At 59.1% G+C, this 42298-nt stretch carries 35 protein-coding genes, 1 tRNA gene and 2 pseudogenes; 18 read left to right on the plus strand and 20 right to left on the minus strand.

The window, feature by feature from the left end; genetic code table 11:
* Positions 1-151: 151 nt before the first annotated feature.
* The 4 genes from C8J40_RS18990 to C8J40_RS20620 all read right to left on the minus strand — a co-directional run bounded on the left by C8J40_RS18990 (position 152) and on the right by C8J40_RS20620 (position 2653).
* Positions 152-1231, minus strand: coding sequence for an acyltransferase (locus C8J40_RS18990; RefSeq protein WP_207901285.1), 1080 nt, complete (start codon positions 1229-1231; stop codon positions 152-154).
* Between the two features lie 152 nt (positions 1232-1383).
* On the minus strand, positions 1384-1530 hold the full coding sequence (locus C8J40_RS18995; RefSeq protein ID WP_207901287.1) for a hypothetical protein: 147 nt from the start codon (positions 1528-1530) through the stop codon (positions 1384-1386).
* 125 nt (positions 1531-1655) lie between these two features.
* Positions 1656-2021, minus strand: a complete 366-nt coding sequence (locus C8J40_RS20615; protein ID WP_132898354.1) for a hypothetical protein — start codon at positions 2019-2021, stop codon at positions 1656-1658.
* The gene (locus C8J40_RS20620; RefSeq protein WP_207901289.1) at positions 2006-2653 is read right to left on the minus strand and encodes a MobA/MobL family protein; all 648 of its coding nucleotides are present in this window, start codon (positions 2651-2653) and stop codon (positions 2006-2008) included. Before C8J40_RS20620 ends, C8J40_RS20615 begins: the two co-directional genes overlap by 16 nt.
* A gap of 52 nt (positions 2654-2705) precedes the next feature.
* Here C8J40_RS20620 and C8J40_RS19010 point away from each other — a divergent pair, with 52 nt between their 5' ends.
* The 3 genes from C8J40_RS19010 to C8J40_RS20460 all read left to right on the plus strand — a co-directional run bounded on the left by C8J40_RS19010 (position 2706) and on the right by C8J40_RS20460 (position 4247).
* Positions 2706-2915, plus strand: coding sequence for a transposase domain-containing protein (locus C8J40_RS19010; RefSeq protein WP_347812489.1), 210 nt, complete (start codon positions 2706-2708; stop codon positions 2913-2915).
* A gap of 190 nt (positions 2916-3105) precedes the next feature.
* Entirely contained in the window at positions 3106-3348 is a 243-nt protein-coding gene (locus C8J40_RS19015) for a transposase (protein WP_347812490.1), read from the plus strand.
* Positions 3349-3881: 533 nt separating this feature from the next.
* The gene (locus C8J40_RS20460) at positions 3882-4247 is read left to right on the plus strand and encodes a hypothetical protein (protein WP_165911517.1); all 366 of its coding nucleotides are present in this window, start codon (positions 3882-3884) and stop codon (positions 4245-4247) included.
* A gap of 871 nt (positions 4248-5118) precedes the next feature.
* On the opposite strand, the gene C8J40_RS19020 is transcribed toward C8J40_RS20460, so the two are convergent.
* Positions 5119-5520, minus strand: coding sequence for a hypothetical protein (locus C8J40_RS19020; RefSeq protein ID WP_132898356.1), 402 nt, complete (start codon positions 5518-5520; stop codon positions 5119-5121).
* A gap of 75 nt (positions 5521-5595) precedes the next feature.
* Positions 5596-6096: a PilZ domain-containing protein gene (locus tag C8J40_RS19025; protein ID WP_347812491.1), complete on the minus strand. Its 501-nt coding sequence runs from the start codon at positions 6094-6096 to the stop codon at positions 5596-5598.
* 179 nt (positions 6097-6275) lie between these two features.
* Here C8J40_RS19025 and C8J40_RS19030 point away from each other — a divergent pair, with 179 nt between their 5' ends.
* The 3 genes from C8J40_RS19030 (at position 6276) to C8J40_RS19045 (ending at position 9637) form a co-directional block, all read left to right on the plus strand.
* The gene (locus C8J40_RS19030; RefSeq protein WP_243693507.1) at positions 6276-6962 is read left to right on the plus strand and encodes a sugar transferase; all 687 of its coding nucleotides are present in this window, start codon (positions 6276-6278) and stop codon (positions 6960-6962) included.
* 73 nt (positions 6963-7035) lie between these two features.
* Positions 7036-8475, plus strand: a complete 1440-nt coding sequence (locus C8J40_RS19035; RefSeq protein ID WP_132898358.1) for a TolC family protein — start codon at positions 7036-7038, stop codon at positions 8473-8475.
* Between the two features lie 94 nt (positions 8476-8569).
* Positions 8570-9637, plus strand: a complete 1068-nt coding sequence (locus C8J40_RS19045; RefSeq protein WP_165911519.1) for a glycosyl hydrolase — start codon at positions 8570-8572, stop codon at positions 9635-9637.
* Positions 9638-9641: 4 nt separating this feature from the next.
* On the opposite strand, the gene C8J40_RS19050 is transcribed toward C8J40_RS19045, so the two are convergent.
* From C8J40_RS19050 to C8J40_RS19060, 3 genes are all read right to left on the minus strand, one after another.
* A complete protein-coding gene (locus C8J40_RS19050) occupies positions 9642-10727 on the minus strand; it encodes an acyltransferase (protein ID WP_165911520.1) in 1086 nt (361 codons plus the stop codon).
* Positions 10728-11100: 373 nt separating this feature from the next.
* Positions 11101-12426 carry a hypothetical protein gene (locus C8J40_RS19055; RefSeq protein WP_132898362.1) on the minus strand — a complete coding sequence of 442 codons (1326 nt, stop codon included), beginning with the start codon at positions 12424-12426 and terminating at the stop codon, positions 11101-11103.
* Between the two features lie 152 nt (positions 12427-12578).
* Positions 12579-13703 carry an acyltransferase gene (locus C8J40_RS19060; protein ID WP_165911521.1) on the minus strand — a complete coding sequence of 375 codons (1125 nt, stop codon included), beginning with the start codon at positions 13701-13703 and terminating at the stop codon, positions 12579-12581.
* Positions 13704-13867: 164 nt separating this feature from the next.
* Between C8J40_RS19060 and C8J40_RS19065 the strand changes: the two genes are divergently transcribed.
* The gene (locus tag C8J40_RS19065) at positions 13868-14968 is read left to right on the plus strand and encodes a glycosyl hydrolase (protein ID WP_132898364.1); all 1101 of its coding nucleotides are present in this window, start codon (positions 13868-13870) and stop codon (positions 14966-14968) included.
* Positions 14969-15013: 45 nt separating this feature from the next.
* Positions 15014-16174: a glycosyltransferase gene (locus C8J40_RS19070; protein WP_132898365.1), complete on the plus strand. Its 1161-nt coding sequence runs from the start codon at positions 15014-15016 to the stop codon at positions 16172-16174.
* Position 16175: 1 nt separating this feature from the next.
* Here the strand turns inward: C8J40_RS19070 and C8J40_RS19075 are convergent, their stop codons facing one another.
* The 7 genes from C8J40_RS19075 to C8J40_RS19105 all read right to left on the minus strand — a co-directional run bounded on the left by C8J40_RS19075 (position 16176) and on the right by C8J40_RS19105 (position 25567).
* A complete protein-coding gene (locus C8J40_RS19075; protein WP_132898366.1) occupies positions 16176-17543 on the minus strand; it encodes a hypothetical protein in 1368 nt (455 codons plus the stop codon).
* Positions 17544-17737: 194 nt separating this feature from the next.
* Positions 17738-18889: a glycosyltransferase family 4 protein gene (locus C8J40_RS19080; RefSeq protein ID WP_132898367.1), complete on the minus strand. Its 1152-nt coding sequence runs from the start codon at positions 18887-18889 to the stop codon at positions 17738-17740.
* 52 nt (positions 18890-18941) lie between these two features.
* Positions 18942-20273: a hypothetical protein gene (locus C8J40_RS19085; protein ID WP_132898368.1), complete on the minus strand. Its 1332-nt coding sequence runs from the start codon at positions 20271-20273 to the stop codon at positions 18942-18944.
* A complete protein-coding gene (locus tag C8J40_RS19090) occupies positions 20270-21172 on the minus strand; it encodes a glycosyltransferase family 2 protein (protein ID WP_165911523.1) in 903 nt (300 codons plus the stop codon). Before C8J40_RS19090 ends, C8J40_RS19085 begins: the two co-directional genes overlap by 4 nt.
* An 84-nt stretch (positions 21173-21256) precedes the next feature.
* On the minus strand, positions 21257-22345 hold the full coding sequence (locus C8J40_RS19095) for a cell wall hydrolase (RefSeq protein WP_132898370.1): 1089 nt from the start codon (positions 22343-22345) through the stop codon (positions 21257-21259).
* A gap of 88 nt (positions 22346-22433) precedes the next feature.
* Positions 22434-23816 (minus strand): HlyD family type I secretion periplasmic adaptor subunit, encoded by a 1383-nt coding sequence (locus C8J40_RS19100; protein WP_132898371.1) that lies wholly within the window; start codon positions 23814-23816, stop codon positions 22434-22436.
* A gap of 2 nt (positions 23817-23818) precedes the next feature.
* Positions 23819-25567 carry a type I secretion system permease/ATPase gene (locus tag C8J40_RS19105; RefSeq protein ID WP_132898372.1) on the minus strand — a complete coding sequence of 583 codons (1749 nt, stop codon included), beginning with the start codon at positions 25565-25567 and terminating at the stop codon, positions 23819-23821.
* A gap of 186 nt (positions 25568-25753) precedes the next feature.
* Here C8J40_RS19105 and C8J40_RS19110 point away from each other — a divergent pair, with 186 nt between their 5' ends.
* The 7 genes from C8J40_RS19110 (at position 25754) to C8J40_RS19135 (ending at position 33479) form a co-directional block, all read left to right on the plus strand.
* Positions 25754-26434: a transglutaminase-like cysteine peptidase gene (locus tag C8J40_RS19110; RefSeq protein WP_132898373.1), complete on the plus strand. Its 681-nt coding sequence runs from the start codon at positions 25754-25756 to the stop codon at positions 26432-26434.
* A 126-nt stretch (positions 26435-26560) separates the two neighbouring features.
* On the plus strand, positions 26561-27166 hold the full coding sequence (locus C8J40_RS19115) for a polysaccharide biosynthesis/export family protein (RefSeq protein ID WP_132898374.1): 606 nt from the start codon (positions 26561-26563) through the stop codon (positions 27164-27166).
* A 91-nt stretch (positions 27167-27257) separates the two neighbouring features.
* On the plus strand, positions 27258-27428 hold the full coding sequence (locus C8J40_RS20465; protein ID WP_165911524.1) for a hypothetical protein: 171 nt from the start codon (positions 27258-27260) through the stop codon (positions 27426-27428).
* A gap of 158 nt (positions 27429-27586) precedes the next feature.
* On the plus strand, positions 27587-28744 hold the full coding sequence (locus tag C8J40_RS19120; RefSeq protein ID WP_165911525.1) for an outer membrane beta-barrel protein: 1158 nt from the start codon (positions 27587-27589) through the stop codon (positions 28742-28744).
* 67 nt (positions 28745-28811) lie between these two features.
* Entirely contained in the window at positions 28812-30944 is a 2133-nt protein-coding gene (locus C8J40_RS19125) for a polysaccharide biosynthesis tyrosine autokinase (protein ID WP_165911526.1), read from the plus strand.
* Between the two features lie 43 nt (positions 30945-30987).
* Positions 30988-32121 carry a glycosyltransferase gene (locus C8J40_RS19130; RefSeq protein WP_165911527.1) on the plus strand — a complete coding sequence of 378 codons (1134 nt, stop codon included), beginning with the start codon at positions 30988-30990 and terminating at the stop codon, positions 32119-32121.
* A 119-nt stretch (positions 32122-32240) separates the two neighbouring features.
* Positions 32241-33479 carry an O-antigen ligase family protein gene (locus C8J40_RS19135; RefSeq protein ID WP_165911528.1) on the plus strand — a complete coding sequence of 413 codons (1239 nt, stop codon included), beginning with the start codon at positions 32241-32243 and terminating at the stop codon, positions 33477-33479.
* A 126-nt stretch (positions 33480-33605) separates the two neighbouring features.
* Here the strand turns inward: C8J40_RS19135 and C8J40_RS19140 are convergent, their stop codons facing one another.
* Both C8J40_RS19140 and C8J40_RS19145 read right to left on the minus strand, forming a co-directional pair.
* Positions 33606-34751: an acyltransferase gene (locus C8J40_RS19140; RefSeq protein ID WP_132898379.1), complete on the minus strand. Its 1146-nt coding sequence runs from the start codon at positions 34749-34751 to the stop codon at positions 33606-33608.
* Between the two features lie 388 nt (positions 34752-35139).
* Positions 35140-35667 (minus strand): hypothetical protein, encoded by a 528-nt coding sequence (locus C8J40_RS19145; RefSeq protein WP_165911529.1) that lies wholly within the window; start codon positions 35665-35667, stop codon positions 35140-35142.
* Between the two features lie 262 nt (positions 35668-35929).
* Between C8J40_RS19145 and C8J40_RS19150 the strand changes: the two genes are divergently transcribed.
* Together C8J40_RS19150 and C8J40_RS19155 are read left to right on the plus strand one after the other, a co-directional pair.
* The gene (locus C8J40_RS19150; protein ID WP_132898381.1) at positions 35930-39625 is read left to right on the plus strand and encodes a pre-peptidase C-terminal domain-containing protein; all 3696 of its coding nucleotides are present in this window, start codon (positions 35930-35932) and stop codon (positions 39623-39625) included.
* Positions 39626-39853: 228 nt separating this feature from the next.
* Positions 39854-39961, plus strand: a pseudogene (locus C8J40_RS19155) (transposase); the annotation flags it as partial.
* 8 nt (positions 39962-39969) lie between these two features.
* Here the strand turns inward: C8J40_RS19155 and C8J40_RS19160 are convergent.
* Positions 39970-40916, minus strand: a protein-coding gene (locus C8J40_RS19160; protein ID WP_132898383.1) for an IS630 family transposase whose coding sequence is annotated in 2 segments (ribosomal slippage) — positions 39970-40580 and positions 40580-40916 — 948 coding nt in all. Because the reading frame shifts where the segments join, the coding sequence is not laid out codon by codon here.
* A 96-nt stretch (positions 40917-41012) separates the two neighbouring features.
* On the opposite strand from C8J40_RS19160, the pseudogene C8J40_RS19165 reads away from it, so the two are divergent.
* Positions 41013-41999 (plus strand): annotated as a pseudogene (locus C8J40_RS19165) (IS3 family transposase); the annotation flags it as partial.
* A gap of 204 nt (positions 42000-42203) precedes the next feature.
* Here the strand turns inward: C8J40_RS19165 and C8J40_RS19170 are convergent.
* Positions 42204-42280, minus strand: a tRNA-Met gene (locus C8J40_RS19170).
* Between the last annotated feature and the right edge of the window lie 18 nt (positions 42281-42298).

Consider the following 42298-nt stretch of genomic DNA (forward strand, 5'->3'; position numbering starts at 1 on the left):
CAACGGCCACCTTCGGGCTCATTTGGTTCTCGAACCGCTCGAGATTGGAAATCGCTGACACCGACCGCGCTGTTCACGACTTTCCACACAGTCTGTGTGAGTTTTGCATCAAAAACGACCGGCTTTGGTGGTGAGTTAGCGGATAGTCACGCTAAGAAAAGCGCTGCACGATCCGGGCGCCCAAGGCGATTCCCGGCTTCTCGAGCGTCACGTAGCTCAAGCGCGCGAGGATGTACGTGCCAATGATCGTACTGAGAAGAGCAACCGATTGCAGTACGATGATCGATGCGCCCGCACGCGTCAGCACGAAGATCGAGCAATAGAGTGGGACCATGTGCACGAGATACACCGAGTAAGAGACGTCACCCAGATGAGTTAGGAATTTCGAGCTGAGGAACCGGGCCAGAGCGTGGCCTAGAGCATGCGGCAATGTCGAAGCTGACCAGAGAACGGCTGCCCAAAGCACTATCGGGATGAACTGCAGCCCGCCTCCACGAGCGATTGCGATCGCGGCAAATGCGGCAGCGACTGCCAGCCACTTGTGGCGCTCTCCCGGCCGATCGAATGCGAGATAGCTCGCGATGCCGATCCCGAAATGCGCGATCTTGTCGCCCAAGAAACCACCCGGCATAATTTTAGATGCTAGGCTCAGTGCGACGACACTGACGATCCCCGCGATCCATCCGCGACGTGAGGTCGCCGCCCACATAAAGAACGGTGCCAGCAGGTAGAACTGCCATTCGAGCGAGATGCTCCAAGCCTGCCCGACCAGCGTATACGGTGAGCTCGCCAAGAGCGCATTAGGGATGAGGCCCTGAGCAAGAGGGATGTGCGCCAGTACATGCGGCAGGAGGTTTTGCGTGGCCTCCTGCGCTAGCATGAAACGATTAACGTTCATTTTGTTTTGGATGGGGATGTCTGCCCACGCCCCCAATTGTACTCTCAGCAGGGCGACGGATACCGCGAGAACGACCAAATACAGAGGAAATAGTCGAAAAGCGCGTCGCGTGATGAAGGGCACGTACGCTTCGGCTTTGCGATCGATTAGGCGCGCGATTACGAAGCCCGACAGCACGATGAAAACATCAACCGCGAGGGTGTTGTTGTTGATAAGCGGTACGTGCCAGTCGAACGCCAGCGAGACGTGACCTAGCACGACCCACCATGCCATGATCCCACGTAAGCCCTCAAGGGCACCAATCTTTGCGCGCTGCGGTGTTGCACCGATCATCATAACACCTTATCGAACGATTTTTACTCAGGAATTTTGTACGATCCACCGCTGTCTTTTTGGGTCAAATCCCACCACTTATCACTTATTGATACACCTTGATTCGATGTCCGCAATTGAACGACTACCGATCGGCTGATTTTGACGGTCGCTTAAAGGTGGCGGCCCGCATCCATGCGCTGATGCAGGATGCGGATGACGGCGATCCCGTAGCTGGTCGACCGAAAATAGATGACATGCTGCTCGACCGCGGCAATCCACGAATTCTGCTGCTCGGTAAGGGTGATGGTCTTGCGCACGGTCTCCATATCATACTATTGGTGTTATTTAGCGCATTGCTTAGCTGCTGTCATCGCCCTTGTACGATATCCGGCACATCGCGGTCGTGCCCGCGCTGGCGTTGTTGCTGCCGATCGCGCTCGTCCTAGCCATGATTGAGGGCCGGCGTCTGTTGCTGCCGGAGTGACTGGTCAAGCGCCGGCAGTACATCGAACCCGTCGCCGGTGCTGGTCTGCAACCCCGCCCGCGTCGTCCGCGCCGCGCCCTGTACCAAGCTTGCCATGCCATGCACCGACAGTTCAGCCTGATCCCGCACCCGCTGCCCCATCTCCTGCAGCCACTCCCGGCCGCGCTCGAGATAGGCTCCCAGTCCGCGCTTCTCCTCGATCGCCTCGTTCATCTGCCCGCGCGGGGTGACCGCGTGTGGTTCCTCGCCGGCTGCGATCTGCTCGGCATAGGCGCGCCGCTCGATCGCGGCCGAGGCGTGGCCCATCTTCACGGTTGGCTCCATCTCGACGCCTTGGCAGGTATAGCTGCGATGATCGCCCCGCTCGGCCACCTGCGCCAGTTCCAGCGCATGGTTGACCTGTTCGGCCCACCGCTCCCGGATCGCCTCGACCTCGACTGACGCCGATGTACGCACGTCGAGCTGGCGCGTCTTCGCCCCAGCCCGTCCGCGTCCACCACCCGCGTCGTCGTCATGACATGAGCATGGTGGTTGCGATCGTCGCCATAGTCGTGGGGGGCGTGGATCGCCGCATCGACCGCCACCCCGTAGCGGTCGCGGATATCCTCAGCGAAAGCACGAACCAAGTCGCGGCGCTGGCCGGCGTCCAGCTCGGCCGGCAGCCCCAGCTCATACTCCCGCGCGACCTTGGCGTCGTTGCGCTTCTCCGCCGCTTCCGCCGCGTTCCACAGCGCCGATCGATCCTCCGCCCACTCCGCGCCCTGCGGCACGACGATGAACGCATCCTCGATGCCGCTCCGCCGCGTATAGTCTTGCACCAGGCCGTCGCGCTCGTTTTCGAGACAGCCGCCAGCACGATATGCGATCGCCGCGACCGCGCTGCGCCCGGTTGATCGCGACACCGATTTTACCGCCAAATGGTAGATCGGCATCGCCGACGCGTCTTTCTCGAACATAGTCCAGCGGTATGACGCTGGTCGGGGTGTAGGGCGGAGGCTCCGCTGTCGCTTGCGACATGGGTGCAGGGTATCCCTGCCGCACGCATTACGCAGTACTGCTAAGTGCCAGACCTGCAAGGCCAATGGCGTCGACCCGCAGCCCTACATCGCCGACGTCATTGGAAAGATTGCAGCTGATTGGCCAGCTGCGCGATGGGACGAGCTCATGCCCTGGAACAGGGCGCAGCAGCCTGCGAAGCCGGTAGCGCAAGCCGCATAGTCCGCGGCCTGCCGGCCACGCTTAAGCTTACGCCAAGTATGTCTGCGCTTCGGAGGCGCTACTCGCTCGACCGCGACGCGCTGGTCACTGGGTCATCAACTTAGTGACAAGGGCCGACAGTCTGCGCCTTTCGCTGCGCAATGCTGGATCTATCCCCGTCATCCTAGGTCGGCGCAATCGCACGCGCCTCATACGATACGACAAAGACCACTATTACGGCCGTGAGGCAGGCGCTATCCCGGTCATCCCTGGGCGTCGCAACCGGAAGCGAACCATCCGCTACGACAAGCAGCGATACCGCGGTCGGCACCTCGTCGAGAACGCCTTCTGCCGTCTGAAGGACTTCCGCCGCGTCGCTACCCGGTACGACAAGCTCGCCGCCAACTTCCTATCAACGGTCGCACTCGCCACAGCTATCGCCTTCTGGCTGTGAATGAGTCTGAGCCCTAGCCATAACGCGTAATAAATCGGAGAGTGATGCGCAAATCGGGCCGGGACGGGGTAATCCAGTCCGCGCCTTGCTTGGGATAAGGCCGTAGAACAGGTCGCCGAGCGCGCGCCGGTAATGCGCGTTCATCCAGCGCCGACGCCGATGCTCTGGCGCATCATGGATCATATGGGATTTCCAGCTCCTTGCCCGAAGGCTTCTCAAGGCAGGAAAACTCTCGCTCAAAATGGACTAAAAAACAGGGGGGACGTCAACAAAACGCGCAACTGTAATGTTAATCCTAGCGCGTATCTGGCATCGGCTTAACGGCCTCGAGTTGCGCCCTGTTCAGTTCCTCCGTCGCCCGCTTGTCGATGACCAACGCTTTCAGGAGGTCCTCCCCATAAAGCGGCTCGGCAATCCAGCGATCGCGCCGATGGGCCTGTTGATGTGCCGGCTGACTGGCCTTTACCGGATAGTCAGCAACGAGGAGTCTGGACGTTGATCGTAGGCGTTCGATAGCCTTCGGAGCAGCTTCTATGTTCGCTAACGACTTTGCGTCCGAAACGCGAGACGCCTGCCGTATCGGGCAACCTTTGTCCAACGGGGCTGGACTGGCCATGGGCGTCTTCGGAAGCGTGAAAGCTGGCCTGGAAGGTTTGGGCAAAGGTGATGTGGCGAAAATATTTCCCCGCGAGGAAACACGTTCCCAGTCCGACTGCTCCACAGCATATGACGACCGCTCCCGCGACCGCACCGCTGCGATTACGGATCAGACCCGTTCATATCCGGTGCCGCACAGCCATGCGGCGGACATCCTTAAAACGATCGCGCCGTTCAGCGGCCGCTGCATCCGCAGGGGTCGGATAAAGCCCGTCAAATTTCTGCGTATCCATAGAACCTAGTTACGCAGGATTTGCGACTATGATGCATCCGTCGAAAAGATAATCGCGAATGGCTTGCTGCTAAGTGATAGCGCTGGTGGCAATATATGCTCCGATGCGGGTCGCCCTGACGCAGCGCCAAGATGGCCTGGCTTCATCTATACACGACCGGGCACGATCCTCCCGCACCGATAAAACACGGCGCCTGCCTGGGCCCCTGAACTCTAGCGGGCCAACGCTAAACACACCGGCAAATCATCATGACAGGGATAAATGGCGCTTCTCTGCATGCCACGAATGCCAACTCGCCAGCCAGGCGCAGCCGCCTATTTGACGAAGGGCAACACGATCAGGACCCATAGCGCGATGCTCGTGGGCACCGCCAGAAGGACGCCGTGAGCGCCGAAGGGGTGGCGGCGGTTCGAATGCCGCGCATTGGCGGAAGATAATGTAGCCATCGCAGTCTCTCCTAAAGCGAGGTTTGGCCTCGTCAGTGTTAAAAACGTTTCAACATGGGACAAGTTGCATCGAACACGGCTGAGCGCAACCAAATTGCGCCCATTCAATAACTATATTTCAGCAATGGCTATCGTTTTGTCAGAAAATGCGGCGTCTGGGACTGGAATGTAAGGGCATCCTCCAGCGGCCGAGTACGTGCCGGCAAAAGGCGACAACCATCGCCTTCCCCGCCCCTACCGGGTCGTGGAGTCAAAAGCCTTTTGGCGCGGTTTTCAATAACGAGGTCATTCCCCAGTCGCCGGCTCGGCGTCGCAAGCAAAACATGCCATCAATGTGCGGCCGCTCGAATGGCGCGCATAGTTATGGTGCTGCCATCACAAACCTGTTCTATACGGCTCGCATCACCAAAGCGACCAGTTACGCGCCAAGCCGACTACACTTCTCTAAGATAATTGGAATTTAGTCGCTTCATACGATGCCGACGCTTGGCCTGCTCTATTGAAAACCACCCGCCAACCGACATCGATCCAACTACCACTATAAGAAGCGCTATTCCGATCGGAAAATGCAGCACAAAAGATGTGGCGGCAAAGCCAACCATCACAATACCAAATCCGATAAAGCATATCGAATATAACCGCCAATGACGGCTATTTCCAAATAGGATCGCCAGCAAGATCATTGCGGCGCCAACGCCGTAAACCATGCTTGAAAATATTGTCAGCATGGGTTCGCTGATACTTAAATAATACGCCAGACCAATAGTCAGGCTGCCTAAGCTAAATGCAATAAGGCGTGATAATCGCAAAGCTGCCTCCCGCACCGCACCGATCAATTACAACCATCGGAGCGTCTCGTCCCGCAGCTACCACGCCTAAAGGGCAATAGAAAGCGGGCCCCGGGCGTGCTTTCAGATTAACATCGCCAGCCCCACCCACAGCGCAACCGAGGTGCCGAAAATCACTGCCACGCGCATACGTCGCGGCCATCGATCATACGCAACCATCGAAGTCGGATCTGCGTCGGTCCGCTGCACATCCTGCTCGAACTGGGTCAGTTTCAGCACGACGCCGGCACTCAGTGCGGCGTCGACCATCGCCTGCGCGATGGGGGTGGTGAACGCGCAGCCATAAAGCCGGCCGTCAATCCGCGTAACCTGCGCAGGCAAAACGCCAATGCCGGGAATGCCGACCGACATCGACGCATTCAGCGCGAGATGTGCATCGGTTGCGACCAGGCACCCGGTTGTGGACAGGTTATGGACGAATGCGTCGTTCGGAGCTCGACGTGAGTCACGAATGGTCGCATTGGCGTTCACTGGGCGGCGATCGGCTCGCCCTGCGGTATCGAACGCATAAATCTGTGCGGGAATCTGCATGTCGTCTCCAAGGCCGTGCGAACCGTGTATCATCCAATGGTAACCGGACCGTGAAGATAGCCGCCAACCGGACGAGGCAGCACTGCGCGGGAATGGCGCATGCCATTTTGGCACGCCTCGTGTTGGCACGCGACGTATTGCATTAAATAAATCATTCAGACATAGGGTTGCCGTGGGTTTTGGCGACCAACCCCGCGGAGATCGTCAAAATAATGTCCTTCTACGGCGACCATAAACTGGCCTATACGTCCATGGTGACGCCGAGTTTGAGCATGAGCAATGGCAAGCGCGATGTCGCGTTAATTCGAACGCTTGATATCGTTATCAGCTCGCTGGCAATTCTCGCGCTTTTGCCGCTCCTCGCCCTGGTCGCATTGTTGGTTTTCCTTACAAATCCGGGGCCGATAATATTCGCCCACTCACGGATCGGGCGGGGCGGAGCGAGCTTTCCATGCTTCAAGTTCAGGAGCATGGTTACCGACGCAGATGCGCGCCTGGCAGCCATCCTGGCAAGCGACCCGGTGAGCCTGCGGGAGTGGCAAACCGATCACAAACTGCGAAATGATCCGCGCATTACGCCGATCGGCAAATTCCTGCGCAAAAGCAGCATCGACGAACTGCCGCAGCTCTTCAATGTACTGCGCGGCGAGATGAGCATCGTTGGCCCCCGCCCCATCGTGCAGGGCGAAGTCCCCCGATATGGACGGTACTACGCTGATTATTGTAAATTACGCCCCGGCATCACTGGCCTGTGGCAAATCAGCGGGCGCAATGACGTCAGTTATCGGCGTCGCGTTGCCTATGACGTAGTGTATTCTCGATCCTACTCCTTCAAATTATATACTCAGATATTTGTGATGACGGTCCCATCGGTTCTACTTGCCAAGGGGTCATATTAGTCCGCTTCGCAGGGATGCTTTGAAAAATTTCTGCGGCTTTCGCTGAAGTGACGGTTGGGCTGGGGGGCTCCTGATGTACGGCCGAACCTTCGCCTCCATAGTCGTGCTGTTCTGGGGATTGCCCGCGCATGCACAGGAGCTTCGCGTCGTATTGGACGACACGTTCGCCTCCGATCCTCAAATTCGGATCGCGCGCGCGAATACGGAGCAGACCCAGGCCAGCCTTGATCTCGCGCGTACCGAGGGCCGCCCCCGCCTTTCGCTGACGACATATGCGTCGATCGAGACGGTCGATCCGCAGAGCTTCTATAGTCGCAAGGGCGGGCGTTTCGGCGCGGGCATCGATGCCGACGTGCCGATCTTTTCAGGTGGCGAGATCCGATATCGTATCCGCTCCGCGCGCTATGTGCGTGACGAAAGCCTAGCGACGCTCGACGAGACCATCAATGCGCGCAAAGCTCTTGCTGCGGAGCGCTACGCCGATCTGATCCGTGATATCGCCGTTGTCGGCTCCAACGCCGATCAACTCGCGGATATGGCAGCGACGCTGAACGCTTCGGTCGAACGGCGCCGTCACGGCGATCTGACCGACACGGACATTCATCAGGCAGCGGCACGGTTAGCGACGTCACAGGCGTCGCTGGCAAGAGCGCGGTCCGCACTGACCCAATCACAGGAGGGCGTTCGAGAGATCACCGGAGAATATGTGCGCGACGCGTCCTGGCCCGAGACCCCGTCGGTCGATGGCGATGTGGCTGACCTTGCCAGGCGATTGGTCGATGCCCCGGCATTGCGCGCCGCGGACGCCCGCATCGCCGGCGCGCGGGCGGTTGTGGATATCCAGCGATCGCAACGCCTGCCGCGCCTGAGTCTGACGGGCGGCATCAAACGCGCGAACGATCTGGATGATGGCCAGAGCATAGCGGCACGCCGGTTTCGTTGGTCCACCTCCGTCGGATTGACGCTTGGCATCCCTTTGTTTCGCGGTGGCGCGATAACCGCGCGGGTCCGCCAGGCAGAAGCCTTCGTTTCCGCAAACCAATGGCAGCGTGCAGCGATCGAACGCGACCTGACGTCAACGATCCGCGCACGATATTCGCAATTACAAGCGGCAGAACGTCGGGCGGAAGCACTCTCCAGTGCAGTCGATGCCGCAAAACGGGCAGCGTACGGCGTTGGCTTGGAGAGCAAGGAAGGCTGGCGGACTGTGCTCGATATTCTGAATGCACGATCCGAGATCACGCAGAACGAGATCGCGCTCGCGTCCGCACGCAGCGAAAAGGTCGCGCTGGCCTATTCCATTCTAAGTCTGATGGGGCGTATCCCGACCACTGTCGCTCGTGAGATTACACCAGTTACCTTCAAACGGGCGGCGCCGACTGAGCGAGTGATCCGCATCGCGAGCACGCCGGCCCAGATCAAGTATCCGGTGGACGCGCTGGGCCTCTGGACATGGCAGGGCAGCACAACTTGGTCCCTTGCCCCCGGAAGTCATTCTGCCGGCAAGGCATGACGCACGCAGGATAGTTACCCGCCTGTTAAGCAAGAAAATCACATAATACTCAGGCGGTTACGATAAATTAAGTTGACGCCGTCATAAGTACGGCATGACGAAAGCGCACACTGCATTTCTTGCTCTCATGAGCATGACATCTCTCACGGCTTGCGGCGGGGGGAGTGCCCAGTCGTCGGTGGTTCCTGTCGTAACTGTCAATCCGTCGGCATCAACTGCGACCCCTGTTACGCCGACACCGACGCCAACTCCGACTCCGACGCCCACACCAACTCCGACGCCAACCCCGTCCCCCGCAGCCAGCAAACCGGCCTATGCCAGCGCGGCGAAGAACGTCGTGTTCGTCGGCAATGATCCGGCTGCTCTCACGGCATATGAGGCTTGGCTTGGCCATAGTGCCGACGGCGTTCAGATGCATACCGGGCGGGCGAGCTGGAGCGATTGGATCGGCTCGATCGGCTGGCTGATCGGACAATGGAAGGCGGTCGATCGCACATTTTACTGGTCGATTCCGCTCATTCCCCAAGGCGCGACTTTGGCCGATGCGGGCGCGGGCACATACAACGCCAACTACGTAAAAGCCGCAAAGACATTGGCAAACGCCTATCCCAACGCGCAGATCATCTATGTTCGAACCGGCTGGGAATTCAACGGCGACTGGCAGCCCTGGGCCGCGTCAGGTAAGGCAGACGCTTATAAAGCGGCGTATCGCCAATTCGTTGGCAGCTTCCGGTCGGTTTCCTCTAGGTTCGTGTTTGAATGGACGCCGAACATCGGCAAGCAAGCTATGACGAACCCGGAGGATGCGTATCCCGGCGACGACGTCGTCGATATCGTCGGGCTCGACTTCTATTACAACCACAAGTGGGACAATCCCGATCCCGCATCGGCATGGGCCTGGATGGTCGGACAACCCTATGGCCTCGCTTGGCATCGCGCATTCGCAGCGACGCATAACAAGCCGGTCGCCTATTCGGAATGGGGTGTCGGCGGCAACGGCGACGGCGTATATCTCGCAAGCGTCACAGCCTGGTTTAAAAGTCAGCCCTTCGCCTATCAAAGCTATTGGAATTCGAACTCGGATTATGTCGGGAAATTGAGCGACGATCAGTTCCCGCTTCTGTCCGCCCCTTACAAGGCACTGGTTGCATCGAACAATTAATCCGTCAACGTCTGGGCACCGACTGTGCTTGCGGCTCAAATCCATGGGCCGCACGGGGTACAGACATGGTGTTGCCGAGAAGCAGCTGGCGAGCCCGGCGGCTTAGCGGTCGTTCGATCAAACGGTAGGTGACGACAGCGACGATGCAGACCGCGACATAGGTCGATAGGAGCAACAGGATACTCGTTATCGTCGAGCGACTGCTCGTCCTTGTTGCAAACATGCTGATGGCTTGGGTGACGAAGGGATGCGTCAGATATAGCGAATAGCTCGCGTCGCCCAAAAGCAGCAAAAGTCCATGTCGGACGGCGATCCCGGCGCGCTCCAGAATCAGCGCCAATACGAGAAGTATGGTCGCCGATGCACTTATTGCGGCCAAGGCGACCCCGGCAGGCATCATCGCTGACAATATCAACGCCACCGCCATAAACGGCAACAGAGCCAACGCGATACGTGCGGCGCGCCTGGACCGGGGCAATATCGGATACAAATGGCCGACCAGCATGCCGGCGGCGAATTCAAGCATTACCGGCTGCATAAGAAACCCGGGCAGCGCCGTCGACGACGGCCCTATCATTCCAGCCACGACCAGCAGCGCGAGTACCCCTATTACCGCTGCGACCCGGAGCTGCGGCGCACGGAGGAACAAGCCGGCCGCAAATACGAGATAGAAGAACATCTCGTAGTTCAAGGACCAGCCGACAAACAGAATGGGGCGGGTCATGCCGTCGCTCGTGCGTGCATAGGGCACGAAAAACAGCGATTGCAGCAAATCGCCCATGTCCGCGCGGGTGCCGCGCATGGACAGCGGCGCGATCAGGACGAGGGTAAAGGTTGCCAACGTCAGGAACCAGTAAAGCGGTACGACCCGCGCGATCCGCCCGAGCAAGAAACGCCCCGACGACGGTGGGTGCGCCGACGTGGTGTAAACCATGACGAACCCGCTGATCACGAAAAATAGATCGACGCCGCAGGCAAACGCTTCGCGCACTGGCACAGGGAACCCTGTGGGAGCGAGTATCACGTCGCAATGCACAACGACCACCAACAGTGCGGCGAACGCTCGGAGAACCTGCAGATTACGGATCAAACCGAATTTCCCCGGAATCTCATCGAGGAATATTATGGGATCACCTCGGAGGCCGTCGCTGATCGAAAAGGATTGACATAGCGATCTAAAATCCCGTGACTTTTCGCTCCGAACAGCGATTTTTACGACATAACCTGATCGAGAAGTGCAATTCGGTAACTAACAGATACCGGATGGTTAATATTTATATTGCTTCCTAGGCATGTATACATGCAATTCAAAATAATAAAATGTAGTTTTGTTATGGCGTTTTTGAATATTCCAATAATTGCTATTTTCTGAAAATACATTTTTGCATTGTTCTGCTCCCTTGCCACCAATTTTTACGCAATTTTGAATGGCTCTAGACCCGGCATCTTTCTGCCAACTGCGACTAGCGAGTTTCAGATGCTTCACCAGCGATGACATGCGATGCGATACGCGGCAGGCGGTCGCGCCGAAACAGGCGCGCTTGTGTGAAGGCGGTCGCTCGATTGGGCACGAACATGGCAGTCAGGAACAGACAATAATATGTATTGATCGGAATCAGTAGCGTACCGCCAATCAGATTGAAAAGTATCAACAATGGCCAAGTGACGACCATCGGTACGCCGGCCGTGAAAAAGCAATAGGTCATCCAGGCAAAAAACAGCAGTGCGGCGGGCAGGCCGTATTCGACGGTCAACTTGCTGAGCGGGAGGAAGACAGTCGTACTATCGTTTACGAAGGGACTAACCTGGCCTGCACCAATGCCGAAGAGCGCATGATCGGCATCGAGCGAAGCGCTTTTCGCCGCAATCACGAAATGATTGACGAACCGACCGTTGCCGCTGGTCCCGGGCTTATCGAATTCGGCCGATCTACCCAGTGCGTTATCAAGCACACCCACCTGTGCAGCGACAATAAGCGCGATCGGAAAGATGATCATCCCGGTCAGAACAAGACGCAGACTAAGGTAGCGCAGGACAAAGGGGATGGTGACCACGATTAGCAGCATGCCGGTGCCACCGAACGTGACCAGCTGCGCGATCAGCATATAGGCAACGATCAACATTCTTCGAAACAGGCACAATTCGATCAGCGTAGCGATCGCAAGCGTCTGCGACGTGTGCGACGTCTCAAGCATCAAAAAGGCGTTCGGTTTATAATATTGCGAAAAATAATCAAGCTTCTGAATATAATTATATCCGACGTAAAGGAACGGTTTGGGGATATAGTCTTCCAGGTTTATCATCCGCATACCGACCAGCTGCTGGGCCCATTGCACATATACGAGAGTCGCGACGACCATACCGATCATCATGAAAATGCGCAGAAGCTTCAGATAGAAAGTACGCCTGACTGGCACAACAAGCATAAACGGCATATGGATGATCACGAGATACATGATCGCCGTGATCGAAAATGCTGGATGTAGAGGCGATGTTACGGTTACGAGGATGCAAACCGCCATCGATGCGACGTAGCCGAGCATCCGCGCAGGATCGATTGCACCCTTGCGCCAGAGCAGCAGCACTATCGCGAGCGCGAAGCTAGTATAGAAGCTCAACTCGATCGTCGGCGGAAAGGCCAGTTTCTGACCGAGGATCAGAACCAACAGCCCCGCGACGGTCAGCCGCAGCATCCCACGCTCGCCGCCATGCAGCGGTGCATCAATCACTTCGCGGATAGTTGCCTTGCCCCATGGCTTGCAATCGAGCGCGGTCAGTTCGGCCGACAAGCCTGCTCCGCCGCGCTGAGCGACGCGCCACCGTACTGCCGATCGGGATTGTATCATGCGTGCCTCACTACCGAGCAGTTGTCTTGATATCGGCGCGCCTGACGTACGGGCGATTGTGCCGGGGGTAAAGCATACCGCAACGCGGTCGGCGGTCAGAGCGGCGTGTGTCGGTCGGCTACCGACATCGTGAGCGAACTCCGTTTCGCATACCAACCGCTCAACCGGCGCCGCGCCGGGTTTTCGAAGAGCGTATAGGATAGATAGGCGAACGCAAAGGTGACAGGTACCGCCAGCACTACCACGCAGGTTATGGCGGAGTCGCTGGCATGCAAAATCTTTTTCGCGATCAGGCTGATGAAGATCAGATCAACGATCGGGTGGATCAGATACAATGAGTAGGTCAGCGCTGCCAGCGGCGCCACGGCTCGCGCCACGCGCGATGGACGCGCGCGAGCGTCAGCAGCGATGGCGGACAGCACCGAGGCGAAAGCCAAAAATACGAGCAGCGTCTCATTTGTGCCAAGCAGCATTAATACGAGAATCAGGCCGAGTATCGACCACATCAAAGCCTCGCCGCCCGGCAGCGCGATGATCCGGTGCCGGAAGTCGTAACTGGCGACCCCGAGTAGAAACGACGGCACGGCGCGCACGAAGCCATAGTCGAAAGACAGACCCGACCAAGGCTTTGCCGATCCCTGGGGCCAGTGCGTCGCAACGCAAACCCACCAGATCACGCCAACAAACAGCGTCATAAATTTCCATCGCCGCAGGAATAATATTACAGGTAAGCAACAATATATAAGCATCTCTGCGCTAATCGACCAGCTAACAGGGTTAAACGTCAAAGTTCGGCACATATTTATTGATTGCAATAACGCCGCATTTACCCAGAAACATCTCAGATCGAATTGACCTGGATTACGTACATGTATGTCCGTTAATATGATGATCATAGAAAATGTTACAAATATAATCAACGTTGCGAAATGAAGTGGGTATAACCTGGCAATCCTCTTCCACAAAAATAGAAGATACTCTGATACCGTATCGATATTATTATAAAATCGGATGATGACGAAGCCGGAAATAAAGAAAAACATATCGACCACGATTTCAAGTCCGCCGAGACGATCTATAATGGTCTGAAAGACGCCGGATACGACCAGATGGCCGCGAAAATGATAAATCATGATCGCGAGCGACGCCACGATACGGAGCACATCGAGGTGAACCATGTCGTTCGGTGCCGTCCTGATCTTCGGGACCGGAACTTTCATTACCATTTTCTCCGGCCTGACTCGGGACAGCCTTTTAAGCTGCAATGCAAAAAAAAATGCTCCGCAGGAGCCGACCGGTGGTAAAGATGTGTGCGTTGCGTAGGCAATAGCGAATAGCGTTTCGACCGCCGACGATTAGCCACTTTAGGCAGGAATATGACCGGATGGCCTTTTCAAATCCCGCAAAGGCAAAGCACGCGAATATTGCCGGGCGCTCGGCGATCATCCTCATTGCTGCGGCTGTTGCTGTCGCGGGGGGCGCGCTCATTGGCCTCAAGCATATCGCAGATCCGGGCGCAGCGCCGGCAGAGGCGGCACCACTTCCAGTTGCGATGCCATTACCAGCCACGGTCGAATTTGGCGCGCATGTCGGTGCGGGTTGCGACGGCCGGGCAGCTATTCCTGCGTTCGAGGCATTAGCGGGCCGCAAGTTGCAACGAACCGTCGACGCGATCGATCAGCGCGATTGGAAAAGCATGCGATCAAGTGCAGGGTGGCTGTCGCATTGCTGGTCGGACGCGCCCATCAACCTGACGATATCCGTACCGATGATCCCGAACGGCACGCAATCGACGCTCGCGCAAGGCGCCAAAGGCGTCTATGATGATGTCTTTCGTGAGATCGCCACGACGTTGGTTAAAGACAGGCTGGCGCATGCTACGTTGCGGATCGGTTGGGAATTCAACGGCGATTGGATGCCTTGGAGCGCCGCAAAGGACCCGACGTCCTACATCGCCTTCTTTCGTCGGATTGTCGGCATAGTGCGCGCGGTGCCGGGGCAGTATTTCACGATCGAATGGACCCCTGGGGTCGGTCGCCACGCAATCGCTCCCGATCGCGCCTATCCGGGCGACGACGTGGTCGATCTGATCGGCATGGATGTTTATAATGAATTCTGGGATCGCTCTTATACGGATACGCATATGCGCTTCGGGTGGTTGCGCGATCAGCCTTACGGTATGGCCTGGCTGCGTGATTTCGCCGCGGCGCACCGCAAGCCGACCGCTTATTCGGAGTGGGGATCGGGCACGCGGCCCGACGGCCATGGCGGCGGCGACGATCCGTATTTCATCACGCAGATGGCGATATGGTTCGCAGCGACACGTCCTGCCTATCAGAGCTATTGGGAAGTCAACGATCCCGGACACTATGACGACACGCTGGCGTCCGGACATCATCCCAGGGCAGCGGCAGCGTTCAAGGCGGCATTTGCCGCACCGTCCACATCATCGCGCCAGGCCAACGGCGCCGGAAAGCCGCTCTGAAATGATCGGCGCAAGAAACAGCGAACGGGTGCAAGGGGGATTTTCATGACGGCAGTAACCTACTGGTTGGGTGCATTGGGATTGCTGGCGCTGATCATCGCGCTTCACCCTTTCCTCACCTACCCGCTTTCCCTGGCGCTGTTCGCCAAGCGAACGCCGCTCGAACCAGCGGCGCCAAATCCGTCGGCGAAGCGGCCGACCTTGGCGCTTTGCACCTGCGCATACAACGAAGAGCGTGTGATCGTCGCGAAGGTGGAATCGCTACTGGCGATGCAGGCGGCCTATGGTCCGGCAACTATCCATGTCTATGTCGACGGTACGTCGGACAGCACGGCTGAGTTGCTGGCACCCTATGCCGATCGCATCGACCTGGTCGTATCCCCACAGCGCCAGGGCAAGACCGCAGGACTTAACCTCCTCGTCGCGCGCAGCGAGAGCGAACTCATCGCCTTCACCGACGCCAATGTCGTGGCACCCGCCGATGGCCTGATCGAACTTACCGCGCCTTTTTCACAGGCGTCGATCGGCTGCACGAGCGCAAGGCTGGTCTACAGCAACGAAGACGAGTCCGCGACAAGCAGCGCGGGATCCGCCTATTGGAAAATCGAAGAGTCGCTCAAGCGCATCGAAAGCGAGACCGTGGGCGTAATCGGCGTCGACGGGGCCTTTTTCGTTCTTCGCCGCGCGCTTTACGAGCCGGCACCGCCCCATCTGATCGATGATCTCTATGTCACGTTGCTGATCCTCGCACGCGGATTCAAGGTGCTGACCGTGGAACATGTCGTCGTCGAGGAACGCAGTGCGACGCTGTGGCATGAAGAGTTTCGTCGCAAGCGTCGCATCGCGTGCCAGGCGCTGAACGTGCACCGTGCGTTATGGCCGCGCCTGCGCAAGATGCCGTCGATGACCCTCTACGCCTATCTTTCGCACCGCTGGATCAAGTGGATGATGCCGTTCACGCTGGTGGCGAGTGGTGCGTTCTTCGCGGCTGCCCTAGCCAGCATGATCGGTGGGCTTCCCACGATCCTGCTCATCGTGTTGGGATCCGCCCTATTGGCGGGCGGCGCGCTGATCCGGTTCAAACCGGCGACCATGATACTGACCGCTCTCGCCAGCCTGGCTGGCGTGGGGGCCGGTATTATGAAATCCGTATTCCAGCGCGAAACCTACACCGTCTGGGCTCCAGCGGAATCGGTGCGCGGATAAGTTAGCTGGAGTGTGGGCGATCGCGAACCGCGGACCGCGGTGGGCAATCGCGTCGCAGCCGTCCTGAGCGGATCATGCCGACAGCGCGATTGGGCACAAACAGGCTGGACAGCAGCAGACCGTAATAGGTGTTGACAGGGATCAGCAGCGCGCCACCGAGCATGTTGAACAGCATGAATACCGGCCACGTGATGATGAGCGGAACGCCTGCGGTGAAAAGACAATAGGTCATCCAGGCGGTGAACAGCAGCGCCGCAGGGATACCATATTCGATCGATAACTTCGTCAGCGGTAGGAAAACCGTCGTCAAATCGGTGTGGAACGGGCTGACATTGCCTGCACCAATGCCAAACAGCGCATGATCGGAATCGACCGAGGCGCTCTTCGCGGCAACGACGAAATGGTTCACAAACCGTCCATTGCCACTGGTATTGGGTTTGCTGAATTCGCTTGAGCGGTTAATCGCGTTGTCGAGTACCCCGGTATATGCGGCCATACCCAACGCCAGCGGCAGGACGACGATACCTGCCACCACGAGCTTGATGCCGACATAGCGCAGAACGAATGGCAGCGCCGCCAACGTCATGACCATGCCCGTTCCACCCAGCGTAGCGAGCTGCGCTATGAACAAATAGGCCAGGGTAGATATTCGCCGAAACAGACATAATTCGACAACGACGGTGATCGCAAGTAATTGGGATGCGTTTGATGTTTCCATCATAAAGAATCCATTTGGCTTATAGTATTTCGAAAAATAGTCTATTTTTTGAATATAATTGAAACCGGGAAATATAAAACCACCCGGAACAAAATCTTCAATACTCAGCATTTTCATGCCGGCGAACTGTTGGAGCCACTGGAGATAGACAAAAGTCGCTACGATGATGCCGATCCACTGCAGGCATCTGATCATTTTCAGGTAAAATGTCCGTCGAACATTGACGACTATGATGAATGGCAGGTGGATGAATACGAGAAAAACGACCGCATTGACGGAAAAGCTGGGATGGAGAGGCGACAGCAATGTGACCAGGACACACGTTGTCATGACCGCGACGTAGCCGATCATGCGGACCGGATCGATGACGCCGACATTGCGCACTACCAGCACCATTACCAACGCGTAGGTGGAATAAAATCCAACTTCGATGATCATTGGAAAGGCGATTTTCTGACTGAGAATCAGGAAGGCGAGAGCCGCACATGCTAACCGAAGCAGCAATCTTTCCCCGCTGCCCAAAGGGGCGTCAATGATCTGACGCATGGTTGCCTGTCCCCATGGCATCCGATCGAGATCTGTCAGCTCGGACGACCCGGTCCAGCCACCTCGTGGACTATCGCGGCGAGACGGCGAAAGGAATTGCGGCATCTGAACTCCATAATCAATCGATCGACCGTCACAGCCGTACGCATTTATCGCTGCCGCGCAAAAAATGCCTGATCCTTCCAGGCAGCGATCGCGATGCTCTAGTGTCGTTTTAGCAAGCTGCTCGTTCGATAGAAACCACTGAGAAAGAAGCACCTAACCGCACCGATGCAAGCCGGATTAGGTCCAGCTATGGTTCAGCGCGTCGATCGAAGATCCGCCAGGGCTTCAGCGAACCCCGCTTCGTAACTGTCCGCCATACGCGCCAAGTCGAAGGTCCGCGCGACCTCTTCGCCGTTGGCTGCGATTCTCGCGCGCTCGGCAGAATCGCCCAGCAGCGCAATGACCGCCCGCGCAATATGCTCGCTCGACGGTGGAGCGATCATAACGTCGCGGCCATTCTGCAAGAAATCAGAGGCAAAGCCGGTGGCGCCGCTCACCGCGGGCATGCCGAAGCACATCGCCTCGGCAAGTGCCAAGCCGAACCCTTCGGACAGCGAGGGAAATAAGAAAATCGTAGCTCGTTTGAACAGGACCGCCTGCTCGGCGACGCTGACGCGTCCCAAGACACCGATCGATTTGCGGTCCTCCGGCGCGAATTCAGGCAGCAACTGGGCGGGCTTCATACCGGTACCGCCGATAGTCAAGCGAACATCGGGATACCGCGAGCGAATTTGGCGAAAGGCGCCTGGCAGATATTGTGCGCCCTTACGCGGCTCCCACGAGGCGAACCATAGCAGCTCGATCGTCCCGTCGCGATCGATGCGCGCGCCCTTGCTCGCCTCGATCAACGAGGGATGGACTGCGGCCGGGATCATCGTCAACGCATGCCCCGACAACCGATGATCGCGGATCCATGCGAGATCCCGCAGGTTTTGTACGATCGTCAGATCCCCCGTTTGAATGCCCCGATCGTCCCAGCGGCATTGCAACGGTCCCGAAAGCCGCTTGTACAACCGCCGGCGCAAACTGTAGCCGAGTATCTCTTGCGTGACGGCGGCCAGGTGATCGTAGACGGTCAAGCCGTGGAGATGATTGACCAGCAGCGGACGGTTCGCCTTGCTACGCAACTGCGCGAAGAGCGGCGCCGCCATGCCCGACGACGACATGACAACGTCATAGTTTTTACCCTCAACCTGCCGTGCACCGAACCGGCTGAGATACGACGGCATCGCCAAGCGTTGGGCCGCAAGCTGCGCGCGCCGGTTCTGGGGGAGCCCCATCGATTCCATATGAAACAGGTCTACCGAATGCCCGCGCGCGCGCAGTTCGGCGGTCAGCATATGGTAAATGCGCGACGCCCCCCCGTTCTCGTCGTCCGGTGAGTGGGAGAGAAAGAGGATTCTCATCGGCAGCACTTTCAGCCCCTTAAAAAATCGCGTGTAGCAGACGATGCGACGGTCATCGCCGTGTCAATTCAGCACGAGCCGCATCCTGCGTCGCCGGTGTCACGACGCGGTGAAAAAGCATCTGGTAGACGATAGCATAGCCAATATAGACAACGACATACGCGGCCATGAACGTATCAAAGCTGAGCCGCACCACAAACGTTACAAGCGTCAGCACCGTCATACCGATCGATGCGCCCATTGCGAGACGCGTGATCTGACTGAACTTACCGATCGCACCCAGAAAAGTTCCTGCGGCTGCCTGAAAAAGGATCGCAGCCAGCATAAAAACCATAGTCCACGTTATTTCCCGATCGATCGGAACCGCATGATTCAGCAGCACTGCAAAAAGCCGTTGCCCGAACAACAGCAGAAGCGCGGACGCCCCGATCAGGGGTATCAGGCCGAGCGCAATGGCGCTGCGCTGGTATTTCTTCACTTCACCTAGATTGCCTGCGTGAAAGGCGCGTGTTTGAAACGGAAGTGCCGTCTCCAGTGCAACACTGAACGCAGTCCCGCCGAAGCGGCAGATTTTGTAGAATAGGTCGTAGACAACAAGCGGAGCCGCACTGCCGAACAATACGGGTATCAGCATGTACGGAAAATTGTAGATCGCGAAGTCAAGGCTCGTCAGTCCACCGGTCAGGAACAAGCCGGACCGGTTTTCGGCTATAAAGCCCGCGAGAATACGGGGCGACGATCGACGGACGCGGATCCCGCGCTTTGCAATCAACACAAAGGCCGCGGCGAACGCCACGATCCAGATAACCACGCTCAGAACGGCAAATCCGCTGAACCCCAGGCCATTTAGCATCCAGGCCGCAACGATCAGCATGACCACGCGCCGTGCAAGTTCGATTATCTCGATCGCGACGAATTGGTCGACTGCAGTCGCGATCCGGCGGATAAGTGTCCAGGGCAGTCCAAGTACCGTTGCGAGGAAATAAAGCGTCAATGCGACTTTGAGAGCGACACCCAGCCCAGGCAATAGCGTGATAGCTATCGCCGCAACAGCGGAAGCGCCAAGCGCGATACTGATGTAAATGAGCAATGCGTGGTTTACGAACCCGAGCCGGCTCGGCAGCAAACCGTCAATAAAATTACGCCGCACGTCGGCATAGACGAACCCCGAGAAACCCAGGTCGGCGCTGAGGACATAGTTGCCGATCGCCGCCATGAAAATCAGCCAGGGGTAAAGCGTCGGTCCCACGGTACGGATGAGCACGAAGATCAGCGCGAACTGATAGGCGGTGATCGCGCCCAGATTCGCGACCTTCAACAGTAGCAGGAGTTGCTTCACGTGCCGGGCGGCAAACGACGGCCGCCCCTCAGCCACCTCTGTCATGCGGGTTTGCGATCGGTCAGACGTGTTACTACGTTATACAGGGGCGGACGCACGAAACTGCGCCAGAACAAATATGCTGCCGACAGTGATTTGACCAAGAGCCGCGGATGGCGATTGCCCGACCGGCGGCGATAGGCGGCATGGTATTTATCGATGAAATAGCCGTCGTAATGAACCGACCACCGAAACCGCTGCCATTCGCTGACCCGTTGTCCGCCGGTTCGGACTTCGGACATCGGCATGTGGATCGTGTGCGTCGCATTGGTCACCCAGATCGACTGACCATTGACGTAAAGGTTCATCTGGTAATCGCTTTCCTCGCGATACCCGTTGCCCTTGGCATAATGGCCGTCGAACGGAAATTGCGTCAGCAGATCGCGACGGGTCAGGATATTGGCGATCGTGAACGGCACCTCCATCTCGCCACTGAAATGCGCGCCATTGACGATCTGCAGCAGGACATGCTGGAAGAAGGGGCGTCGACGAGATCCCGAGCCAAAACGCTCCAGCGCCTGCTCAGGCCGCTCGCCGTCACGCATATAGACGCGGCGGCCCGAAACCGCGCCCGCCTGGCGGCGCTGCAGCAGCTCCAGGCACGTCGCGGCATAATCGGGCTCGAGATATTCATCGTCATCGCAGAACAGGATGTAGTCATTGCTGGCCAGCTTGGCGCCACGCTGACGACTAAAGGCCGCGCCCCGACGCTCGTCGTTGCGAATATGCCGACAGGTTACGGCCGGAAATTGGGGCGCGAGTGCCGCGAGCACTGCGCTGGTCTCATCGTCGCCAGCATCGTCGAGCAGAATCAGTTCGGTGATACCAGGCTGCGACAAATAGGATGGGAGCACTTTCCGAAGCGTATAGGCCCGATTGCGCGTCGGCACGACCATGGTAATCATCGGCATTCCCCCAACCAACTGAACATGCGTAGATTTTGCAGCGCAGCACAGCCTATCTGTAAAGTTCGTATTCGCGGCAAGCTTTTAAAGCGGCAAGCGTCGTGTCATCGGCGGTCTAGGCACGACGAACACAGGTTTTTTGGATTTGGCGTCCTGTGATGGCGGTGGCGTCACTTTCGACGGTTCGGGAATGGGCAAACGAGTGCTTGCAGGATCAGGCGTGATCGACTGCGGTTCCCGGATCGACATCTGGTCGCTCACCGTCGAAGGCATCGGCACCGTAACGATAGTGCTGGGCATCACCAGCGGTGGCGGTAGAACCGGCGCGGGAACGACCATCGCCATCGCTGCGATATCGGGTTCGCCACCTGCATAGCGGGCGGTGAAAGATGGCGGCAGTCCCCAGGCACCGATGCCGCGATAGAAAATGTGGAGCCCAACCGCCGCAACCTTCAGCAAAGAGGGCTGCCAATAGGGCGCGACGTATATCGCGTGATAATGCGTGGCATGGCCGATACGCGGCTCGACATGCCCGCCCAGGGCAGCCAGCGCGTTGACGCGCGCGCGTTCCCACAAATCATTGTCGATCTTCTTCGACATCGCCCCGTCACACGTGAACGTGAACTGGCACCCGGTCGGGCGATCCGATCCTTGGAACACGACGCCGCAGACGGTTTTGGGAAAGGCGAAATGCCGCACCCGGTTCAACACGACCTGCGCGACCGCGCGCTGCCCCGATGCCGGTTCAAGCGCAGCCTCGAAATAGATCGCGGCGGTCAGGCAATCGGTCGCGCGTTGAATGTCCACCGGGGTTGCCTTGCCCAACTGGAAGATCGCTGCGGCAGGATTTGGTTCCGTCGACATGGGAACCGTCGCATTGTACGCGATTGCCTGATCGCGCGTCATCGGCTGTGCCTGTAACGGTTGCAGCAAAGCCTCGGTCATTGCGTCATCAAGCTGAACAGGCGCGTCCGGATGCGCAACCGGACCGGTTGTCGCGACCACGGGGGGTGGCGGAACAATCCGTGACACCGTTGGCCGGTTTACCACCGTCAGAAATATCGCGACACCGATCGCAAACAGCATCGCCATGGCGCCCAGGACGACGATGCCGAGCAATTCGGGACGCGCCCGGATACGCATCCAGTGCAGGGACAAGGATCCTAGTTCCATCGACGCGCTTCTACAGCCGCCCCGCGCGCAAAGCGAGCAAACGGTGGCAACACACTATCCCACAATGGATCAAAATTCGCGCGACGGATCAAGATTCGTGCAACGAGCCCGTCAGGGTCTGCGTCAGCGGTTCGAACCAGTAACTGAGGGCGCTGCGAGGACGCAGGGTAACCATGACCTGCACGGGATTGCCAGGGCGCAGCACCCCTATACGACCTTGCGAACGCCGCAGGCGCGCCAGCTCGGCGGGGCTGACGCCAACGTTCATCGTATAGAAGGACTGCCCGGTACGTTCGTCGGTAAAGCTGTCGGCGGATACGCGCGACACTATGCCGTCGAGGATAGGGACATCACGGCCATGCAAGGCGACGATCCGCAGGCGAGCCGCCTGCCCCGCGTGCAGCTGATTGACCTCGGTGACGGGAACACGCGCCTCGATGGTAAGGGAACGATCGTCGGGAACGATATCCATCAAGGTCATGCCGGGTGCAGCCACGGCGCCGGTACTATGGGCCTGCAAACCGACCACGGTGCCTGAGACAGGTGCACGAACCTGCGTACGCGCGACCTGCGCGCGCGCGCCTGCCCATTGCGGCAACAGTGTCTGGAGCTCGGTAAACGCCTCGCGCAGCCGCGTCGTGGTTGCCTGCATCTCGTCGAACCGGGTCTGGCGTATCTGCAGCCGGGTTTCGCTTGCAACACTATGCAGCCGGGCAGTTTCGGATACGAGCGCCCCTGCGGATCCGTCAAGATCGGCAACGCTGCGCTGCATCTCAAGGACACGGTTCTTCGACGCATAGCCCTTGTCGGCAAGGCTCTGAATGCCTGCAAGTTCGCTTTTCAGCAAATGACGCTGCGTATCCGCCGAACTGCTGCGCACGCGGTATCCGCTGAGTTGGTCGCCGACCTGCGCAACGCGTTGCCCCAGGACTGCGCGTTGCGCATCACCCGCCGCACGCCGGGCCTGGAGTTGCAACGCAGCACTGGCCAATGCCCGCTCGCCCTCCACCTTGTCGTCGCCGGTATAGGCCGCGAAGGCCGCAGGACGCATGACGCTGCCCCCCGAGCTTTCCGCCTGCAGCGCAGCTATCTCAGCCTGAAGACCGATCACGCGCGAAGCGAGCGCCCGCTCGTTGGCACGCGCATCGGTCGCGGCGAACTCGACGAGCAACTGGCCAGCGCGAACATGTGCCCCCTCCGCGACGTACAACGCCGAAATGCTCCCCTCGTCCATCGTCTGCAACTTACGGCGCTCGCCCGAGACTTTTACCGTCCCCTGCGCCGCGACCGCGGCGTCGAGTGGCGCAATCGCTGCCCAGCCGATCCCGACCGCCAGAAACGCGGTGATTACGATGCCTGCCATCCGCAGTTCGCGGGTCGGATCGCCATTGCCGCGCGAACGACCGCCTCGGCGCGCCGTATCGGGAAGAGCGATGGCGCCATCGTCGGTGATATGCAGGGATTGAGACATGATCAGGCCATCTTGTGGAGGTTGAGCGGACGCGCGATCGCATCGTTCAGCGGGCCAAAGCGAGCCACGCGACCGTTTCGCAGCATTAAAAGCTTGTCGACCGAAGCCAGGATGTCGCCGCTATGCGCCGCCAGTATTACCGTCACACCCTTCGCCTTCAAACAACTGAGCAGCTGGATTAGCGCATAATCCGCTTCCGCATCGAGATGGGCGTTAGGCTCGTCGAGAATGAGAATTTTCGGATCGCCGTACAGAGCCCGCGCAAGTGCGATCCGCTGGGTCTGCCCTGCCGACAGACCAACTCCGCCGTGACCGATCAGCGTTTCATAGCCTGCAGGCAGCCGGACGATCGAGTCGTGTGCGCCGACGGCCCGCGCTGCCGCGATCACCGCGTCATCTATCGCTTGCGGATCGGCGCCGGTCTCGCTCGCGAAACGCGAGATATTGCCCTTTACCGTGCCCGGAAACAGCGCGAATTCCTGCGGCAGATAGCCAAGATGCCGGGTAATCTGCGCGGGGTCCCAGTCGGCATATGCCGCGCCGTCGTACCGGACGACGCCGCGCGCGGGCGTCACCGCGCCGGCAAGCGCGCGCAACAGCGAGCTTTTGCCCGATCCGCTAAGCCCGACGATCCCGATCAATTCGCCCGGCTCAACGCGGAAGTTGATATCCGCAAGCGCGACGCGCTCGCTCTGCGGGGTCAGGACAGTGATCTGTTCGACGTCCACCAGGCCCGTGGGCTCGGGCAAACGGGTGCGGACGATGGGGACGCCCGCCTCCAGAATGCGACTGAGCTGACCATAGCTGTCGCGCGCCGCCATCAACCCCTTCCACGATCCGACCAGCTGTTCGATAGGCTGCACCGCCTTGGACAGCAGCAGCGACGCAGCGAATACCGCCCCGCCTCCGATCGCACCGTTAATCGCAAGATAGCCACCCAGCCCAAGAGCCGCAGATTGCAGAACCAGTCGTACGAACTTTATCAGACCGGTATGGTTGCCGTGCGCCAAGCTCGCCGTGATCTGCAGATCGTTTGCGACGGCACGGTCGCGTAACTGTCGTTCGATCAGCGCCTCGTGCATCCCCAAAGCGCGCACTTCGGCGGCATAGGCAGAGACGTGCCCCTGGCTGGCATACGCATCGGCAGCCGCAGCGTTCGCTTGCGCAAGCCGCCGGTGCGTCGCCCGTTCGTTGCTCCACGCGAGCAGGACAAGGAGCGCGCATGCCGCGACCGACATGGCGCCGAGGGCCGGATGGATCAGGAACGAGACCAGAATATATATCGGCGCCCAAGGCGCGTCGAAGGCGGCCAGCAACGCAGCACCACCTATCCCCTGGCGCAGCGTGTCGAACTGACGCATCGCCTCCGAACGCTCCTGCCGACTGAGCGAGGGCTGCGTGAGAACCGCGCGCAGCGTATCTTCCGACAGTACCGCGTCGAACCGCGCAGTGGCACGCACCATGAGACGCGAGCGGATCCAATCCAGGCATCCTATCACGGACAATCCGCCGAGACAGGCAAGGCTGAGCATCAGCAAGGTGGTGCCGCTGCCTGTCGATAGCACGCGGTCATACACCTGCATCATGTAGATGGTCGGTGTCAGATACAGGATATTAACGGTCGCGCTAATGACCAGTATTCCAAAGAAATGCGGTCGGCAGCGCCGCAGTGCGGCCTGCAAACGCACGTTCGCCGGACCGCCCTGTGACTGGCGTTTATCGTCATGAGACGACGAAAAGGACGGGGTCATTACATTCTCCAGCGTTGCGACCACGCAAGCGACGACGAAAACATACTCCCCAAGCGGTTAAAGTTTGGTTTGCCACCGCACCGTCGCTGCAGCGCCGCAAATCGTCGTTAATTGGCCATCAACGACATCTGTCCACGGGATGGGAGGACCTGCCCGCGTACCTCGATCGCTCAGGGAGGACAGCCCATGTTGCGATCAAGCATTTTCAGAACGACGATGTCGACTTGTGCCGGTTTACTTATGGTTTGGTGCACCACACCGGCGTTCGCTCATCCATTCGCCTCCGAAATGATCGAGGGCGATCCGACCGATCCTCCCGCAGGATATGTCGATCTATGCCAGCGAGACGGGCTTTTGTGTCAGCAACTTGCGGGTGTCCCCCCTGCTGGCAGTCCAAATGCCGCACCGATCGATGCGCGAGATCGCATGTTCCTGGTCAAGCACATCAACCGCTACGTTAACGCGAACGTCACGCAACGTGTGGACAGCGGCGCGCGCGATCAATGGAATCGGTCGGGAACCGGCCGTAATGCCGTGGGCGACTGCGAGGATCTCGCAATCGAAAAACGCCTGCGCCTGATCGAGGCGGGCTTCCCCGCGCAGGATCTATATTTCGCGATCGGATATCAGCGCAGAGCCGGACTGCACCTCGTCCTGGTCGCACGGACCGAGCAGGGCGATTATGTGCTCGATAGCCGCACGCCGTACATAAATTTCTGGGCCAAGGCGCCCTATGTATGGATCATGCGGCAGAGCACGGGGCAAAGCGATGTATGGCGCAGCACGTTGCCTGTATCGTCTCCATATTCTGCGCCCGTTCGTCATATGGCAGCGACCGAAATCGACGCCGCAGCACTTCGGTCTTGAACGCGTCAGTCCCATTTTGTAGCTAATTCAACAAACTGCGGCGTAAATCCGCATTTGCACATAGAGACGATTCCGCGCAAGGACGCGTCAATGGACCTTTTCGCTCCGTTTTTATAAGGCTTGACGATGCGCAAGGCGTGGACCGTAATGATAATGGTGCTGGTGGGTTGTGTGCTGCAATTGCATGCCGCTTCAGCCCAAAGCGCGACGCAAGTCCCTGCGACGACGCCATCCGCAATGTCGGCCACCACACCGACAAGCGCGATGGACGCCAGCGACTATACGCTGGGCGTTGCCGACAAAGTTCGCATCACGGTATTCAACGAGCCGTCGATGACCGGCGAATATCCGGTAAATGCCAACGGCAAGGTATCCATGCCGTTAATCGGCGAGGTTCAGGCTGCGGGCTCCACTGCGGGCGCGCTGCGGGTTAATATCGAGCGTATGCTGGCGGATGGATATCTGATCAATCCACGTGTCGGGATCGATGTGTTGACGTTCCGTCCCTTCTATATCCTCGGCGAAGTGACCAAGCCCGGCGAATATCCGAGCACGGCCGGCCTGTCGGTGATGAACGCAGTCGCCACGGCGCAGGGCTTTACCTACCGTGCGAACAAAAAATATGTTTATGTGAAGCGGTCGGGCAGCAGCAAAGAGCAAAAAATCAAGCTGACCAGCGACGTTATGATCATGCCGGGCGACACAATCCGCGTAGGTGAGCGATTTTTCTGACACATTGGCTTAGCCATCGATTGCGCTGGCGCCGTAAAGCGTAGCAAATATATGTAGGGTGGTAACGCGGCCGGATATACAGGGGGGCCCGATGAAGATTGATATTATAGTCGGTGCGCCGCTGCTTTCTGGTCCGTCTATCGCCTTTGGACAAACGCGGCTGACCTGTGGCTTGGGGACAGGCGTAACCTCCGGTGGAACGGCAATCATTGCCGGCCTGCCTTCCTTCAGCGTCGGCGTCGGATCGGACTATAGGCTTTGAAAATCCAGATGAAAAAGAGCGCGGCTTTCGGTGGGGCGTTACTGGCAACGATCGGCGCGGGTGGCGTAGCCTCGGCGCAGAACACCCAGAGTGTCGGCAGCTCCTTCCTTGCCTCCGAGGTTCCACTGGACGTCAGCCGCGGACGCAATGTTAGCGTAGTGGAACGGCCGCGCCCGGATTACGAAGCACTCGGCATTCGCCTGAACAGCTTTACGCTGTATCCACGCGTGCGATTGAGCGGCGGCTATTCGAGCAACGTCTATGGCCAGGAAAACGGTGCCACCGGCGATGCGTTCGCGGGCGTCGATCCCTCGGTCTATATCAATTCGAACTGGTCGCGAAACTCGCTGGCGATCAACGTTGGCGGTGCGTTCCGGCGGTTCGCAAGCGAGACGCCCAAAAACGAAAACGGCCTAGACGCTTCGGCTATCGGTCGGTTTGACCTCGGCAACAGCTATATCCAGGCGACTGGACGCGTCCGCCGCGCCTATGAATCGCAATATTCGGGTGCGTTTCCGGTAAACGCCGCAGAATCCGTGCAATATGTCGCATCGACGGGCGAAGTGCGCGGCGTCTATCAGGGCGGGCGCATCCGCCTTCTGGCGATTGGTGACGTTAATCGCTTCACCTTCCGCAACAGCCGCGCGCTCGACGGGTCGATTATCGCGCAAAATACGCGCGACCGGACCGTCGCACGGGGCAGCGCACGTGCCGAATTTGCCGCGACCCCGGATACCGCAGCCTTTGTGCAGTATACTTATGCCGATTCCTCGTATGATAGCAGGACAGCGATCGGCGGCCTTGGCAATCGCGATTCCAAGGAATCGCGGATCCTTGCGGGTGTGACATTCGATCTGACTGAGTTGATCCGCGGATCGGCAGGCGTCGGTTATGTCGACCGGCGCTATTCGTCGCCGGCATATGGATCAATTTCCGGCCTGTCCGCTGATGTGCGTATCGAATATTTCATTACGCAGCTGACCACGATCACACTGACCGGACGTCGGTTGATCGAGGACGCGGTGACGACGGGCTCGGGCGGCTTTTTCGCGAACAGGGTCGGACTGCGCGCCGATCACGAATTGTTGCGGAACCTGCTGGTCAACCTGCACGGTACGTATGAACGCGATGTGTTCAAAAATATCTCACGTCGCGACAGATACTATAATCTGGGGATCGGCGCCGATTTCTTCGCGAACCGCCGCGTTGGGATAAGCGGTGGCGTGGATTATCTCGATCGCGGATCGACGGGCGAGCCGCTCGGCCTGCGCTTCGATGAACTCCGCGGGTCGGTTTCGCTGCTCTACCAGATTTGATGTCAATCTTGTGCGCCGCGCGCGAGTGTTGGGTTAAATAGCTTCCGATATGAAACAGGAACGATCAATGAACGCGGGCACCTCCCCTCCCCCTTCGTCCGAATTGCAATCGCCACGCGGTTTCGATTTCGGCATGCTGATCGACCTGTTTGGGCGTCGCTGGCCTTTGATGGCTGCTGTCGTTGTGTTCGTGACCGTCGCGATGATCGCGGTGTCGTTGCTGGTGACACCGCAGTATAACGCCAATGTCAGGCTAAAGATTAATCCCCTCCAACGGGTCGACGTGTCGACAGCGCGTGATACGTCCGAGCAGCCCGATCAGAGCGTCGTCGATACCGAAGTCTCGATCATGCGCTCGCGCGACATCGCCGCCAGCGTGTCGGAGCGCCTGAAGCTCACGTCTGACGCGAGCTTCACGAAAGGCCTTGAGAAGGCGCGTGATCTCAACGATGCGATCGTATCGAAGCTGATCGCGAACGTGACCGTTACGCGCGAGCCATCGACCTATATCGTCAACATTGTCTACCGGGACGACGACGCCAACCGGGCCGCGCGGATCGCGAACGCATTCTCCGAAGAATATCTCGACGGCAGCGTCGAGCGGCGTACCGGAACGGCGGCACGTCAGGCGAAATGGCTCGACGCCCGGCTGGCTACTCTAGGCGACCAGGTCCAGAGCGCCGATGCCGCGGTCGCGCGATACCGCGCGCAGGCGGGCATCGTCGAAGGTGGAACGAGTGGTACAATCACCGACCAGCAGGTCGCGCCGCTTTCGAGCCAGCTTGCGACGGCGGAAGCCGAAGCGGCTGCAGCGCGCGCAAAGCTGGACGCCGCGCGCGGCCAGATCGCGCGCGGCGGCCTCGATGCCGTGTCGAGCGTCCTGAGTTCGGCAACGATCACCGAGCTGCGCCGTCAACGCGGCGAAGTGTTGCGCGAATTGGGGCAGATCAACGCGCGTTACGGTCCCCGGCATCCCGAGTCGATCCGCGTCGCCAACCAGTTGTCCGGTATCGACAAGGCATTGCAGGACGAGGCGCGTCGTATCATCGGCGGCCTGGAATCCGAATCGCGAGCAGCCGGCGCAAGCGCGGGTAGCTTGCGAGCGGATCTGACGCGGCTTCGTGGCCAGCAGGCGGGCGACACGCGCGCTGCAGTCACCGCTGCAAGCCTGGAGCGCCAAGCTGAAGCGAAGCGGACTGTCTATAACCAGCTTGCGCAGCAGGCGCAGCAGACTAATCAACAAGAGCGCAGCTCGGAACCGCAAGGGTCTGTGATCGAGAAAGCGACGGTCCCGTCACGGCCCTCATCGCCCAACAAGGTGCTCTACGCGCTCTTGGGTGTAGTGCTTGGAGCGGTGCTCGGTTTCTTGGCCGCGCTGTTGATCGAACTTCTTTCTACAGGTGTTCGGACCGTCGACGATGTCGAACGCGGCCTGGGCGTGTCGTTCCTGACATCGCTACCGCTGTTGTCGAGCCGACGGTTGAAGCGCGACGGCATGTCCGACATGTCGCCGCCCGACTATATCGCGGCCCGTCCCATGTCGACTTATGCCGAGGCGTTGCGCACGATCCGCACGTCCGCCATCCTCGCGGTACAGCCTCGTCCGCGCGTGATCTCGATCGTCTCTGCGGTCCCGGGCGAAGGCAAGAGCAGCACCGCAGCCGCGCTTAGCCGCGTCATGGCGCTCAGCGGCGACCGGATCGTGTTGGTCGATTGCGACATTCGTCGCGGCAGCCTGACCGCCCTTACGCCAGTCCCGCCCACCGCAGGTCTGATCGAAGTGCTTTCGGGTGAAGCAGAGCTCGACGCCGCGATCGTGCATGATAGTGTCAACGGGTTGGATATCCTTCCGCTCATCAAGCCGTCGTTCACGCCAAAGGATCTGTTCAGCGGCGACGCTATGCGCGCTCTGGTCGCGGAATTGTCCGATCGGTACGACTATGTCGTGCTCGATACACCACCCCTGCTTGCGGTTGCGGATGCCAGGACCTTGGCGGCCATGTCGGACACGACCGTGATGGTCGTCCATTGGCAGTACACGCCGCGGCGTGCTGTGCGTGCCGCGTTGTCGCTGCTCGAACAGGATGGGACGCCGCTGTCGGGAATCGTGCTGTCGATGGCCAGCGCCAAGGCAAAGTCCGTGGGTGCCGACAACCCGGCCTATTATTATTCGATGTATCGTCAGTATCACGAGGCCTGATCGCGCCATGGCGTCCTTTTCGCGCGTCGATGATCACGGCGCGATGACCGCCGTACTGCTCGATCCCTCGCTTTTCACCGGTCCCTACGATACCGGTTTAGGCGAGGGATTGGCGACCGCTCACGTCAGGTGTTTTTGGGCGGTGCGCCCGCTGCGCCGGGGGCAGCGGGGCGATCTGCCTGCTGCTGTCACGCGCCCGATCTTCTACCGTCACGTAGAAGATATCCGGTGGATTGGCGCCAAGGGACGCAAGATCTTAAAAAGCGCCGCGCATTTTATGGGATGGTGGCGGCTGCTGTGCCTGTTGCGCCGCAAGCATGCGGCGGTTCTGCATGTTCAGTGGGCGGTCATTCCCGTAGTCGACGCCTTCTTCATGCTGCTGGTAAAGCGCCGTCGGGCTGTCGTGATGACAGTGCACGACGCAACGCCGTTCAATGGCGAAACGATATCGTTCATCCAGACATTCGGCTTTTACTGGCCTGCCCGGATCTCGAATCGCGTCATCGTCCATACGCGATCCGCGTTGGAAACATTGGCCGCCAAAGGCATCGCACGCGACAAGATATCGATCATACCGCACGGGCCGCTCACCTTGGCGATCGAGCCTGCCGAGGCGCTGCCGCGACCGCTGCATCGTGATCCGCGCCTGACGTTCGTCATCTTTGGTCAGATAAAGCCATATAAGGGTATCGATATCCTGGTCGAGGCGCTGGGTATGATGGATCGGCCCGAGCGCGTGAGGATCATCGTCGCCGGTGCGCCGATGATGGACATGGCGCCGATCGAGGCAAGGATCGCCGAACTCGGTCTCGGCAGGGTCATCGAGCTCCGACTCGGCCGGCTGTCCGAGCCGGCAATGGCGGCCTTGTTCGACGAGGCGGACGGCTTCCTGTTTCCCTATCGCCAGATCGATGCGAGCGGTGTGTATTATCTCGTCCGCCCGCTGGGCAAATGGATCATCGCGAGCAAGGTTGGCGTGTTCGAAGAAGACTTCATTTCCGGCAGCGACGGCGAACAGGTAGAGCCCGCCAATCCCAGAGCGCTGGCCGATGCGATCGAGCGCGCCGCAGCGTCCCCACCGACACCGCGCCCTGCCAACGCAGGAACGTCATGGGCCGCAATTGGAGCGACGACCAAGGCGCTGTATATCGACGCAATCGATCGTTCGACGCGGTGACGCCCTACGCGGTCGCTCCTGCAAAGCCTTTCCGCTTGCAGCCCGCGAATAGATATACGGGTTTTCCCCGGCGCCGCCACGTCAACGGGGCCTCGCATACCGCGACCTGCCTGCTTACCATGCTCGTCTTCGCGCAGTTGGTCGACCTTGGCGCAAACACCACGCTATTTTCGGCGATCTCGGCAGTCGCCGACGTAATGGTAGCGATTATCGTTGTGATTTTGTTGCGGCCGGATCCCGTTCTCTGGCGATCGCTAGCGTCGGTGATCGTACCAATCATCGCCGCTCTGTTATGGGCCAGCATCCCATCCTTCGGACATGGTCCGACGCCGATCAGCGCCACAGTCGGGCTGGCCAATCTCGCCGGCGCATTCGCGTGCCTTGTCGCCGGATTTGCGATCGGTGCCAGGATGGGCCTGACGCGGCGTTTCATCGACGTCATCGTCGTTTTGGGACTAGCATATATCATCCTGTCCCTGGGCCTGCGGCAAGAGGATCCGTTGCACGTTTGGGGATATGACAAGGGCCTCGCGCAACAGCGTTTTACCGGCACGCTGCTCAATCCCAATGCAGCTGCCTGCACATTTGGCGTGATCGCTGTCTTGGCTGTCGGTCGGCTGCAGGTCGCTGTCCGGCAGAGCACCGGGCGCGGCTGGCCGATCCCCCTTCTGGCCATGGCGATGATCTGCGTATTGACGATTGCCCTCGGTCTCGCTGCATGCGCGCTGACAGGATCGAGGGCCAGCCTGGTCAGCAGTATCGTTGCGGTCGTCGCCTTGTTCGCCATTCCGGCCCGGCGCCGCCTACGATCACGGGGACGCGTGCGACGCGTCATCATGGCAGTCGCGATAGCGCTAATCTGCGCGGGGTTTTTCGCTTTTCTACAGGCGCCGGTCGCTGGGCGCTTCGAGACATTTTCAATCGATGCGGCTGATCGCTGGATGGCCTTAACACATCATCTGGCGCTCGCTAATCGCGCGCCATGGTTTGGTTATGGGCTCGGCTCATTTCCGACGGTGAACGCCGCGCACCTGACGCCTGCCAATGTCGATATCCTGTGGAATTTCGGCGCCGTACATAACATCGTCGTGCAAACCGCATTCGAGGCGGGCTGGCCCTTCCCTTGCCTGATGGCCGTTGCCGTGATCGCGGGCATTCGGATCCTCGTTCGGGCACGGAAATTGGATTCTGCGGACCCGCTTATGCTGGCGCAAACATTTGCCGTGACGCTGGTCTTCGCCTGCGCATGCGTCGACATCACGCTGAGTATTCCAGCGCTCGTCGCCCTGACCGCCGTCCTCTCAGGCACCGTGCTGGGCCGCGCCGACCGCGCTCGATCCTCTCAGGTCGTCGTCTGACCGCGCGTCCGGCGGCCATGATGGCCACGCTCAGGCGCGACGGTGATGCCGAGTGATTCGGAGAGCGCATTGGGCGATAGGTGCCGAGCTTGCGGAAATATGTCGGGTATGCCGTTACAACAGCCTTTATCCAAAAGGCTTTACACTTGTCGAAGGTATAGATGCGCCGGTGGAAGGAAGACGCATCTTCAAGTAGCGGCCGACGGCGTGATAGTGCCGTTCGAACAGGTAATAGGCTACGATCGCGATGACATGCGCAACGATCATGCCGCTCACGAAGCGAACTTCGGGACTAATTCCCTGAAACCGCTCGTGAAAAACGATAATTACAGTATTGTGAACGAGGTACAGCGAATAACTGTAGCTGGCGAGGAATGCGATAGGTCGGGCAATAAGGCTTGGCCAACGCTCGAAAGCGCTGACGATCATGACCATCCCGAAGAAAATCATCGCGGCAAGCAGATTCATGTGCATGTCGTAGCTTTTGAAGCCCGCATCGGCGATGCGTCCGGCCGCGCACAACAGGCCAAAGCCCAGGATTGCTCCGCCCAGGCGGATACGCGCCCGACGATCTAGTTGCATATTTAGCCAGAGAATGCCGCCGATAGAACCCAAGATCCAGAGCAAGCTGAGATTACCCGCTCCACCCGCAAACCCGTTCCAGATGAATACTGGCAGTCCAATAAGCAGCAATCCCGAAGATACCAGGCCTGGCTTTTCTCGACGAACGAGGACGAACGCCACGAAAGCAAATACGGCATATGTCCAAAATTCTATCGGGATCGTCCAAAACGGCTCTGCTGCATTATAGGCTCGCGGATATACGTTCGCCACCGGGCCAAAGTGCGACAGGAACTGAAACACCGGATAGTCATGCAAGAGCAGCATGTTGCCAAGGAAGGCAAAAGGTCCAGTGTTCACGCCCAAAATAGGATGTGGTGCGATACCCACAATAACATTGGTCAGCGCGACGGCAATCAAGACAGGAATAAAGGGCGTGAAAATACGCGCTACCCGGTCGATCATAAAATTTCTGAACTGGAGTCCTGGTCGCTCCCATCTTCGTGCCGTCGTCAGCGTAATGAGAAAACCGGAAAGTAGAAAGAAGATTACAACCCCGATGCCGCCAGTCGTGATGGCCTGCGGCGGGTAGAAAATCTGGCTGGCGTGCCCGAATAAGACGAGGTTCGTCGCGACCACCCGCGCTAAGTCTAAAAATGTGGTCATAGCATCGCTGAACGTAGCCGCAGTGCGTTGCGTTCCGTCACTCATGCAAACCTCCAGAAGTACGGCGGTCTACGAACCGAAAATATTGGCAGGCAGGCAAAACAGCTCCCGCAGGGACGTGCATGCTGATGATAGACACTGTATCCCCCATTAATTGCCCCGGTCAACGGCAAGTCGCCACCGACCGGCGGGCTCACTTATCGTCTTTGCACGAAAAGGCGTCCCGCGACATCTTCGATCTATATGCGTGGCTAAGCGCTGCGGACGCAACCATGGCGGCTTTGGCGCCGCAAGAATGTGCGACAGCGATCGCTGACCGACGCGGCCCAAATAGCCAATTTTTTGTTCCGGCTGTCATCCTGTCGGGGATGCGCCGATTCCAGCAGCCTGCAATCGAACGGGATGGCCGGGGTCGCACCATCCAACCGGCGGGTTAATCCAGATGCAGTGCCCCATCGGTCGCAAATCGAACGGCTGCAGGCGTATCGCCCAGTATAGCTATTACCGTCATTCGATCCTTGGGCGTAATCTCCGCGACCCACGCAGCTTCGCGCAGCATCGCCGTTTGCGTCGCATGATCCAATTCGTGCCAATGCATGGTCCCGAACTTCATTCGCCAAAGGCTCTCTGCTCGCAGATACGGTGCCGCACGAAAGCTGGCGGCATAGGATTCGACCGCCCTGCCGTTATCGTCCAATGATGCGATCGAAGCCGAAAGCACCAATGCCTCGCCCGAATCCGGACGTGCCTGGAGTGCCGCGGTTACGTAATGCTGCGCTGCCGCCATCGATTGCACGCGGTCCGGGGTCTGGCGTGCACGCACCGCCAGCGCTCCATAACCGCGGGCCGCCATCAGCATCATGTCGGGATCGTCATATCTCGATCGATCGAGCGTCAGCCTGAGCGTGTTCGCATCGCCACCCGAAGCATAAGCCGACACGTCGCGCTCCATCCGGGCCATCTGGAGCGCACCATTCAACGCTACCAAGCAAAGGACCAGCAGGACGGTCAACACCGTTACCGGTCCGATGAGCCGTAATACGTCTTGAGATGAGCGAGCGGCTCGGGTGCTGGACATAATTGTTCGCTTAATAGCGTGAATGTCGCCGTGACACCATCATCGACAAAGCGATTGATTACGCCGTCGCTAACCATTCTCGAACGTCCGGTCTTAATGGCACCTTACGTAAGCTAGCGGCAACTGCGGGGATTGGGGCTACGACATGACCATAACGGGCATATTCTACGGGAACGACGTAAAGGATCTGAAACAAGCCGAAAACTGGCTTGGCGGAAATGTAGGCATTATTGCAGCGCAGACCGGCCGGGCGAACTGGTCCGACTGGATGGGCAGCATCGGCTGGGCGGCCGGCCTGATCAAGGATGTAGATGCCCAGGTTCGGTGGTCTATCCCTCTTTTCGTCAATGGCGGGTCGCTGGCCGCTGGCGCTGCCCACGCTTATGACAATTATTACGTTCAAGCTGCCAAGACGCTGCTTGCCCAATATGGCGACCAGGCAGAAATCATCATCCGCACGGGAGAGGAGTTCAACGGCGACTGGATGCCATGGGCGGCAGGCGGCAAGGAGGCCAACTACGTCAAAAACTTCCAGAATTTCGTCGATGCGTTCCGGTCGGTGTCCGACAAGTTCAAGTTCGAGTGGAACGTAAACATGGGGTCCACCAATGCCAATGTGGTGAAGGCCTATCCCGGTGACAAATATGTTGATTACATCGGCATGGATTTTTACTGGGACGCAAAGCAGAGCTGGAGCATCAAGGATCCGGTTCAGGCGTTCAACTATATGAAGAACACGACCAACGGCCTTAAATGGCTTGAGGATTTTGCAGCAGCGCACGGCAAGCAAACCGCTTACAGCGAATGGGGCGTCAATTCGTCGGCGGCCAGCCCGTTCATCGCACTGGTCAAACAATGGTTCGACACGCACGATCCGGCCTATGCTATTTATTGGGATTCAAACGCGGATTTCGCTGGAAAGCTGTCCGACGGCGTCTTGGGCGCCGCGTCGGACACGTTCCGCGCGCTGTTTGGTGCCACTGCCGCCAAACCTACTCCGCCCATTGGCGACGCAGGCGACAATGTGCTCGTTGCGATCGATGCAGGCGGCGCGATCGACGGTAAGGCCGGTGCCGACACGCTTGTCGCTGGTAAGGGTGCGGACATCTTCACCGGTGGTTCCGGTCACGACATTTTCCGCTTTACCGCAGGTGGTGGAAAGGACGTGATCACCGATTTCGGCGCGGGCGGAGACGCCGACGCCATCGACGTCAGCGCGCTGCTGAAGATGGGTGGCAAGCCGACGCTGGCGACGGTCGGCGCCGATACCGTAATCAATTTTTCGACCGGCGAGTCGATAACGCTGCAAGGCGTCGACGCCCGCAACCTGGAAGCGACAGCCACCGGCTGGACGTTATCCACCACGGTCTTCAGTTCGACCGACCATGTGCTGATTGGCGACGAGCGCAACCTGACACTGGCCGGGACTGCGCGCATGGGCACCGGCAACGATGCCGCCAACGTCATCATCGGCAACACGAACGACAATGTGCTGAGCGGTGGCGCCGGGAACGACGTGTTCAAGGGCGGCGGCGGCATCAACCTCATCGACGGCGGTACGGGCATCGACACGCTGCAGCTCGACGGCAAGCTCGCCGACTATGTTGTTACACGCGATACGAATGGCACCGTGCGGGTTGTCAGCGCGAGCGAAACCGATGTTTTGACATCGGTCGAACGTGTGACGATCGCCGGGACGACCCTGACGATCCAACAATTTAGGGATACGCAGATCGACGGACTGCTCTACATCGCTTCAAATCCGGGTCTGATCGCCAAACTTGGTGCCAATGCTGAAGCGGGCAAGCTCGATTACGCACTGTCGGGCAAGGCTGCTGGACGCTCGCTGTCGACGTTCGATCCGATGCTTTATGCCGCCTCCAACCCGGTGCTGGCACGAAAATACGGAGCTGATACCGCTGCATTGACGCTGGATTACATTACCCAAGGGGCAGCCAAGGGCCTGTCGACGGTCGGTTTCAATGCCGCGCAATATGCGGCTGCCAATCCCGATGTGGTCAAACTGGTGGGAACCGACGCCCATGCGCTTGCCACCTATTACGTAACCAAAGTCCTTTCGGCACCGCTGTCGACGAAAGATTTTGATGCGACAGCTTACTTCCTTTCAAATCTCGATCTGGCGGCATCAGGCGTCACCGTCGCCACCGCGATGGAGCATTGGGTTCAGCATGGTTATGCCGACGGTCGGATGGCCGAAGGCGCATTCGGGCATGAACAGACTAACCACACGCTGGCAATGTACGGCAAGGTGACGGACGCGATCGCGACTGCCAACGACAAGGATTGGTACACGATCGACGTTACGAAGGGCGATGCAATGAAGATCGCGGTCGAGGCTGCCGGTTCGGGCCTTGGCACGCTTACCGACGCACGTGTCAGCGTTTACGATGCATCCGGAAAGCTCGTCGCCAGCGACGATAATAGCGGGTCGGGCAACGACGCGCTCGCGACCTTCACCGCTGCGGCAACGGGGACTTATTACATCGTTGTCGATAGCGCGAAGGCTGGCGGCACCGGAACCTATCAGCTCGAAGGTACATGGATGAACATGGTCTTCGACACCGGCAGTCATAAGATTGTAGGGAGCGCCGGAAACGACATTATCATCGGCAGCACATTCGACGACGTCCTGACCGGCGGCGCTGGCAGCGACCGGTTTCAGTTCGGGAAAGGCAGTGGCCACGACACGATCACGGATTGGAGCAAGGGCGATAGCATCGATCTTCGTGCATATCTCGACAGCGGTCTCCAATCGACGATCAGCAAGGTCGGCAATGACACGGTGATCTCGTTTGCGACCGGCGATACAATCAAACTTCTGGGTGCGGATCCGTCGTCGCTTTCGGCGAACTGGGGTGGCTTTGCCTATAAGACTCCGGCTGCTGGCGCGGCTACGCCGGGTGTAGTGGCCCCGAGCGGTCCCGAGACATTGGCACCAAGCGTTCCCGTGATATCGACGCCGAGCGTTCCCGCGATACCGGCTCCGGCAAGCCCCGTATCCACCGTTGGTGGCAACGACAAAATCGACGCGACCGCATACTTCCTGTCGAACCTGGATCTTGCAGTCTCGGGCGTGACCGTAAACAACGCACTGACCCATTGGCTTACGCAGGGTCTGGCGGAAGGCCGCACCGCCGAGGGCGCATTTGGCCATGAGCAGAACAACCATGGGCTCCCCATGTACGGTAAGGTCAACGATACGATCGGGACCGCAGGCGACCAGGATTGGTTCACGATCAATGTCACCAAGGGCGATGCAATGAAAATTGCGGTCGAGGCCGCAGGGTCGGGCCTCGGCACTCTGGGTGATGCACGGGTCAAGGTGTACGACGCATCTGGCAAGCTGGTGGCAAGCGACGACAATAGCGGATCGGGCAACGATGCGCTTGCAACCTTCACTGCAGCGGCAACGGGAACCTATTATATCGTCGTCGACAGTGCGAAGGCTGGAGGCACTGGTACCTATCAGCTCGAAGGCACCTGGATGAACATGCTGTTCGACAGCGGAAACCACACGATTGTGGGAGGTGCCGGAAACGACATCATCATCGGTAGTACATTCGACGATGTCCTAACCGGCGGAGCTGGCGGCGACCGGTTCCAGTTTGGGAAAGGCAGCGGCCACGACATAATTGCCGATTGGGCTAAGGGCGATAGCATTGATTTGCGTGCCTACTTAGACAGCGGACTCGCCCCGACGCTGACCAAGGCAGGCCACGATTCCCTAATAACTTTCTCTACTGGCGACTCAATCAAGGTACTCGGCACAGATCCTTCCGCCTTTACAGCAAGCTGGGGGGGGTACGCCTACCATGGCTGAGCTTGTGGCATGGTAGGCGACGGGCCTTTAAGCCCGGTCTTACGGCGCTTATCAGTTGAAGCGCTCGGAGGCTCCTAGCGGATTTTCGGACGAGGGCATGGGGATGAGCTGCTGCCAGTTCCGTGGACACCAAAGTAAGGTGTTTTTGGAACTGCAGGATGGAGTGACGTGACCCCCGTTTTTTCCTCCAGCTGGAGCTAGGGTCCAACCCCGGAAAGGGACGGACAGATGAAGCGGAGGCAGTTTTCTCAAAAGCAGATCATCGGCATTGTGAAGGAAGCCGAGGCAGGTGCTGTGGTGACGGATCTGTGTCGCCGGCACGGGATGTCTAGAGCGGTTTCTGATCAGTCTGCATCGTAGCCAGCGGCTGCGAAATAGTTCGAGCATTCCTGGGACGAGTAGAGGTCGACGATACGGCCGATGGCATCCCAGAGGCCGTGAATGGTCCGCTCTGCCGCCTTTCGCAGATGCGCCTTGAGTTTGGAGAAGGCCATCTCGATAGGGTTGAAGTCCGGGCTGTAGGGCGGAAGGAACAGGAGCCTGGCACCTGCGGCTTCGATGGCGGCGCGCACGGCCGGCGCCTTATGGCTCGACAGGTTGTCCATGATGACGACGTTGCCGGGTGACAGTTCGGGCACCAGGACGCGGGTCACGTAGGTCGTGAAGGCGTCACCATTCATCGGCCCGTCGAGCACCCAAGGTGCGATCATGCCGGTGCGGCTGAGACCCGCGACGAAGGTGGTGGTTTTCCAATGCCCGTGCGGCACGCCGGCCCGCAGTCGTTCGCCGCGTGGCGCTCTGCCGTAGCGACGTGCCATGTTCGTTGATGCCCACGTCTCGTCGATGAAGATGAGCTGCTCGGGATCGAGATCGAGCTGACCATCGAACCATTCCTCGCGCCGCTTCAGGATGTCGGGACGATCCTGCTCTGTGGCGTGCGCGGTCTTTTTTTGCGCGTGATCCCGCGTCGTGCGAAGAACCGCCATATCGTGCCGAGTGCGACCTCGGTGCCGTGATCAGCCAGAAGCGCTTGCAACTCGGCCAGGGTGATGTCGGGCGTCGTTTCGTAAGCCTCCAGGATCAAACCGGCATGCGCCTCGATCCTCATCGAACGTCGATCGCCGCCCTGCTGCTGTGGCGCCGGCGTCCCGTGCTGGTTTGCAAGCTGCTGCCACCGGACGGCGCTCGCGGCGCTGACACCGAACCGAACCGCTGCCTGCCGACGCGACAGACCACCCGCGATCGCCGCCACAACTCTATCCCGAAGATCTACCGACAATGCTCGCGCCATCCATGCCAGCCTCCTGCACCGGCAGGAATCCTGAATCAGAAAACCGCAGCGACGGGAATCCCCTTATGATTCAGCACGGTCAGAAACCGCCCTAGCGCCACCTATTACGCTTGGAAGGCCCAGTTCGGCGGTCTGGAGGTGTCCGACGCGAAGCGTCTACGGGCGCTTGAGGAAGAGAACGCCCGGCTCAAACGGTTGGTGGCGGACACAATGCTGGACAACGCAGGTCTGAAGGACCTGCTGTCAAAAAAATGGTGACGCCCGCCGCGAAGCGGGAAGCGGTCGCGCATCTCCAGACGACGCTGGGGATGAAGAGCGGCGGGCGTGTATAGTCGTCGGAGCGGATCGCACGAGCATGCGGTATCGCTCGTGTCGGGGGGATGATGGCGACCTGCGGTCGCGTCTGCGTGAGTTGGCGTAGCAGCGTCGGCGGTTCGGCTATCGGCGACTGCATATCCTGCTGCGCCGGGACGGCATCACGATCAACCGCAAGAAGACCCAGCGGCTCTACTGCGAGGAAGGTCTGACAGTGCGTCGCCGTAAGGGACGAAGGCGTGCCCTCGGCGCGACTGCGCCGGCCCCGGTGTTGGCGCTGCCCAATCAGCGCAGGGGCCTGGACCCTTCGACAAGCTCAGGAGAGCCTTCGTGCACGATCAGATGGCTACGGGGCGGCAGTTCCGCATCCTCAACATCGTCGACGACGTGACGCGCGAATGCTTGCGGGCAGTGCTCGACACGTCGATCTTGGGCAAGCGGGTGGTGCGCGAGCTGGGCGACCTGGTCGCCGAGCGCGGCGCCCCCAGGATGATCGTCAGCGACAACGGGACCGAATTGACCTCGAACGCAGTGCTCGCATGGTCGGGCGATGCCGGCGCCGAGTGGCACAATATCGCACCAGGCAAGCCTACGCAGAACGGGTTCGTCGAAAGCTTCAACGGTCGCATGCGCGACGAGCTGCTCAACGAGACGCTGTTCTTAACGGTCCGCCAGGCGCGCTCGATCCTCGCGCGCTGGGTCGATGATTACGACACCGAGCGGCCGCACTCCTCACTTGGCTATGCCACACCAGCGGCGTTCGCCGCGGAAGTCAACGGGCGGGCTTAGACCCGGCCGTTGCTTCACCCGCGCTCCTGCGCGACAACGACGGCGGGTCTCTGGTTGCCGCTGGATGAAAGGCAGGGATCACGTCAGTTTGGTGCCATTTTCGAATGGCCGGGGGCGTGAGAGAGAAGGACGCCAGAAACAACGACACCCCCGCAGCGGGCGCTGCGGGGGTGTCGTTGATAGTGGTTGCGGGGACAGGATTTGAACCTGTGACCTTCAGGTTATGAGCCTGACGAGCTACCGGGCTGCTCCACCCCGCGACATTCGCTTTCGCGAAG

Origin of the sequence: Sphingomonas sp. PP-CC-3A-396 (genome assembly GCF_004343105.1) — a bacterium.
In the GTDB taxonomy this organism is placed as follows: domain Bacteria; phylum Pseudomonadota; class Alphaproteobacteria; order Sphingomonadales; family Sphingomonadaceae; genus Sphingomonas.

Bases quoted from the DNA above. Each gene is read 5' to 3' on its own strand.
- C8J40_RS19070 (WP_132898365.1), top strand. From the start codon at position 15,014: ATGACGGCAGTAACCTACTGGTTGGGTGCATTGGGATTGCTGGCGCTG.
- C8J40_RS19045 (WP_165911519.1), top strand. From the start codon at position 8,570: ATGACGAAAGCGCACACTGCATTTCTTGCTCTCATGAGCATGACATCT.
- C8J40_RS20620 (WP_207901289.1), bottom strand. From the start codon at position 2,653: ATGTTCGAGAAAGACGCGTCGGCGATGCCGATCTACCATTTGGCGGTA.
- C8J40_RS19135 (WP_165911528.1), top strand. From the start codon at position 32,241: ATGCTCGTCTTCGCGCAGTTGGTCGACCTTGGCGCAAACACCACGCTA.
- C8J40_RS19065 (WP_132898364.1), top strand. From the start codon at position 13,868: ATGGCCTTTTCAAATCCCGCAAAGGCAAAGCACGCGAATATTGCCGGG.
- C8J40_RS19115 (WP_132898374.1), top strand. From the start codon at position 26,561: ATGCGCAAGGCGTGGACCGTAATGATAATGGTGCTGGTGGGTTGTGTG.
- C8J40_RS20465 (WP_165911524.1), top strand. From the start codon at position 27,258: ATGAAGATTGATATTATAGTCGGTGCGCCGCTGCTTTCTGGTCCGTCT.
- C8J40_RS19080 (WP_132898367.1), bottom strand. From the start codon at position 18,889: ATGAGAATCCTCTTTCTCTCCCACTCACCGGACGACGAGAACGGGGGG.
- C8J40_RS19095 (WP_132898370.1), bottom strand. From the start codon at position 22,345: ATGGAACTAGGATCCTTGTCCCTGCACTGGATGCGTATCCGGGCGCGT.
- C8J40_RS19035 (WP_132898358.1), top strand. From the start codon at position 7,036: ATGTACGGCCGAACCTTCGCCTCCATAGTCGTGCTGTTCTGGGGATTG.
- C8J40_RS19085 (WP_132898368.1), bottom strand. From the start codon at position 20,273: ATGACAGAGGTGGCTGAGGGGCGGCCGTCGTTTGCCGCCCGGCACGTG.
- C8J40_RS18990 (WP_207901285.1), bottom strand. From the start codon at position 1,231: ATGATCGGTGCAACACCGCAGCGCGCAAAGATTGGTGCCCTTGAGGGC.
- C8J40_RS19130 (WP_165911527.1), top strand. From the start codon at position 30,988: ATGACCGCCGTACTGCTCGATCCCTCGCTTTTCACCGGTCCCTACGAT.
- C8J40_RS19060 (WP_165911521.1), bottom strand. From the start codon at position 13,703: ATGAAAGTTCCGGTCCCGAAGATCAGGACGGCACCGAACGACATGGTT.
- C8J40_RS19090 (WP_165911523.1), bottom strand. From the start codon at position 21,172: ATGATTACCATGGTCGTGCCGACGCGCAATCGGGCCTATACGCTTCGG.
- C8J40_RS19145 (WP_165911529.1), bottom strand. From the start codon at position 35,667: ATGGCCCGGATGGAGCGCGACGTGTCGGCTTATGCTTCGGGTGGCGAT.
- C8J40_RS19140 (WP_132898379.1), bottom strand. From the start codon at position 34,751: ATGAGTGACGGAACGCAACGCACTGCGGCTACGTTCAGCGATGCTATG.
- C8J40_RS19105 (WP_132898372.1), bottom strand. From the start codon at position 25,567: ATGACCCCGTCCTTTTCGTCGTCTCATGACGATAAACGCCAGTCACAG.
- C8J40_RS19125 (WP_165911526.1), top strand. From the start codon at position 28,812: ATGAACGCGGGCACCTCCCCTCCCCCTTCGTCCGAATTGCAATCGCCA.
- C8J40_RS20615 (WP_132898354.1), bottom strand. From the start codon at position 2,021: ATGGAGCCAACCGTGAAGATGGGCCACGCCTCGGCCGCGATCGAGCGG.
- C8J40_RS19110 (WP_132898373.1), top strand. From the start codon at position 25,754: ATGTTGCGATCAAGCATTTTCAGAACGACGATGTCGACTTGTGCCGGT.
- C8J40_RS19100 (WP_132898371.1), bottom strand. From the start codon at position 23,816: ATGTCTCAATCCCTGCATATCACCGACGATGGCGCCATCGCTCTTCCC.
- C8J40_RS19030 (WP_243693507.1), top strand. From the start codon at position 6,276: ATGTCCTTCTACGGCGACCATAAACTGGCCTATACGTCCATGGTGACG.
- C8J40_RS19150 (WP_132898381.1), top strand. From the start codon at position 35,930: ATGACCATAACGGGCATATTCTACGGGAACGACGTAAAGGATCTGAAA.
- C8J40_RS20460 (WP_165911517.1), top strand. From the start codon at position 3,882: ATGTTCGCTAACGACTTTGCGTCCGAAACGCGAGACGCCTGCCGTATC.
- C8J40_RS19025 (WP_347812491.1), bottom strand. From the start codon at position 6,096: ATGATACACGGTTCGCACGGCCTTGGAGACGACATGCAGATTCCCGCA.
- C8J40_RS19075 (WP_132898366.1), bottom strand. From the start codon at position 17,543: ATGCCGCAATTCCTTTCGCCGTCTCGCCGCGATAGTCCACGAGGTGGC.